The organism is Streptomyces sp. NPDC020875 (genome assembly GCF_040641415.1).
GTDB lineage: Bacteria > Actinomycetota > Actinomycetes > Streptomycetales > Streptomycetaceae > Streptomyces.
Window position 1 is genome coordinate 1 of the sequence record NZ_JBFADP010000024.1, and the last position, 56,725, is coordinate 56,725.

At 72.7% G+C, this 56,725-nt stretch carries 51 protein-coding genes and 1 pseudogene (1 of these 52 cut by a window edge); 17 read left to right on the forward strand and 35 right to left on the reverse strand.

Translation table 11 applies throughout. The features are described from left to right. Positions 1-253 precede the first annotated feature (253 nt). Both AB0G74_RS15850 and AB0G74_RS15855 read right to left on the reverse strand, forming a co-directional pair. Positions 254-1,159, reverse strand: coding sequence for a class I SAM-dependent methyltransferase (locus AB0G74_RS15850; protein ID WP_361145904.1), 906 nt, complete (start codon positions 1,157-1,159; stop codon positions 254-256). Between the two features lie 178 nt (positions 1,160-1,337). Further along, a complete protein-coding gene (locus tag AB0G74_RS15855; RefSeq protein WP_361145907.1) occupies positions 1,338-1,937 on the reverse strand; it encodes a TetR/AcrR family transcriptional regulator in 600 nt (199 codons plus the stop codon). 70 nt (positions 1,938-2,007) lie between these two features. Here AB0G74_RS15855 and AB0G74_RS15860 point away from each other — a divergent pair, with 70 nt between their 5' ends. Next, positions 2,008-2,838 carry a class I SAM-dependent methyltransferase gene (locus AB0G74_RS15860; protein ID WP_361145910.1) on the forward strand — a complete coding sequence of 277 codons (831 nt, stop codon included), beginning with the start codon at positions 2,008-2,010 and terminating at the stop codon, positions 2,836-2,838. 163 nt (positions 2,839-3,001) lie between these two features. Next, positions 3,002-3,589 carry a dihydrofolate reductase family protein gene (locus AB0G74_RS15865; protein ID WP_361145913.1) on the forward strand — a complete coding sequence of 196 codons (588 nt, stop codon included), beginning with the start codon at positions 3,002-3,004 and terminating at the stop codon, positions 3,587-3,589. A 40-nt stretch (positions 3,590-3,629) separates the two neighbouring features. Here the strand turns inward: AB0G74_RS15865 and AB0G74_RS15870 are convergent, their stop codons facing one another. Then, positions 3,630-4,484 carry an alpha/beta hydrolase gene (locus AB0G74_RS15870; RefSeq protein ID WP_361145916.1) on the reverse strand — a complete coding sequence of 285 codons (855 nt, stop codon included), beginning with the start codon at positions 4,482-4,484 and terminating at the stop codon, positions 3,630-3,632. A 62-nt stretch (positions 4,485-4,546) separates the two neighbouring features. Between AB0G74_RS15870 and AB0G74_RS15875 the strand changes: the two genes are divergently transcribed. Beyond that, entirely contained in the window at positions 4,547-5,137 is a 591-nt protein-coding gene (locus AB0G74_RS15875) for a TetR/AcrR family transcriptional regulator (RefSeq protein ID WP_361145919.1), read from the forward strand. Positions 5,138-5,177: 40 nt separating this feature from the next. Here the strand turns inward: AB0G74_RS15875 and AB0G74_RS15880 are convergent, their stop codons facing one another. Both AB0G74_RS15880 and AB0G74_RS15885 read right to left on the reverse strand, forming a co-directional pair. After that, positions 5,178-6,176, reverse strand: coding sequence for an NADPH:quinone reductase (locus tag AB0G74_RS15880; protein WP_361145922.1), 999 nt, complete (start codon positions 6,174-6,176; stop codon positions 5,178-5,180). A gap of 88 nt (positions 6,177-6,264) precedes the next feature. Next, positions 6,265-7,950 (reverse strand): CocE/NonD family hydrolase, encoded by a 1,686-nt coding sequence (locus AB0G74_RS15885; RefSeq protein WP_361145925.1) that lies wholly within the window; start codon positions 7,948-7,950, stop codon positions 6,265-6,267. A gap of 97 nt (positions 7,951-8,047) precedes the next feature. Between AB0G74_RS15885 and AB0G74_RS15890 the strand changes: the two are divergent. The 4 genes and pseudogenes from AB0G74_RS15890 to gdhA all read left to right on the forward strand — a co-directional run. Further along, positions 8,048-8,761, forward strand: a pseudogene (locus tag AB0G74_RS15890) (TetR/AcrR family transcriptional regulator); the annotation flags it as partial. A 531-nt stretch (positions 8,762-9,292) separates the two neighbouring features. Continuing rightward, complete coding sequence (locus tag AB0G74_RS15895) at positions 9,293-9,496, forward strand: cold-shock protein (RefSeq protein WP_007502648.1); 204 nt, start codon at positions 9,293-9,295, stop codon at positions 9,494-9,496. Between the two features lie 89 nt (positions 9,497-9,585). Then, positions 9,586-11,226, forward strand: a complete 1,641-nt coding sequence (locus AB0G74_RS15900; RefSeq protein WP_361145929.1) for a DEAD/DEAH box helicase — start codon at positions 9,586-9,588, stop codon at positions 11,224-11,226. A 252-nt stretch (positions 11,227-11,478) separates the two neighbouring features. Then, the gene (gdhA, locus tag AB0G74_RS15905) at positions 11,479-12,837 is read left to right on the forward strand and encodes an NADP-specific glutamate dehydrogenase (RefSeq protein ID WP_361145932.1); all 1,359 of its coding nucleotides are present in this window, start codon (positions 11,479-11,481) and stop codon (positions 12,835-12,837) included. Positions 12,838-12,886: 49 nt separating this feature from the next. Here gdhA and AB0G74_RS15910 read toward each other — a convergent pair whose 3' ends face one another. Continuing rightward, positions 12,887-13,657 (reverse strand): methyltransferase domain-containing protein, encoded by a 771-nt coding sequence (locus AB0G74_RS15910; protein WP_361145935.1) that lies wholly within the window; start codon positions 13,655-13,657, stop codon positions 12,887-12,889. Between the two features lie 309 nt (positions 13,658-13,966). Here AB0G74_RS15910 and AB0G74_RS15915 point away from each other — a divergent pair, with 309 nt between their 5' ends. Continuing rightward, positions 13,967-14,713 (forward strand): phosphatase PAP2 family protein, encoded by a 747-nt coding sequence (locus tag AB0G74_RS15915; RefSeq protein WP_361145938.1) that lies wholly within the window; start codon positions 13,967-13,969, stop codon positions 14,711-14,713. A 40-nt stretch (positions 14,714-14,753) separates the two neighbouring features. Here AB0G74_RS15915 and AB0G74_RS15920 read toward each other — a convergent pair whose 3' ends face one another. The 22 genes from AB0G74_RS15920 to AB0G74_RS16025 form a co-directional block, all read right to left on the reverse strand. Next, a complete protein-coding gene (locus AB0G74_RS15920; RefSeq protein WP_361145941.1) occupies positions 14,754-16,109 on the reverse strand; it encodes a glutamate-1-semialdehyde 2,1-aminomutase in 1,356 nt (451 codons plus the stop codon). An 8-nt stretch (positions 16,110-16,117) separates the two neighbouring features. Then, the gene (rfbC, locus tag AB0G74_RS15925) at positions 16,118-16,669 is read right to left on the reverse strand and encodes a dTDP-4-dehydrorhamnose 3,5-epimerase (RefSeq protein ID WP_361145943.1); all 552 of its coding nucleotides are present in this window, start codon (positions 16,667-16,669) and stop codon (positions 16,118-16,120) included. After that, entirely contained in the window at positions 16,666-17,910 is a 1,245-nt protein-coding gene (locus AB0G74_RS15930) for a polysaccharide pyruvyl transferase family protein (RefSeq protein WP_361145946.1), read from the reverse strand. Before AB0G74_RS15930 ends, rfbC begins: the two co-directional genes overlap by 4 nt. Beyond that, entirely contained in the window at positions 17,907-18,854 is a 948-nt protein-coding gene (locus AB0G74_RS15935; RefSeq protein ID WP_361145949.1) for a glycosyltransferase family 2 protein, read from the reverse strand. The genes AB0G74_RS15930 and AB0G74_RS15935 overlap by 4 nt, the downstream gene beginning before the upstream one ends. After that, on the reverse strand, positions 18,851-20,155 hold the full coding sequence (locus tag AB0G74_RS15940) for a hypothetical protein (RefSeq protein WP_361145952.1): 1,305 nt from the start codon (positions 20,153-20,155) through the stop codon (positions 18,851-18,853). The genes AB0G74_RS15935 and AB0G74_RS15940 overlap by 4 nt, the downstream gene beginning before the upstream one ends. Beyond that, a complete protein-coding gene (locus tag AB0G74_RS15945) occupies positions 20,152-21,435 on the reverse strand; it encodes a DUF4910 domain-containing protein (RefSeq protein ID WP_361145955.1) in 1,284 nt (427 codons plus the stop codon). The genes AB0G74_RS15940 and AB0G74_RS15945 overlap by 4 nt, the downstream gene beginning before the upstream one ends. Then, the gene (locus AB0G74_RS15950) at positions 21,423-22,448 is read right to left on the reverse strand and encodes an SDR family oxidoreductase (RefSeq protein ID WP_361145957.1); all 1,026 of its coding nucleotides are present in this window, start codon (positions 22,446-22,448) and stop codon (positions 21,423-21,425) included. The genes AB0G74_RS15945 and AB0G74_RS15950 overlap by 13 nt, the downstream gene beginning before the upstream one ends. After that, a complete protein-coding gene (locus AB0G74_RS15955) occupies positions 22,433-23,098 on the reverse strand; it encodes a PIG-L family deacetylase (protein ID WP_361145960.1) in 666 nt (221 codons plus the stop codon). The genes AB0G74_RS15950 and AB0G74_RS15955 overlap by 16 nt, the downstream gene beginning before the upstream one ends. Beyond that, positions 23,095-23,907 (reverse strand): glucose-1-phosphate cytidylyltransferase, encoded by an 813-nt coding sequence (locus AB0G74_RS15960; RefSeq protein WP_361145963.1) that lies wholly within the window; start codon positions 23,905-23,907, stop codon positions 23,095-23,097. Before AB0G74_RS15960 ends, AB0G74_RS15955 begins: the two co-directional genes overlap by 4 nt. Further along, entirely contained in the window at positions 23,904-25,139 is a 1,236-nt protein-coding gene (locus tag AB0G74_RS15965) for a class I SAM-dependent methyltransferase (protein ID WP_361145966.1), read from the reverse strand. Before AB0G74_RS15965 ends, AB0G74_RS15960 begins: the two co-directional genes overlap by 4 nt. After that, positions 25,136-26,410, reverse strand: a complete 1,275-nt coding sequence (locus tag AB0G74_RS15970; protein ID WP_361145969.1) for a glycosyltransferase — start codon at positions 26,408-26,410, stop codon at positions 25,136-25,138. Before AB0G74_RS15970 ends, AB0G74_RS15965 begins: the two co-directional genes overlap by 4 nt. A gap of 2 nt (positions 26,411-26,412) precedes the next feature. Further along, positions 26,413-27,735 (reverse strand): O-antigen ligase domain-containing protein, encoded by a 1,323-nt coding sequence (locus AB0G74_RS15975; RefSeq protein WP_361145972.1) that lies wholly within the window; start codon positions 27,733-27,735, stop codon positions 26,413-26,415. A gap of 1 nt (position 27,736) precedes the next feature. Continuing rightward, a complete protein-coding gene (locus AB0G74_RS15980) occupies positions 27,737-29,260 on the reverse strand; it encodes a right-handed parallel beta-helix repeat-containing protein (protein WP_361145974.1) in 1,524 nt (507 codons plus the stop codon). A 123-nt stretch (positions 29,261-29,383) separates the two neighbouring features. Further along, entirely contained in the window at positions 29,384-31,429 is a 2,046-nt protein-coding gene (locus AB0G74_RS15985) for an alginate lyase family protein (protein WP_361145977.1), read from the reverse strand. Next, entirely contained in the window at positions 31,426-33,855 is a 2,430-nt protein-coding gene (locus AB0G74_RS15990; RefSeq protein ID WP_361145979.1) for a bi-domain-containing oxidoreductase, read from the reverse strand. The genes AB0G74_RS15985 and AB0G74_RS15990 overlap by 4 nt, the downstream gene beginning before the upstream one ends. Before the next feature lie 35 nt (positions 33,856-33,890). Beyond that, a complete protein-coding gene (gene asnB, locus AB0G74_RS15995; RefSeq protein WP_361145981.1) occupies positions 33,891-35,825 on the reverse strand; it encodes an asparagine synthase (glutamine-hydrolyzing) in 1,935 nt (644 codons plus the stop codon). A gap of 15 nt (positions 35,826-35,840) precedes the next feature. Beyond that, on the reverse strand, positions 35,841-37,415 hold the full coding sequence (locus tag AB0G74_RS16000) for a Wzz/FepE/Etk N-terminal domain-containing protein (RefSeq protein WP_361145985.1): 1,575 nt from the start codon (positions 37,413-37,415) through the stop codon (positions 35,841-35,843). Continuing rightward, complete coding sequence (locus tag AB0G74_RS16005; protein WP_361145988.1) at positions 37,412-38,782, reverse strand: polysaccharide biosynthesis protein; 1,371 nt, start codon at positions 38,780-38,782, stop codon at positions 37,412-37,414. Before AB0G74_RS16005 ends, AB0G74_RS16000 begins: the two co-directional genes overlap by 4 nt. Beyond that, the gene (locus tag AB0G74_RS16010) at positions 38,772-40,043 is read right to left on the reverse strand and encodes a glycosyltransferase family 4 protein (RefSeq protein WP_361145991.1); all 1,272 of its coding nucleotides are present in this window, start codon (positions 40,041-40,043) and stop codon (positions 38,772-38,774) included. The genes AB0G74_RS16005 and AB0G74_RS16010 overlap by 11 nt, the downstream gene beginning before the upstream one ends. Next, positions 40,033-41,349, reverse strand: coding sequence for a nucleotide sugar dehydrogenase (locus AB0G74_RS16015; protein WP_361145994.1), 1,317 nt, complete (start codon positions 41,347-41,349; stop codon positions 40,033-40,035). Before AB0G74_RS16015 ends, AB0G74_RS16010 begins: the two co-directional genes overlap by 11 nt. A 73-nt stretch (positions 41,350-41,422) precedes the next feature. Continuing rightward, positions 41,423-42,910 (reverse strand): sugar transferase, encoded by a 1,488-nt coding sequence (locus tag AB0G74_RS16020; RefSeq protein WP_361145997.1) that lies wholly within the window; start codon positions 42,908-42,910, stop codon positions 41,423-41,425. A 722-nt stretch (positions 42,911-43,632) separates the two neighbouring features. Further along, positions 43,633-44,316 (reverse strand): response regulator transcription factor, encoded by a 684-nt coding sequence (locus tag AB0G74_RS16025; RefSeq protein ID WP_361146000.1) that lies wholly within the window; start codon positions 44,314-44,316, stop codon positions 43,633-43,635. 188 nt (positions 44,317-44,504) lie between these two features. On the opposite strand from AB0G74_RS16025, the gene AB0G74_RS16030 reads away from it, so the two are divergent. Further along, complete coding sequence (locus AB0G74_RS16030; protein ID WP_361146003.1) at positions 44,505-45,290, forward strand: trypsin-like serine protease; 786 nt, start codon at positions 44,505-44,507, stop codon at positions 45,288-45,290. Between the two features lie 90 nt (positions 45,291-45,380). On the opposite strand, the gene AB0G74_RS16035 is transcribed toward AB0G74_RS16030, so the two are convergent. Continuing rightward, positions 45,381-46,019, reverse strand: a complete 639-nt coding sequence (locus tag AB0G74_RS16035; protein ID WP_361146006.1) for an NAD(P)H-binding protein — start codon at positions 46,017-46,019, stop codon at positions 45,381-45,383. Between the two features lie 53 nt (positions 46,020-46,072). On the opposite strand from AB0G74_RS16035, the gene AB0G74_RS16040 reads away from it, so the two are divergent. Both AB0G74_RS16040 and AB0G74_RS16045 read left to right on the forward strand, forming a co-directional pair. Next, entirely contained in the window at positions 46,073-46,699 is a 627-nt protein-coding gene (locus tag AB0G74_RS16040; protein WP_361146009.1) for a TetR/AcrR family transcriptional regulator, read from the forward strand. Positions 46,700-46,839: 140 nt separating this feature from the next. Continuing rightward, positions 46,840-47,625: an alpha/beta hydrolase gene (locus AB0G74_RS16045; RefSeq protein WP_361146012.1), complete on the forward strand. Its 786-nt coding sequence runs from the start codon at positions 46,840-46,842 to the stop codon at positions 47,623-47,625. A 25-nt stretch (positions 47,626-47,650) separates the two neighbouring features. On the opposite strand, the gene AB0G74_RS16050 is transcribed toward AB0G74_RS16045, so the two are convergent. Further along, a complete protein-coding gene (locus AB0G74_RS16050) occupies positions 47,651-48,076 on the reverse strand; it encodes an arsenate reductase ArsC (protein ID WP_361146015.1) in 426 nt (141 codons plus the stop codon). A gap of 90 nt (positions 48,077-48,166) precedes the next feature. Between AB0G74_RS16050 and AB0G74_RS16055 the strand changes: the two genes are divergently transcribed. Beyond that, positions 48,167-48,472, forward strand: coding sequence for a metalloregulator ArsR/SmtB family transcription factor (locus AB0G74_RS16055; protein WP_361146017.1), 306 nt, complete (start codon positions 48,167-48,169; stop codon positions 48,470-48,472). Then, the gene (arsB, locus tag AB0G74_RS16060; protein WP_361146020.1) at positions 48,472-49,557 is read left to right on the forward strand and encodes an ACR3 family arsenite efflux transporter; all 1,086 of its coding nucleotides are present in this window, start codon (positions 48,472-48,474) and stop codon (positions 49,555-49,557) included. The genes AB0G74_RS16055 and arsB overlap by 1 nt, the downstream gene beginning before the upstream one ends. Before the next feature lie 9 nt (positions 49,558-49,566). On the opposite strand, the gene AB0G74_RS16065 is transcribed toward arsB, so the two are convergent. Next, entirely contained in the window at positions 49,567-49,941 is a 375-nt protein-coding gene (locus AB0G74_RS16065; protein WP_361146023.1) for a metalloregulator ArsR/SmtB family transcription factor, read from the reverse strand. Between the two features lie 177 nt (positions 49,942-50,118). On the opposite strand from AB0G74_RS16065, the gene AB0G74_RS16070 reads away from it, so the two are divergent. Next, positions 50,119-51,525: an NAD(P)-binding domain-containing protein gene (locus AB0G74_RS16070; protein ID WP_361146026.1), complete on the forward strand. Its 1,407-nt coding sequence runs from the start codon at positions 50,119-50,121 to the stop codon at positions 51,523-51,525. Between the two features lie 66 nt (positions 51,526-51,591). On the opposite strand, the gene AB0G74_RS16075 is transcribed toward AB0G74_RS16070, so the two are convergent. The 3 genes from AB0G74_RS16075 to AB0G74_RS16085 all read right to left on the reverse strand — a co-directional run bounded on the left by AB0G74_RS16075 (position 51,592) and on the right by AB0G74_RS16085 (position 54,733). Next, positions 51,592-52,689 (reverse strand): alkene reductase, encoded by a 1,098-nt coding sequence (locus AB0G74_RS16075; RefSeq protein ID WP_361146029.1) that lies wholly within the window; start codon positions 52,687-52,689, stop codon positions 51,592-51,594. A 30-nt stretch (positions 52,690-52,719) separates the two neighbouring features. Then, the gene (locus AB0G74_RS16080) at positions 52,720-53,715 is read right to left on the reverse strand and encodes an LLM class flavin-dependent oxidoreductase (RefSeq protein WP_361146032.1); all 996 of its coding nucleotides are present in this window, start codon (positions 53,713-53,715) and stop codon (positions 52,720-52,722) included. A gap of 253 nt (positions 53,716-53,968) precedes the next feature. Beyond that, positions 53,969-54,733, reverse strand: coding sequence for a hypothetical protein (locus AB0G74_RS16085; protein ID WP_361146035.1), 765 nt, complete (start codon positions 54,731-54,733; stop codon positions 53,969-53,971). A 161-nt stretch (positions 54,734-54,894) separates the two neighbouring features. On the opposite strand from AB0G74_RS16085, the gene AB0G74_RS16090 reads away from it, so the two are divergent. After that, positions 54,895-55,497, forward strand: a complete 603-nt coding sequence (locus AB0G74_RS16090; protein WP_361146037.1) for a helix-turn-helix domain-containing protein — start codon at positions 54,895-54,897, stop codon at positions 55,495-55,497. Between the two features lie 15 nt (positions 55,498-55,512). Here the strand turns inward: AB0G74_RS16090 and AB0G74_RS16095 are convergent, their stop codons facing one another. Beyond that, entirely contained in the window at positions 55,513-55,917 is a 405-nt protein-coding gene (locus tag AB0G74_RS16095; protein WP_361146039.1) for a hypothetical protein, read from the reverse strand. A gap of 356 nt (positions 55,918-56,273) precedes the next feature. Between AB0G74_RS16095 and AB0G74_RS16100 the strand changes: the two genes are divergently transcribed. Together AB0G74_RS16100 and AB0G74_RS16105 are read left to right on the forward strand one after the other, a co-directional pair. Beyond that, entirely contained in the window at positions 56,274-56,582 is a 309-nt protein-coding gene (locus AB0G74_RS16100; protein ID WP_361146041.1) for a chaplin family protein, read from the forward strand. 44 nt (positions 56,583-56,626) lie between these two features. Continuing rightward, positions 56,627-56,725, forward strand: partial view of a hypothetical protein gene (locus tag AB0G74_RS16105; protein WP_361146044.1) — the beginning only. The gene runs 1,104 nt beyond the window's last position; the window shows 99 of its 1,203 coding nt (coding positions 1-99); the start codon lies at positions 56,627-56,629; its stop codon lies beyond the right edge, outside the window.

Sequence of the window (56,725 nt, forward strand, 5' to 3'; positions counted from 1 at the left end):
AAAGCTACGAGGCAGGCCTGCACCTCCGAGGATCGATCATGTGGCTGAAGCACATCACGTCAGCCACATGATCCGAACCCCAAACAGCTCCTAGGTCGTTTCTTTCGGATCAGGCTGGGTTAGTGAGCGGGGTCTGGTGCCGTGGATCGCAAGGCGGAGGAATGAGCCACTGCGGAGCATTGGCGATTGACGACAACGCGGCGAGGCGCGGTGCCAGGGCACGCGAGCCCCAGCAAGATCCGAAAGACACGGCCTAGGGCCGGGACTTCTCCGCGAAGACCCAGCGATTGCCCGCCAGGGCGTCGTTCGGTTCCGGCAGCGGGCCCCGGCCGTGCCGGTGGGTGAACTCGAAGGGCGTGTGGACCGCCGTGGACCAGCCCGCACCCGCCAGCTCACGCACCGAGTCGGGCCGCGGGTCGAGGGCGAAGAGGTCGAGCAGATCGATCCCGATCCGCTCCCGGGTCGCGGTGTAGATCGGGCTGTCCCGGTACGCCAGCAGGTCCTTCTCCAGTTTGACCTCGTAGGCCAGGGCGCTGCCCGGCGCGCTCAGCCCGTTCAGCAGGCCGATGAGCCGGGTCTCGGCGGCGGCGGGGAGATAGAACAGCAGCCCCTCGGCCAGCCAGGCGGTCGGCGCGGCCGGGTCGAATCCGGCCCGGGTCAGCGCCGTGACCCAGTCGTCGCGCAGATCGGCCGGTACGGGTACGCGCTCCGCCTCGGGGACGGCCCGCAGACCGTCGAGTACCCGCTGTTTAAAGGCGAGGACGCCCTCCCGGTCGACCTCGAAGACCGTGCACCCCTCAGGCCAGCCGAGCCGGAACGCGCGGGTGTCGAGTCCCGCGCCCAGCAGCACCACCTGACGGGCGCCCGCGCCCGTGGCCCGCAGCAGATAGTCGTCGAGGACCCGGGTCCGCAGCCCGAAGTAGCGGGCGAACCGTCCCCACAGCGGATCGGCTTCGCCGTCCGGGACGTCCCCGGGGCTCACCGGCCAGCCCGCCGAGACCGGCGCGGCCCGGACGAAGTGCTCGGCGTACCGGTCCCGGGCCAGGCTGTCGCCGCGCCGGGTCTCGATCGCACGCGCCGCGGCGACCAGGAGGGCCGTGACTCCGATGCCCCCGGCTATTCCCTCCGCCCCGGCGGGGCCGTGCGCGGTAACCGTCATGGGTCCTCCCGGAACGTGGGCTGAGGGCACGGTTCGTCGGACGTACGAGCGCCTCACTCTCCAGCCATCGACGGCGTGCCCGCAGGACGAGCCCGGCACGTTCACCCGCACGAATGACCATGCGCACAGTCGACCGAAATCACCCCGGGCGCAGGCCGGTTCGGAGCCCGGCCCACGGTCACGGCACCGTACGCTCCGCACCGGAGACCACCGCCGTCACGACCCGGCGGACGTCCTCGGCGCCCGGCCGAACACCGTGCCGGTCGGCGAAGAGCAGATGCGCCGCTCCGATCAACGTGGGGGCGAGGACGTCGGTATCGGCGTCCGGGGCGATCCGGCCGAGCGCGCGTTCGGCGCTCAGATAGGCCCCGATCCCGGCGACCGCGTCGGCGAGGACGGGAACACCGGCGGGCCGGGTCCCGCGCAGCCGGTCCCGCAGACCGTCCCGCGAGACGAGCAGACCGATCACGGCCACCGCGACCGGGTCGAAGAAGTCGAGCAGCGCCCCGGTGAGACGGTCGGCGACGGTCCCGGTCCCGGCGGACCGGAGCAGGACGGCGGACCAGGTCTCGATCCGGGCGATCCGGTCCCGTACGAGTTCGGCGAGGAAGGTGTCGAAGTCGGCGAAGTGCCGGTGCAGCACGCCCTTGGCGCAGCCCGCCTCCAGGGTGACGGCCCGGCTGGTGAGGGCGCTCGGCCCGGCCCGGAGCAGGACGCGCTCGGCGGCGTCGAACAGTCGGCCCCGGACATCGCTGATGGCCACTCCCGTGGGCGCCACGGCTCTCCACATCTTCGTGATCGGTCGGTAGGCGTTGACGAGTGGGCATGTGCCCACTCACAGTGGGCACATGCCCACTTTACCGCCGGAACGTTCCGGTGACCCCGGATCCGCGTCCCATCACCACCGCCGGGTGGCGGAGTCGTTCGGCTCCGACGCCGCACGCTACGACCGGGCGCGGCCCGGTTATCCCCGGGCGCTGGTCGAGCGGATCGCCGCCGCAGCACCGGGCCCCGACGTCCTGGACGTCGGCTGCGGTACCGGAATCGCGGCCCGGCTGTTCGCCGCGGCCGGCTGCCGGGTGCTGGGGGTCGACATCGACGCCCGGATGGCGGAACGGGCCCGCGCGCACGGACTCGCCGTCGAGGTGGCGGCGTTCGAGTCGTGGGATCCGGCGGGCCGGACCTTCGACGCCGTCGTCTCGGGGCAGAGCTGGCACTGGGTGGACCCGGTCGCCGGGGCCGCCGCGGCGGCCCGGGCCCTGCGCCCCGGTGGCGTACTGACACTGTTCTGGAACGCGGGGCGACCGCCGGACGAGCTGGCGGCGGCCTTCGCCGAGGTCTACCGCCGGGTGCTGCCCGGCTCGCTCGCCGCCCGGCGGTCGGCGGCGGACGCCCCGGACGGCTATGCGGCGCTCTGCGACACGGCGGCCGGGGGGATCCGGCGGACGGCCGGGCTCACCGCGCCCGGACGGTGGCACCACGACTGGCAGCGCGCCTACACCCGGGACGAGTGGCTGGACCAGCTCCCCACCCAGGGCGCCTTCACCCGGTTGCCGGAACCCCGTCTGACGGAGGCGCTGTCCGGGGTCGGAGCCGCGATCGACGCGGTGGGCGGCGCGTTCACCATGCGGTACACCACGACGGCGGTCGTCTCGACGCGGGACGGCACCACCGTCTGACCCGGACCGGCCCGGTTCCGGAGCCCGTCCGGCGTTCCGGTCACGGATCATGGCCGTACGGCGACCGTGAGCGGTGTCCCGCCGCCGTCCGGTGAGTTTCGCCGTGCTCTGCGGTCTGCACTTCCGACACCGGATCCACCCGCGACCGAAGGGGGCAGGCACCGTGCCCGCCAGCTATACGTTCGACGTCTTCTCCAGCCTCGACGGCTTCGGCTCCTACGGCGGCGACGGGGACTGGGGCGGCTACTGGGGCAAGCAGGGCCCCGAACTCCTCGAACACCGGCTCGCCCAGTACAGCGACGACCAGCGCATGGTCTTCGGGGCCAATACCTACCGGGAGTTCGTCCAGCTCCTCGATCCCGAGACCGGGGTCGAGGAGGTCGGCGACCCCTGGGTGACCCGGATGACCCGGCTGCCCGCCACGGTCGTCTCGACCACCCTGCGGGATCCCCTCGACTGGCCGGGCGACGCGCGGGTCGCCCACGGCGACGCGGTCGATGTCGTCGCCCGGCTCAAGGAGGAGTCCCCGGTGCCGCTGCGCTCGCACGGCAGCCTGGCGATGAACCGGGCGCTGATGGCCGCCGGGCTGGTCGACCGCGTCCAGGTGACGATCTTCCCCGTCCTCACCGGCCGGAGCGGTACGGCCCCGATCTTCCGGGGCGCGGCCGATTTCGACCTCGAACTGGTCGACCACCGGACCCTGGACGGCCGGATCCAGGAGCTGGTCTACCGGCCCACCCGGCACGGCTGAGCCCGGCGGCCCGGGGCCCGGCTACGGGCCCCGCGGGGATTCAGCCCGCCCGCCGGAAGGGCTCCGCCCCGGTCTCCGCGAGGAAGCCGGTCAGCACCTCGACCAGCCGTTCGGGCTGGTCCTCGGGGACGAGGGTGGACGAGTCGGCGATCTCCACCAGCCGCCCCCGCGGATACAGCCCGGCCAGCCGGGGGCCGTGCTCACGCGGCATCAGCCGGTCCTCGGCCGCCCAGACGACCAGGACCGGACGGTCGAACTCCCGCAGCCGCTCGCTCATGGCCAGCAGGGTCGCCCGGTCCGGCGCCCCGGTGGCGAACTTGGCGAAGTCCCGGCGAATGGCGCCGCTCCGGCTCGCGGGGGCGAACCAGTCGTTCATGATCTCGTCGGGGATCCCACGCAGGCTCATTCCGCCGTAGCCGGACCGATGGTGGCGGAACGCCGGGATCCGCATCAGTTGGGTCAGCAGCCGGACGCCGCCGGGGAGCCCGCACACCCGGGCCATCGCCTTGGCGGGCCCCGGCGGGAAGTTGTCGAACGCCTCGCAGGCCACCAGCACCATCCGCGCGATCCGTTCGGCCCGTCCCTCCGACACCAGGAACTGACCCCCGCCCCAGTCGTTGAGGACGAGCGTCACCTCGTCCAGACCGAGCCGTTCGATGAACTCGCCCAGCAGCAGGGCGACTCCGGTCTGCGACAGATCGGCGTCCGGCTTCATCGGTACGCGATGGCCGCCGAGCGGCAGGGTCGGCAACACACAGCGGTAGCCGTCCAGCAGCGGGATCACCTTGCGCCACTGGGTCTCGTTCATCGGCAGTCCGTGCGCGAAGACGAGGACCGGCCCCTCGCCGCCGGTGTCCTGGTAGTCGATCGACCCCGATGACAGTTCGATTCGCATATCGCACCCTCACTTGATAGATCGTTCTACTGTAATCTTGGGGGAACAGGGAGGCGGAGGCAATGGAACAGTCGGATACCCGGGCCAGGATCCAGGGCGCGGCCACGGTGCTCTTCCGCCGTCACGGCTACGCGGCCACCGGTCTCAAGCGGGTCGCGACCGAGGCGGAGGCGCCGTTCGGCTCGATCTACCACTTCTTCCCCGGCGGCAAGCAGCAGCTGGCCGAGGACATGATCCGTACCTCCGGGCCCGCGTACGGCCGGATGGTGCTGACCCTGCTGGACACCGTGACGGACCCCGCCGAGTCACTGATCAGCGCCTTCGACGCGGCCGGAGCCGATCTCGCCTCCACCGGTTACGCCGACGCCTGCCCCATCGGGACGATGGCCCTGGAGGTAGCCAGCAGCAACGAGGTGTTGCGGACCGCGACGGCGGAGGTCTTCGACGAGTGGACCGAATCCGCCGCCCGGTGGTTCGGCCGCTGGGTGGACGACCCGGCGGAGGCCCGCTCGCTCGCCCGCTCGATGATCATGATGCTGGAAGGGGCGTTCATGCTCAGCCGGGCCGGCCGCGATCCGGAGCCGCTGCGGGTGGCGGGCCGTTCGATGGCCGAACTGCTGCGGGCCGCCGTCGCGCGGAACGGAGCCGGGTGACGCCGGTCGGTGGCCGCGTACGGCCGCGGACCGGCCTCGGTCAGGGGCGCTTCGGCGCGGGCTCCACATCGAGCACGATCCGGCCGTGGCCGCCCGCGTCCACGGCGTCATGGGCGCGGGCGATCTCGTCGAGCGGGAAGCGCTCCCGTACGGGGACGGTGAGAGCGCCCGACGCGGCGGCGGACGTCAGCTCGCGGGCCGCCTGGCGGCGGGCCCGAGGCGGGAAGTCGTCGCTGCCGAGCAGCCGGAGCGTGACGTTCTTGAAGAGCAGTTCCCAGAACGGCAGCGGGGCGGGGTCGGCCCGGGTGGCGTAGGCCGCGATCACCGTGCCGTCCCCCGCGACGGCGGCGTCCAGCGGCCCGTTGTCGGAGAGGGACACCTCGACGATCCGGTGCACCGCGCCACCGGGCGCGTACGCCCGCAGCTCCCCCGCCGGATCGGCACCGTCGAGGGCGACGACCCGGCGCGTCACGGCCGGGTCGGTCTCCGGCAGATCCCCGGTCCGTACCACCGTGCCCAGGACGGTCGCCCCGCCCCAGGCGGCGAGTTGGGCCGCCAGCGAGCCGACGGCGCCGAGGACACCGTGCACCAGGACGGTCAGCCCGTCGACCGGGCCGTCCGCGAAGACCGCCCGGTGGGCGGTGATCCCGGGGATGCCGAGACAGGCACCGAGGTCGTCGGCGACCGGCGCGGGCATGGGTACGGCCCGGTCGGCGGGGACGACGGTGTAGCGGGCGGCCGTGCCGAAGGGACGGTACGACTGAGCCCCGTACACCCAGACCCGTTCCCCCGCCCGGCGGTCGGGCACCCCCTCGCCCACGGCGTCCACCACGCCCGCCGCGTCGCTGTGCGGGATCACCACGGGACTGGGCATCCGGGAGCCGAGCCAGCCCCGGCGTTTCTTGGTGTCGCCCGGACTGACCCCGGACACGGCGACGCGTACGCGTACCTCACCGGGGCCCGGTACGGGGTCGGGCAGCTCCCCGACCCTCAGCACCTCGGCGGCCGGGCCCTGCTCCTCGTACCAGGCGGCTCGCATCCGGCACCTCCCGCTCGGCGGTATCCGCCGTTTCGAGCCTACGGCGGCCGACGCGGCACCGCCCCGCGGAGAGACCCCGCCGGGTCGGTCACACCCGCCGCACGGCGGGTGTCGTCAGGGCCGAGTCCGCGTGCAGCGTGATCCGTACCGGTACGAAGGTGGTGGCGTCCGCGTGTGGTTCGCCGGTGCCGGGGTTGCGGGCGTACCGGGGGTGGGCCCCGCCGCTGATCTGCCAGCGGATCCGGTGCCCGGCGGCGAAGCGGTGGGCGGTGGAGCCCATCGGCACGGTGATCCGCGAGGTCGCGTCGCCGACGGCGCGGATCCGGCCGAGCCCGTCGCAGATATTGACGGAACGACCCCGGGGATCCACATCGCAGAGGCGGGTGAAGACATCGGCGTGGCCGGTGTCCGTGGAGACGCTCAGCCGGGCGGAGACCGGGCCGAGGACGTCCAGGGGCTCGGTGAGCGGAGGGCCGGTGAAGGTCAGTACGTCGCCCCGGCGTTCCAGGGTGCCGTTGTCGCGGGCACCGGCGCCCGGGGAGAGCAGCGGGCCGCCGAGGGAGGGGGTGGGGTCGTCCGGGTCGTAGCGGAACGACGCCAGCGGCGTGGATTCGGCGGGCGCCACCCGGGTGAGATGGCCCTCGGCGGTGGGGAACCACTCCCCGGCGTCGGCCAGGGCCGGCGGCCAGTCGTCGAGGTCCCGCCACTCGTCCTCGCCTCCGACGTGGACCCGGACCCTGGTGGGGCGGAGGCCGGAGGGGTCTCCGCACAGATGCGCCCGCAGCCAGGCCAGGCTCTCGGTGAACACCTCGGGCCATCCCTTCCCCAGGGCCGAGGTATGGGTCCAGGGGCCGACGAGCAGGGCGGTCTCGCACCCGGCGGCGCGCAGTCGGCGGTACTGCCCGACGGTCTGGCCGCCCAGTACGTCGTGCCGGCCGGTGATCAGGGCGGTCGGTACGGTCAGCCGCTCGGCCACCGGCGTCAGGGACGCGCCGCGCCAGTACGGGTCCTCGGCGTCCGGGTGTGCCAGTACCTCGTCCAGCCAGGGCACCTCGCCGCCGAGGGCGGACGGGAAGGCCCCGCGCAGCGGGCGCGCCGTCGTGACGGCGCGCAGCCGCCGCCGCAGTCGCAGGGTGGCCCTCAGCAGGGGGCCGACCCCCTGGTGCTGGTAGGTCAGACCGGAGCCGACGGCGAGGGCGTTCTCCAGGCGGAGCGCGCCGTCCGCGTAGAAGAGGGCATACGGGTCGTGCAGCCCGACCTGCACCACCATCGCCTTCAGCTCCGGCGGCGGGTCCTCGGCGAGGGCCCACTGCACATAGCCCAGGTAGCTGGGGCCGATGGTGCCGAGCCGTCCGTCGAACCAGCTCCGCCCGCGCAGCCAGGAGACCGCGGCCCGGCCGTCGGCTGCCTCGTTGCGCCAGAGGTCGAACGCGCCGCCGGAGCCGCCGGTGCCCCGGCAGCTCTGGAGCACCACGTGGAAGCCCTGTTCGGCGAAGAGGACTCCGTACAGCGGTGACCACGGCAGGCCCCGGCCGTAGGGCGAGCGGACCAGGAGGGTGGGGAAGTCGCCGTCGGCGCGCGGGAAGTAGTGGTCGGTGATCAGCGGGCTGCCGTCGGCGGCCGGTGCCGACAGGCCCGGCTCCCACCCGACGTCGTACCGCCCGGCCGGAAGGCGGCGCCAGGTCGCCCTCATGATCCGGGCGCCCAGTGGCGGCCTGCCCGGCGGTGGTGTCCGAACCGATCGCGCCGCGGGGTCGTGCGCGGGTGCCGTCATGGTTTCCCCTCCTCGATATCCGTACGTTGTACGAGAATAGAGGATGCTTGGATGAGCCCCGCAAGGGCCGCCCCGATCGAGGGAGGGAGCGCGGACCATGTCCCGCGAAGAAGGGGCCGACACCCCCGGTGTCGACCCCGAGCAGCTCTGGCTCCGCTGCACCCGGCCCCGCAGGGGCCGCAAGCCCGCCTACAGCCGGGAGGCGATCACGGCGGCGGCCGTCGACCTGGCGGACGCGGAGGGGCTGGAAGCGGTCACCATCCGGAGGGTCGCCGCCCGGGTCGGCGCGGGCACCATGTCGCTCTACAGCTACGCCCCCGACAAAGAGACCCTGCTGGAGCTGATGGTCGACCACGTCAGCGGCGAACTCTCGGCCACGGGCCCGCCCACCGGCGACTGGCGGACCGAACTGAAGGCCATCGCCCGTCTCCAGCGGGCCCATATGCTGCGACACCCCTGGCTGCCCGCCGCGCTGGCCGCCCGCCGCACCCCGGGCCCCCACGCCCTGGCCTTCCTCGAACGCGCGCTGGCCGCCCTGCGGCCCAGCGGACTGGACGGCGCGGCGAAGCTGGAGGTCTTCGCCCAGCTCACCTCGTTCGTGGCCGGGCACGTCGCCCACGAGATCGCCCGGGACACGGCCGCCCGCTCCCCCGACCGGATCGCGGCCGAGGCCCGCTACCTCGCCGCCGTCGCCGCGGACGGCCACCACCCGGAACTCGCCGAGGCGCTCGCCGCCCCCGGGCGCCCCCTCACCCCCGAAGCCACCTTCACCCGGTTCCTCAATCGGCTGATCGACGGTCTCGACTCCGAGCCCGCGGACTCCGAACGGGCGGACGCCGGGCCGACGGGCACCGAACCGGCGGACCGCGAACCCGGACCGGCCGCCGGGCCCACCCGGGCCCGGCTGACCGAGGTCGGCCGCGCCCTCTTCGCCGGAATCGCCCCCGACGCCCCGCTGGAGGTCGTCCCGCTCCCCGGGGAGCTGGGCGTCTGCCTCGTACACACCGTCCGCGGCGGCGGGAAGGTCTATGTCGCACCCGACGAGACGGTCCTTTTCGCCGGATCCGCGATCGACTTCGAACAAGGTCTCGAAGCATTCCGCGGCGGTGCGCGCACCGCCTGGCCGCCACCCGGCCCGGAGGGCAATGCGCCGGGGTGAACGAGCGGTCGGCGAAGGCCCCTCCCGGACCCGAACCCGCCCCCATCAGGTGTGCTAGAATGATCGTGTTGCAGTTTTGGTACCCATGAACCTATGTGCGCCTGACGGGAATGTTTATCCTCAGGCGCATTATTTGTTTCCGGCATCTCCGGATGGGGCCTCTGCCTACAGAAGGAGAGAATTATGGCTCAGGGAACCGTGAAGTGGTTCAACAGCGAAAAGGGCTTCGGCTTCATCGAGCAGGACGGCGGCGGCCCCGACGTCTTCGCCCACTACTCGAACATCGCGACGCAGGGCTTCCGTGAGCTCCAGGAGGGCCAGCGGGTCTCCTTCGACGTCACGCAGGGCCAGAAGGGCCCGCAGGCGGAGAACATCGTCCCCGCCTGATCGCCGGACGTTTGTCGGCCACACCGGGGTTCGCACCATGACGGTGCGGACCCCGGTGTGGTCTGTTTCCAGGAAGGCAGAGAAACCGCATGTCCCGTAGGCCCCAGAAATCCCAGCGGCGCGGCTCGTCCCCGCGGCCGGCCGCGGCGCCGCCCAAGGAGTTCCGGCTGCCGGAAAGCACGACGCCCGCCCTTCCTCCCGTCGCGGACTTCGCCGACCTGGACATGCCGGCCCCGATGCTGGAAACCCTCGCCGCGCAAGGTGTGCACACCCCGTTCCCCATCCAGGCCGCCACACTGCCCAACTCGCTCGCGGGCCGTGACGTGCTGGGCCGGGGCCGGACCGGCTCCGGCAAGACGCTGGCGTTCGGACTGGCGCTGCTCGCCCGGACGGCCGGGGTGCGGGCCGAGTCCGGAGCGCCCCTCGCCCTGGTCCTGGTGCCGACCCGTGAGCTGGCCCAGCAGGTGGCGGACGCCCTGACCCCGTACGCGGCGGCCGTGAACATCCGGCTGACCACGGCGGTCGGCGGGCTCTCCATCAACCGGCAGGCCGCCGCGCTCCGGCGCGGGGTCGAGGTCCTGGTGGCGACCCCCGGACGGCTCAACGACCTGGTCGACCGGGGCGAGTGCACCCTGGGCCAGGTCCGCGTGACCGTGCTGGACGAAGCCGACCAGATGACCGACCTCGGGTTCCTCCCGCAGATCACCAAGCTGATCCAGCAGGTACGGCCGGACGGGCAGCGGCTGCTCTTCTCGGCCACCCTGGACCACAACATCGACAAGCTGGTACGGCGCTTCCTCACCGACCCCGTGGTGCACTCCGTGGACCCGTCGGCGGGCGCGGTGACCACGATGGAGCACCATGTGCTCCATCTCCTGGACGAGAGCGACAAGAAGGCCGTCACGGTCCGGATCGCGGCCCGTGAGGGCCGGGTGATCCTCTTCCTCGACACCAAGCGCTCGGCCGACCGGCTCGCCAAGCGGCTGCTGGCGTCCGGGGTCCGCGCGGCGGCACTGCACGGCGGCCGGACCCAGCCGCAGCGCAACCGCACCCTGGAGCAGTTCAAGAACGGCCTGGTCACCGCGTTGGTGGCGACGAACGTCGCGGCCCGGGGCATACATGTCGACGACCTCGACCTCGTGGTGAACGTCGATCCGCCGACCGACCACAAGGACTATCTGCACCGCGGCGGCCGGACGGCCCGGGCCGGCGGCTCCGGCAGTGTGGTCACGCTGGTCCTGCCCGAGCAGAAGCGGGACGTCTCCCGGCTCATGTCGGACGCGGGCATCAGCCCCCGGACGTCCCGTGTCCGGTCGAGCGACCCGGAGCTGGCCGCCCTCACCGGCGCCCGCGAACCGTCCGGCGTGGCCGTGACCATCGAGGTCCCCCGGCCCGAGACGCCGAAGAAGGACCGTCCGGCGCGGAAGACCGGCACGGAGCCCGGACGGCGGTCCGGAAGGCGCCGCCGGGGCGAGGGCGGCGACGCGCCCGCGTCGGGGGCCGGGGCCGGGTCCGGCAGCCGCGGTTCCGCCCGGACGGGTGCGCGGAAGGGCCGCGAGGAGGGCGCCACGACCGGGACGACCGGCCGTCGGAGCCCGGCGGGCACCACCGCCTCCGACCGGGGCACGGGCGGCTCGGGGCGTCGGCGCGGCGGTCGCCGTCCCGCCACCGGCACCGGCGCGCCCCAGTCGGGTTCCCGGAGCGGCGGCAAGCCGCCCAGGTCCGGCTGAGAACTGGTCCGGCTGAACAAGTCCCCCACGGCCCTCCGCGCCCCGCGCGGAGGGCCGTTCCGGGTTCCGGAGGCCCGTTTCCGGTTCCCGGAGCGCGGCCCGCCGGAGCCGGCACTGGTCAAGTTGTCCTATGAACGTCACACTTGACCCGTCCCGCGTACGGCAATGGCGCCGGGCGCTCCCCGACGGACCGGGCCCGGGCGAGCCGTAACGGCGCCTGCCCCGGTGACGGCCGTGCCAGAAAGGCATTACGTGACGACGCGAACCGATCAGCAGACCGTGCTCGGCGACATCCTGGCCGGAATCGAGCGGCGCAACCCCGCGCAGCCCGAGTTCCTCCAGGCGGTCCACGAGGTGCTGGAGACCCTGGGGCCGGTACTCGCGGCCCGGCCCGAGTTCGCCGATTCCGGGCTGGTCGAGCGGCTCTGCGAGCCGGAGCGGCAGATCGTGTTCCGGGTGCCGTGGCAGGACGATCGCGGGCGGGTCCGGGTCAACCGGGGTTTCCGGGTCGAGTTCAACAGCGCGCTGGGCCCGTACAAGGGCGGTCTGCGTTTCCACGCGTCGGTCGATCTCGGGGTCGTCAAGTTCCTGGGCTTCGAACAGATCTTCAAGAACGCCCTGACCGGTCTCGGGATCGGCGGCGGCAAGGGCGGCAGCGACTTCGACCCGCACGGCCGCAGCGACGCCGAGGTCATGCGGTTCTGCCAGTCCTTCATGACGGAGCTGTACCGGCACATCGGCGAGCACACCGACGTACCGGCGGGTGATATCGGGGTCGGCGGCCGGGAGATCGGCTATCTCTTCGGCCAGTACCGGCGGATCACCAACCGCTGGGAGGCCGGGGTGCTGACCGGGAAGGGCGCGGGCTGGGGCGGCTCGCTGATCCGCCCGGAGGCCACGGGGTACGGCAATGTGCTCTTCGCCGCCGCGATGCTGCGGGAGCGCGGGGAGGACCTCGAAGGGCAGTCGGCGGTGGTCTCGGGCTCCGGCAATGTCGCGATCCACACCATCGAGAAGCTTTGGGCGCTCGGCGCCAACCCGGTGACCTGCTCGGACTCCTCCGGATACGTCGTGGACGAGAAGGGTGTGGATCTGGAGCTGCTGCGGCAGATCAAGGAGGTCGAGCGGGGCCGGGTCGACGCCTACGCCGCCCGCCGGGGCGCTTCGGCCCGGTTCGTCCCCGGTGGGAGCGTCTGGGACGTCCCCGCGGATGTCGCGCTGCCGTCGGCGACCCAGAACGAGCTGGACGAGAACGCCGCGGCGACGCTGATCCGCAACGGGGTGAAGGCGGTCTCCGAGGGCGCGAACATGCCGACGACTCCCGCGGCCGTCCAGGCGTTCCGGGGCGCGGGGGTCGCCTTCGGTCCGGGCAAGGCGGCCAACGCGGGCGGGGTCGCGGTCAGCGCCCTGGAGATGGCGCAGAACCACGCCCGTACCGCGTGGCCCGCGCGGCGGGTCGAGGACGAGCTGACGCGGATCATGAACGACATCCACGCCACCTGTCATGAGACCGCCGCGCGTTACGGCGCCCCCGGGGACTATGTGACCGGCGCCAATATCGCGGGCTTCGAGCGGGTCGCCGACGCGATGCTGGCCCAGGGCCTGATCTGACGACGGCGCTCCCCCGGCCCCGCCGTCGCTTCGGCGGGGCGCCCCGCCGTCAGGCGTTCTTCCGGAAGACCAGGACCTCGGTGGAGGCGACGCCCATGGGGGCCGGGAAACCGGCCTCCAGGGTGCAGCCGAGGGTCTCGAAGAGGTCGACGCACATCCGGCGGGGCATCGCCGCCGGATACGAGTCGTGGCCCGAGCCGCCCTTGGTGGCCCAGGCGTGCACGGTGTCCGGATCCAGACAGGTCTCCGTCATCACATCGAAGACGATCCGGCCGCCGGGCCGGGTGACCCGGGCCATCTCGTAGAAGTAGCGGACGGCGCAGAGGAAGGTGACGGTGTTGAAGACCTTGTGGGCCTGGACGAGGTCGACACTGCCGTCCGGGGTGGGGGCGAGGCTGGAGCCCGAGGTGGGCCGGGCGACCACCCCGAAGGTGGAGACCAGATAGTCCGCCCAGGGCGCGGCCGTCTCATAGATCTCGTAGCGCCCCGGTGAGCACTCCTTCAACGTCTTCTCCAGATAGCGCCCCGAGCCGGGGCCGATCTCCAGGACGGTTTCCGGCTCGGCGGCGTAGACCCCGAGTCCGCGCAGTTCGTCGATGGTGAACCGGGTGGCGCCGGGCGTTCCGTTCATGACCTCGTCGATATGGTCACCGATCGAGAGTCCGGCCGCCTTCGCGGCCCGCATCGTCGCCTCGAACGGCAGGAAGTCGTCGACGCCGCCCTGTACCCGGGTACTGCGGACGATGTCGAATCCGGCCCGCCCCAAGATCCGCTTGACTCTCGACCTCAGTACTGACTTCGCGCTTGCGACCGCGTTCATGAGCCATGACCCCCCAGGTCGATTCCGCCCCCGCCGGTCAGCAGCATAGGAGTGCGGACGCCGCCGCGCAGCGGGAATCGGACTTCGCCGTGGAATCTCACCGGAGTTGTACTGGAATCGCATGGAAATAGCCACGGAATCACCGGGAACCGATTTCCGGACATGGGTGACGCAGGGAAATGGCATCCCCGCTCCGGAATCCGCGGACCGCCGGTCCGGTCAACCTTCCGGAGGCGGTTTGCCGGGACCGGTGCCGGGAAAGGGTGGCAGCGGGAACCGGGGGACGGGGAATGAGGAGGGCCGCTGTTTATGACCGCCTTTCGGCCGGACAACGGGCCGCCTTCCCGCACCGCCGGGGAAATCGACGATCCCGGACGCCGTCGGCCGCCCGGGGGCGGGGAGCCGTCCGGCACCCGGCCGGAACCCGGGGTTCTGCCGTCGGCGCTGCGGCCGGCGCTCGGGCCCGTCGCGGTGCTCGCCGCGCTGTTGGTCGCGGTGCTGGGTGTGCTGTACGCGGGGCATGACAGCCCCGGCCCGCTGGACGGCTGGTTCCGGCCGGAGCGGGACGGGGTGGCACCGCCGTGGCGGTACGCCGCCCTGGCCGTGGACTTTCTGGCGGAGCCCGCCGGGGCGGCCGTTCTGCTGTCGGCCGCCGTGGCGGGCTGTCTGGTCCGGCGGCGGCCCCGGGCCGCGGTGTTCCTGGTGGTCGGCGCCGTACTGACGGTCGGGGTGACCAAGGTGCTGAAACCCCTGGTGGGACGGACCATTCACGACGGCTTTCTGTCCTATCCCAGTGGGCATACCGGCTTTCTGACCGCCTTCGCCGTGATGGTGGCGCTGCTGGTGGCCGGTCGGCTCGGGTTGCGCCGGACGCCGGGCGTCCTGCTGGTCCTGGCCTCGGCGCTGGTGGCCGGGGCGGTCATGGGCTGGGCGCAGGTCGCGCTGGGCGCGCACTATCCGACCGATGTGCTCGGCGGCTGGGGTACGGCGCTGGCGGTGGTGCCGGTGACGGCGTGGCTGGTCGACCGGACGGCCGCCCGGTGTCGGCGCGACTGATGCCGGGTCGGCGTCCGGTTGGGACGGCCCGGCCCCGGCGTCACGCCCGGCGGCGGAAGACCGGCTTCACCGGTCGTCCGCCCAGCCAGGGGGTGGGGTCCCCGGCGTCCAGCGCCTTGCGGTAGACCGCGCAGGCGCGGGCCACGGTGTCGACGGTGTGCTCGATGTCGGTCTCGTCGAGCGCGGCGCTGACCACGAACGACGGGGCGAGCACGCCGCCTTCCAGGAGTCCGCGGAGGAACAGGGTGCGGTACTCCTGCGACGGCCTGCCGTGCTGGTCGAGGGTGGCGAAGACCAGATTGCTGGCCCGGCCCCGGACGACGACGTGGTCCCCGACGCCCGCCCCGGCGGCGGCGGCGCGGACACCGGCGGCCAGCCGTTCGCCGAGGGCGTGCAGCCGGGCGGTGACGCCCTCCTCGGTGTAGGTGGTGAGGACGGCGATCGCGGCGGCCAGGGAGTGGGTCTCCGCGCCGTGGGTGGTCGAGAGCAGGAAGACCCGGTCGCCGGGGTGGCGCAGCCCGCCGCGCGCCATGAACTCGCGCCGCCCGGCGAGGGCGGCGACGGCGAACCCGTTGCCCAGCGCCTTGCCGAAGGTGGAGAGGTCGGGGACGACGCCGTACAGCCCCTGGGCGCCCGCCTCGGACCAGCGCAGGCCGGTGATCATCTCGTCGAAGACCAGGAGACAGCCGTAGCGGTCGGCCAGTTCGCGCAGTCCGGCGAGGTAGCCGGGCGGGGGCTCGGTGTGGGCGGCGGGTTCGAGGATCAGACAGGCGATCTCGTCCCGGTGCCGGGTGAGGAGTTCCTCGGTGGCGGCCAGGTCGCCGTAGGGGAAGGAGACGGTGAGTTCGGTGGTCTGGGCCGGGATCCCGGCGGACATCGGGGTGGTGGCGATGAACCAGTCGTCGGTGGAGAAGAACGGATGGTCGGCGCAGACGGCGACCCGGGGGCGTCCGGTGACGGCCCGGGCCAGGCGTACGGCGGCGGTGGTGGCGTCGGAGCCGTTCTTCGCGAACTTCACCATCTCGGCGGTGGGTACGGTGGCCAGAAAGCGTTCCGCGGCCTCGATCTCCACGACGGAGGGCCGGACGAAGTTGCTGCCTCGGTCGAGTTCCCGCCGGACGGCCTCGATCACCCGTGGATGGGCGTGGCCGAGGCTGACCGAGCGCAGGCCGGAGCCGTACTCGACATAGCGGTTGCCGTCGACGTCCCAGACATGGGCGCCCTTGCCGTGGCTGATGACCGGGGCCAGGTCCTCGGGGTACTGGTCGTCGCCCTTGGCGTAGGTGTGCGCGCCCCCCGGGACGAGGGCGTGCAGCCGTTCGTTGGCCCGCCGCGACCGGGGCAGCGGAAAGCCGTCGGTATCGGCGGCGGTTTCGGTTTCGGTGTCGGTGTTCATCCGTCGCCTCACCCCTCCAGGTTCCGCAGCACGTCGGCGAGGCTCGGCGCCTTCCGGTCCCGGTCGGAGACGGCGACGGCGGGCAGCGGCCAGGGCACGGCCAGTTCCGAGTCGTCGTAGGCGATGGTGACGTCCTCGGCGGGATCGTGCGGGCGGTCGATCCGGTACGAGACGTCCGCGATCCCGGTCAGGGCCTGGAAGCCGTGCGCGCAGCCCGCGGGGATGTACAGGGATTCCTGGGTCTCGCCGGAAAGTTCGAAGGTGGCCAGGGCGCGGTAGGTCGGTGAGGCGGGCCGCAGATCGACCACGACGTCGAAGATCCGCCCGTAGGAGCAGCGCACCAGTTTCGCCTCGCCCGCCCCGGAGCGCAGATGCAGTCCGCGGAGCACGCCGAGGACGGAGCGGGAGACGCTGTCCTGGACGAAGGCGTCCGGGTCGATTCCGGCCGCGCGGACGACCTCGGCGTCGAAGGTACGGCAGAAGAAGCCGCGTTCGTCGGCGTACGGCACCGGTTCGAAGAGATACGCGCCGCTGATCCCGGGGATCGCGATCGCCTTCATGGTGTCTCCCGTGTGGTGTGGGCGGGGGTGGGGCCGGTGGTGGCCGGGAACAGGGCTTCGGTGAGGGCGGTGAACTGGTGCGCGAGGCCGCGGGCGGCGGCCCGGTTCCGCTCGGCGAGGGTCCGTCGCAGCCGTGGTGATTCGGCCTCCAGTTCGCGGAACTGGGCGAGCAGCCGGTCGGCGTCGACCGCGCGGGCCGGATGGCAGTAGGCCCCGAGGCCCATCCGGTTCATCAGGGCGTCGCTCTTCGCCGCGTAGCTGAGGGCCAGGGTCGGCGTTCCGGCCTTCAGGGCGCAGACCAGATTGTGGTAGCGGGTGGCGACCACGGTGTCGGCGGCGGCCGTCTCCTTCATCAGGTCGGCCAGTGATGTCGCCCCGGCGGCGGTCACCAGCGGTGAGTCCACCGCTTCGAGGATCGCGGCCACGGCCAGGGCGTCGACGTCGTCGCCGGTGAGCAGCCGGACGGGGCGGCCTTCGTCGGTCAGCGCGCGGACGAAGCGGATGACGCCGTCGAGATAGCGCCGGTGGATGTCGTCGGCCCTGGCGCGGTCGTCGTTGCCGCCGTGGAAGTCCATGACGCCGACGCAGACGGGGCCCGGACCGCCGGACTTCGGGCTGGGGTCCGGTGCGGGCAGGGCGAAGGCGAGGTCGGGGTAGACCTCGTCGCCCGCGGTGTCGACTCCCATCCCCCGGATCGCGTCGCGGGAGAGGGTGTCCCGGTAGGAGCGGTAGGCGGCCAGCCGGGCCGACCAGCGCACCAGGGCGCGGGTGGGCGCGTTCCGGATCGGGGCGGCCCCGACGCCGACCAGCGCGACCCGGGTGCCGAGGAGTCGGCCGGTGGCGCAGAGCAGGAAGAGGGAGTACGGAAAGCCCCACGGGCGGAGCGGCAGGGTGGCCTCCAGGACGCCCATCCCCGGCACGATCACCACATCGTGCTTCCGTACCCAGGCGGCGGTACGGAGCACGTCGACGGCTTTGCCGAGGCCCTTGCCCGCGACGGCGCCGAGGCGGGACGCGGTGCGGTACTCGCCCCGGTACCAGTGGAGCCGGGTGGCGGGGATGCCGTACCGGGCGGTGACGTTCTCCGGGCCGCCGCAGAGTGCGTCGACGGCCGCGTCGGGGTGTTCGGCGCGCAGATAGCCGAGGACGGCTTCGAGCGATCCGTCGTTGCCGAGGTTGCCGGAGCCCAGCAGGCCGAACACTCCGACGCGGACGGGGGGCCGCCGGGTCGCGGGGCTCACGGCCGCCTGCCTTCCCGCCCGGCGACCAGGGCGTCGACGGAGACGGTGAGCCGGTCCGGGTCGACCGGGGCGCGGTCCTCGACCCGCTCCCCCGCGCCCGGCCGGGTCCGGCTGGTCAGCCAGTCGGCGAGGTGGCGGTAGCAGGCGCGCCGCTCGGCCGGGGAGAGCGGGGACCGCCGGATCGCGGCGACGAATCCCCAGACGTATTCGGCGAGCAGCCGGGGCGTCGGGTGCAGCGGGCCCGCCCGGCGGGGGTCGAGGTTGACGCACCGGGCGCGTTTGCCGGGGTTGGCGCGTTCGGCCCGGGTGGGGTGGTCGCGGCGGAAGTACAGCAGCTCCGGCACCTGGTGGAAGGGGCCGTGCAGGGTGATCTCGGCGACGAAGGTGCGGTCGGCGTGGTGGTAGCTGTCGTGGGGGCGGACCCGGCGCAGCACATCGGCCCGCATCACGCCGTAGAAGTCGTCGCCGCCGGGTTCGAAGAGGAGGCTGCGGAAGCGTTCCGGGGCGTCGGGCGAGTGGGTGGCCAGTCCGTAGGCATACGGGACCTTGACCCGGCCGTGGCCGTCGATGACGGCCTGTCCGCTGTGGGCGAGGATGATCTCCGGGCGGTCGTCCAGCGCCTCCACGCAGCGCCGCAGCAGGTCCCGGGCGTAGAGGTCGTCGTGGGAGGCCCATTTGAAGAGTTCGCCGCGGCACTCGGTGAAGACGTAGTTGTGGTTGGGGGCGGCGCCGATGTTCCGGGGCAGCCGGAGGTAGCGGATCCGGGGGTCGCGGGCGGCGTAGCGGCGGCAGATGTCCTGGGTGCCGTCGGTGGACGCGTTGTCGGATATGACGAGTTCGAAGTCCTCGTAGGTCTGGCCGAGCAGGGCGTCCAGTGATTCGGCGAGATACTCCTCACCGTTGTAGACGGGCAGGCCGATGCTCAGCCTGGGGTGGGTGCTCATGAAGTCCTCACTTCGCGAAGGGTGTTCCGGTGGCGCTCGCGCAGGGCCGACCGCAGCTCCAGCCACCAGACGGCGGAGCCGGTGACGGTGGCGGCGGCGACGCCCCAGGCGGAGCCGGACGTTCCGGCCAGGGCCGCTCCGCCGAGTCCGCCGCCGACGTAGCAGGCGGAGGCGAACAGCTGGCTGCGCAGGCTGCGGCGGGCCGCGGCGAGGGCGCGCAGTCCGGCCGCCGCGCCGACGCCGAGTCCGGCGCCCGCGACGCCGAGCGCGGCGGGCACGATCAGTTCGGCGGCGCCGGGCCAGACGTCGCCGAGGACGAAGGCACCGGCCCGGTCGGGGACGAGCAGCAGGGCCGCGCCCCACAGGAGGGCTCCGGCGGCCTGTCCGCCGCCGAGCAGCAGACAGAACCGGCCCAGCCGGTGCGGGGCCTGCCGCAGGACGCGGGCCGCCTCGGCGACGGTGACGAGGGAGAGGCCCATCAGTACGGCGAGGAACGGGCCGAGGAGCAGTTCGGCGCCCCGGATCACGCCCACCGCGCCGAGGCCGGCGATCGCGCCGAGCCCGTACGCCCGCAGTTGGGCCGCCCCGGCCACCCCGGCGTTCTCGACCAGATAGCGGTAGCCGAGGTCGCGGTGGGCGCGGAGCCAGCCGCGGACCGCGGTCAGCCGGGGCCGGATACCGGACTGGAGGCAGCCGTATCCGGCGGCCACCCCGGCGGCGGCGCCCCAGGCGAGGACGAACGCGGCCACCCCGCCCGCCCGGGCCGCCAGGACCATCGCGGGGACGAGCGCGATACCGCCGAGGAGATCGTTGGCGAACGCCTTCCGGCCGGTCCCGGCGGCGAAGAAGGTGAACCGCCAGGCGTCCTGGAGCAGCAGTCCGGGCAGGACGGCGCCGAGGGCCGCGAACGCGGTCCCCACCGGGCCGCCCGCGGCGAGTCCGGCGGCGGCGCAGACCGCGCCGACGGTGAGGGCGACGCCGAGCGCCGTCCCGGTCGACCGGGCGGCGGCCGTCCGCCAGTCGGCGGCCGGGACCCCGCTGAAGCGGACCATCAGCGGGTCGGTGGCGAGCCCCCGGGAGACGCCGAGGACCACTCCGTAGGTCACCCAGGCCAGGCTGAACACGCCGAACGCGGCCAGCCCGGCGGAGCGGGCCACGTAGATGCCGACGGCGAAGTTGGTCAGACTGCAGACCGCCTGGTCGGCGAGTCCCCAGGAGAGCCGCCCGGCGACGGCCCGGCCCGCCGACCGCCGGGCCGCCGGGTCCTTCGTCCGCTCCTTCCCGGTGGTCATCGGCGTCATGCCTTGATCAGTCCGGCGGCGGCCAGGGCGTCGGCGGCGGCGGTGACCGTGTCGAAGGGGAGTCCGGACCGTTCGGCGACGTCGAGCAGTCCGTGCTCCCCGTCGGCGAGGCTGAGTACCCAGAGCATGGCCATCTGCGCCTGCTGGGCGTCGCTGCGCCCGCCGAGGGATTCGTAGAGTCCGCGGCGGCCGAGCTGGGGTTCGCCGTAGGGGCTGAGGTTGACGTATTTCCGGTCGGCGTCGAGGACGGCGCACGCCTCGCGGCAGACGGCGAGGGTGTCCGCCATCGCCTCGGGCGAGACGAAGTCCGGGTCGTCGGCCGAGGTGTGGTACTCGGGGTAGCCGGCGTACGGGGTGCGGGTGAGGGAGCCGACCCCGAGGTCGAACCCGGGCGAGCAGAACTGCCGCTCGTCGTAGCCGTACGGGGTGAAGTCGGTGATCCGGTGCGGGCGCCCCGAGGTCTCCAGGACGTACCGCATCACCCGGTCGATCCCGGCGTCGCCGCGCCGGCTCCGTTTGTACGTCAGCCCGCCGCGGTCCCCGGCGCAGGCCAGGACCAGTCCGTGCCGGACCCGGTCCAGCCGGTCCGCGTTCCGGGCCAGCCAGGTGATCGCGCCGATGGTGCCGGGCGCGAACAGGAACCGGTAGGTGTACCAGGGGGTTTCCCGGGCCAGCGCCCGCGCCAGCTGGACGGCGACCGCGATCCCGGCCAGGTTGTCGTTGGCCAGCGACGGGTGGCAGACATGGCAGGAGACGATCACCTCGTCGGCGACCCGGCCGGGGACGACGTGTTCGGCGTAGGTGAGATGGCCGTCCGTGAGGGTGGAGTCGATCCGTACCTCGTAGTCGCCGTCCGGCAGCGCGTCCAGGGTGTCCTGGGAGAGGCAGAACCCCCAGGTCGGCCGGTAATAGCTGGTCCGGTACGGCACCCAGGCGGGCCGGTCGGGCAGGGTGTGCAGACGGTCGCGCAGTTCGGCCAGGGGCATGGTGGCGGCCACGGGCACGCTGTAGCCGAGGACGTGCAGGCTGGAGGCGGCGAAGTCGACGACGCGGTGTCCGGCGGGGTCGGCGATGTACGCGTCCCGGATGTTCCACTCCTGCGGCACCGTCCAGTCCAGGACCCGGGTTCCGGTCGGCACCTCGTGGACGGTGAGCGGGATGTGCTCGCCGATGATGTCCAGGGTGGCGCGCACCCCGTCGCCGGTGATGCTGCGGCAGATCGGGTAGAGCCGCTTCACCAGGTCGTGCATCTCCTCGCCGGGCCCGGTCACCGGCGCCACCGGAGGGTTTCGTCGACGGCGCCTTCGCCGGAGGCCGCGCGCAGGACCGCCAGCCGGGTGAAGCGCCGTTCGAAGTCCTCGCGGGTCAGGCCGTGTTTCCGGTAGGCGTCGGCGAGTTCGAGGGCGCCGCGCTTCACGGTCCATTCGCAGTCGAAGCCGGGGATCGCGGCCCGGAACCGGGAGAAGTCCACCCGGTACGAGCGGGGGTCGGCGCCGGTCTCGCCGGTGATCACCACTTTCGCCCCGGCCACGGCCTCGGCGACCTGTCCGGCGATCTCGGCGACCGTGACGTTGTTGGTCTCGCCGCCGATGTTGAACGCCCGGTCGTGGACGGCTTCCCGGGGCGCGGTCAGGGCCGCCGCGAAGGCCCGGGCGATATCGGCGGCGTGGACCAGCGGGCGCCAGGGCGTGCCGTCGGAGAGCACCAGGACCTCGCCGGAGAGCAGGGCGTGGCCCACCAGGTTGTTGAGCACGATGTCGGCCCGGAGCCGGGGCGAGTAGCCGAAGGCGGTGGCGTTGCGGAGGTAGACGGGGGTGAAGTCGTCGTCGGCGAGGGCGTGCAGATCGTCCTCGACCCGGACCTTGGACTCGGCGTACGGGGTGACGGGGCGCAGCGGGGCGTCCTCGGTGACCAGTTCGCCGCCGCCCGCGGCGCCGTAGACGGAGCAGGTCGAGGCGTACAGGAAGCGGCGGACCCCGGCGTCGCGGGCGAGCCGGGCCAGTCGTACGGACGCGTGGTGGTTGATGTCGTAGGTGAGGTCGGGCGCCAGGGCTCCCAGCGGGTCGTTGGAGAGCGCGGCGAGATGGATCACCGCGTCGATCCCGGTGAGGTGGTCGGCGGTGATGTCGCGCAGGTCGACCCGGTGTCCGGGCGGGTCGGCGGGCGCGGGGCCCAGGACGCAGTCGGCGAAGAGTCCGGCGTCGAGTCCGGTGACGTCATGTCCTTCGGCGGTGAGTACCGGGGCCATCACGGTGCCCAGATAGCCCTGGTGTCCGGTCAGCAGCACGCGCACGGGTCGTCCCCCAGATCGAGAGTGATCTTGTTGATGTCGAAGGCTTCGGCGTAGCGGGAGTGGCATTCGATGCCGCGGATCCTGGCGAGGCCGAGGAACGCCTCGCGGTCGTACCAGGGCCGGTGGCGCTGGGAGGGGTAGTGCTCCTGCAGCAGCCGGACCTTGCGTTCCGCGGTCTCGGGCGTCAGCGGCTGGTACGCGGCCGGACGGCCCAGGTCGCCGTCCCATTTGACGATCTCGTAGCCGAGGACGAGATGGTCGCGGAAGGCGGTGGTCATCAGCCGGGCGAGGCCCCGGTGGTCCTGGTGGGCGTCCTCGGTGCGCGGGGCCAGGACGAGATCGGGCTCGGTCCCGGCGCGTAACTCCTCGACGGCGTCCTTGGCTTCCGCCCAGTGGGCGGGCAGCCGGCCGTCGGGCAGTTTGAGTACGGTCAGCCGCAGGTCGGCGCCGGGGCAGAAGGCGGCGAGCGCGGCTCGTTCCTCCTGCTCCCGTTCGCCGCCTCCGCCGGAGAGGACCAGCGCGTCGACCCGCAGACCGGGGTGGGCGAGGCAGAGGGTGAGCAGGGTGCCGCCCGCGCCGATGGCGATGTCGTCGCAGTGCGCGCCGACCGCGGCGACGGCGGCCGGGCGACCGGCCCGGAGCCGGATCACGCGGTTCTCGTTCCGGTGCCGCCCGCGGCCGTACCGGGCCGTTCCCAGACGGTCCACGGGCGGTCGCCCCGGGTGTAGGCGGCGTCGAGCGCGGCCCGCTCCTTCACGGTGTCGGTGGGCTTCCAGAAGCCCCGGTGCCGGTAGGCCACCATCCGGCCCTGTTTGGCGAGTCCGGCGCAGCCGTCGGCGACCAGGTCCCCGTTCTCCGGGATGTGGTCGAAGACCTCCTGGCGGAGGACGAAGTAGCCGCCGTTCTCCCAGAGCGGCAGCTCGCTGACCGCGGTGATGCCGCCGACCAGGCCGTCCTCGCCCAGGTCGACGCAGTGGAAGGAGGACTGCGGCGGTACGACCATCATCGAGGCGCCCGCGTCGCGGTCGGCGAACCGGTCGATCATCTCCGGCAGCGGGGCGTCGGTGAGGACGTCGGCGTAGTTGGCGAGGAACATCTCGTCGCCGTCCAGGTGGTGCCGTACCCGGCGCAGCCGTTCCCCGATCGGGGAGGCGATCCCGGTCTGGACGAAGGTGATCCGCCAGGAGGCGATATCGGTGGAGAGCAGTTCGGTCCGGCCGTTGCTGAGGACGAAGTCGTTGGAGGCGGTCTCCTCGTAGCTGAGGAAGTAGTTCTTGATGTGGTGGGCGCCGTGGCCGAGGCAGAGGATGAACTCGGTGTGCCCGAAGTGCGCGTAGTAGCGCATCACATGCCAGATCAGCGGGCGGGGGCCGACCATCGCCATCGGCTTGGGGACGTCGTCGGCCGCTCCGTCGCGCATCCGGAGTCCGTAACCGCCGCAGAACAGGACGACCTTCATGGCTTGACCTCGACAATGCTCAGTTCCGGGATGGGGAAGACCAGCCGGCCGCCCCAGGCGTGGACGTAGGAGAGCTGTTCGACCAGTTCGTCCCGCAGGTTCCAGGGCAGGACGAGGACGTAGTCCGGCTTGTCGGCGGCGATCCGCTCGGGCGGCAGGATCGGGATCCGGGTGCCGGGGGTGAATCTGCCGTGCTTGTAGGGGTTGCGGTCGACCGTGTACGCCAGCAGGTCGGGCCGGATGCCGCAGTGGTTGAGCAGGGTGTTGCCCTTGCCGGGGGCGCCGTAGCCGACCACGGTCTCCCCCCGTTCGGCGGCCTCGACGAGGAACCGCAGCAGGTCCCGGCGGACCTTGGCCACCCGGGCGGAGAACTCGGTGTAGCCGGACAGCTCCTGGAGGCCGGCGGCCTTCTCCCGGTCCAGGACCTCGGCGACCCGGCGGGTCGGTTCCCCGGCCGCCTCGGCGGGCCGGGCCCAGAGCCGGATGGAGCCGCCGTGCGTGGGCAGCAGTTCGACGTCGACCAGGGCGAGTCCGCCGCTCGCGAGCGCCCGGGCCGCGGCGGCGACCGTGTAGTACTGGAAGTGCTCGTGGTAGATGGTGTCGTACTGGTTCAGCTCCATCAGGGTCAGCAGATGCTGGACCTCGATGGAGACCCAGCCGTCGTCGGCGACCAGGGCGCGCAGGCCCCGGGTGAATCCGATCACGTCGGGGATGTGGGCGTAGACGTTGTTGGCCACGACCAGGTCGGCCGGGCCCTGTTCGGCGCGGACGGCGGCGCCGACGGCCGGATCGAGGAACTCCGTGAGGGTGGGCACCCCGGAGTCCCGGGCCGCGGCGCCGACGTTCACCGACGGTTCGATGCCGAGGCAGCGGATCCCCCGGTCCACCAGGTGCTTCAGCAGATAGCCGTCATTGCTCGCCACCTCGACCACGAAGGCATCGGGGCCCAGGCCCAGCCGCTCGACGGCCCCGGTGACGAAGGTCCGCGCGTGCTCCACCCAGGAGGTCGAGTACGAGGAGAAGTACGCGTACTGCGTGAAGGTCTCCTCCGGGGTGATCAGCGGCGGGATCTGCGCCAGCCAGCACTCGGTGCAGACCCGCAGATGCAGTGGGTACGTATGCTCCGGGCGGTCCAGTTCGTCCGCGGCGAGAAAGCTCTCGCACGGCGGAGTGGCGCCCAGGTCGACGACGCTCGCGGTCGCCGACGAGCCGCAGAGCCGGCATCGTGTCATCTACTGCCCCCATCCCGCCCGCGCGGGTGTCCCCGGCGCGGGCCAGTGTGTCCACCGTCCTCCGGCGGCGGGCCGTCCCCGCCACCGGAGCGCACCGCGATCGCGGTGCGGTATCCGTCCATCAGTCGCTCCAGCCCGACAGCCGGGCTGAAGCCCCGCTCGTAGCGGCGCCGGGCCGCCGCGCCCAGCGCCCGGTTGACGTCCTCTCCGGCCGTGATCCGGCGCAGACAGGACGCGAGGGAGGCGGCGTCCCCGGGCCGGTGCAGCAGCCCGGTCACCCCGTCCTCGACGAGTTCGACGAAGGCGCCGTGACCGGCGGCGACGGTCGGGACCCCGGCCGCCATCGCCTCCACGACCACCAGGCCGAACGCCTCCAGCCAGGTCGAGGGGGCCACCACGGCGACCGAGCGCGCGATGGCCTCGCGGCACTCCCGGGGGTCGTAGAGACCGGCGTACCGGACGTCGTCCCGGCCCGCCGCCCACTCGGTCACCTCCCGCTCCAGCGGCCCCGCCCCGGCGATCACCAGCGGTACGCCGAGCCCCCCGGCGGCGGCGATCTCGTCCCACGCGGCCATCAGCAGCCGGACGCCCTTGGTCTCGGCGAGCCGGCCGAGATAGAGCAGTTGCTCACCGGGGCCCGAGCGGCGGGTCTCCGGTTCGGGGACGAAGTTGTGTTTCACCGTCAGCCGCTCGGCGGGCATCCCGGACCGCACCAGGACGTCCCGCTGGGCGGCGGAGATGCAGAAGAACCGCTCCACCCCGGTCCACCAGCGCCGCCGGTTGACCGAGAGGCCGATCGCCAGGGGTACGGTCGCCAGCCGGGAACTCCGGTAGCAGCCGTGCCGGACGGCGGGCAGCGGTGTCGATCCGACGCACTCGGTACAGGGCCGGCCGTCGCGGCGGAGCGTGCCGGGCGGGCAGATCTGGGTGTAGTTGTGCAGGGTGGCGACGGCGGGTACCCCGGCGTCGGTACAGGCGGCGAGTACGGCGGGCGACAGCAGCGGGAAGACGTTGTGGACATGGACCACGTCCGGCCGTTCGGCGCGCAGCCGGGCGGTCAGCTCCCGGCGGGCCGCCGGATTCCACGGCACCAGCAGCGGCACCGCGGCCTTGCCCGCCAGGGAGCGGCGGGCGATGTCGTCGCTGCGGCGCTCGAAGAGGCCGACCCGGTGGCCGGCCGCGCGCAGCAGCGCCACCTCCTGGTCGACGACGTTGTTCTCCCCGCTCGGCTGGGCCGAGGAGTAGCGGTTGTGCACCACCAGGACATCCATGCTCAGGAATACCTCCGGTCCCGGGACCAACGCGGGATCTGTCGTCGGGGCGTGGCGGGCGCCGGGTGGGGCGCGTCGGCGGGGACCGTCAGCAGGGCGGCGGCCACGGTGAGATGGAGCAGATACGGCGAGGCGTCGCCCAGGCCCGCCTCGGTGTACGACGCGATCGCGCAGTAGCTGATCAGGAAGATGGCGCAGGCCCTGGGCAGGGACGGGGGCCGCAGCAGGGCGACGCCGCCGAGGACGGCGATCGCCGCCGCGACCAGGGTGAGACCGGTCAGGCCCTGTTCGTGGTAGACGGCCAGCCAGCTGTTGTCGATCGGCAGCCCGCCGAAGGACTTGTCGCCAAGACCCACCCCGAACAGCTCCTTGAGGGTCGACCGGTCCTGGGACAGCAGCGCGTCCCAGACCTTGGCCCGGCCGGTGAGGCTGGTGAAGTTCTCCTGGCTCTGGCCGCGCAGAAACCACTCCCGGAGCGCGGAGGCGAAGCCGACCGCCGCGACCACCGCGCCCAGCACGGCCCAGGTGAAGAGGCGGCGGGCGGCGGCGCTGGTCAGTACGAGCGAGCCGATCGCCAGGGTCAGTCCGATCAGCAGACCGAGTGTGGCCGTTCTGGTGTGGGTCAGGGCGAGCAGGACCAGGGACGGCACGATGATCACCACGGCGCTGAGCCGGTCGGTCCTGCGGCCCAGGACGAGCAGTACGGTGAGCCCGGTGATCACGGCCGCGTACTGGCCGATCTGCGGCGGGGTGAGCGGCCACAGGGCGCCGACCAGCCGCCCGCCGTACAGCTCGGGCATGGCGGCGCCCGGGGAGACGGCCGCGCCGGCGACCACCGAGCCGAGGACCGCGAAGTACATCCGGATGTGGTGGCGGACGAAGGCCGGTCCGTCGCCCCACCAGCGGGTGAGCAGCCAGAGCGTGCCGACGAACAGCCCCAGCCGGGCGCAGCGGAACAGGGCGCCGAGCCCCGACTCCAGTTGCAGGCTGGAGATCACGCTCGGTACCAGCAGCAGGGTGAGCAGCAGCATGAAGGCGCTGGGCCGGATCCGCAGCCGGAGGTTGACGGCCAGCGCCAGGGTGAAGGCGGCGACCAGCGCGCCCATGGTGACCATCTGGATCAGGGAGCGGGGCAGCGGGACGACCGTCTTCGCCCCGGCGGAGCCGAGCGTGTTGAGGATCAGCAGCGCCCAGACGATCCCGACTGTCCTCGGGGTCCGGCCGGGGCGCGCCGTCCCGGCTGTTCCCGCGGCCCCCGCGGTTTCGGTGGTCCCGGTGGTTTCGGTGGTCCCCGGTGGTCCGTCGTGGCGTGGCTCCCCGGTCATCTCAGCCACCGGCCCGCGGGTCGAGGGTGCTCCCGGTGTCCTGCTGGTACGGCAGGCTCTGCCACTGCCCGAAGTCGAGTACCCGGCTCGGGTCGTGGGCGACGAAGTGCCAGGGGCCGAGATAGACATTGTCGTACCAGCGGTTGCGCTGCTCGTGGGTGATCGCCCGGGCGACCCCCTCGCCCTGGTACGGCGACCAGTCCGGGAAGGTGCCGTAGTTGGCCAGGACCGCCATCCGGTCGCATTTGACCGTGCAGCCGACGGCGGACTTGTCGAGGACGAAACGGTTTTCGTGGATCTCCACCCGCTGGGTCTTCCAACGGCAGTCGGAGAACAGCGGGGCGGTGCCGATCCCCGGCCGTACGCACCGTCCGGGCTTGTCGACGAGGCGGGTGCAGTCCCCGGAGGAGGTGTTGGCGGGGCTGTTGCAGAACCGGTCGGCGTTCTCCCAGAGGGTGATGCCGGACCAGTTGTCCTCCAGGACGTTCCGAAAGATCTCGATCTTGTCGGTACGGGCCCGGATCCGTGGTTCGCCGCCGGACTCGGAGACGTAGACGGTGGCGAAGGGGAAGCCGTCGCCGCGTTCGGCGTGGCGGCGGCCGTCGACCCGGTTGTTCCGGCGGATCGTGTTCTCCCGGACGACCGCGTTGTAGCTGGTCTCGTAGATCAACGCGGCGCCGTCATTGGCCTCGATCAGATTCCGCTCGATGAGGAAGTCGTTGTTGTTGGTGTCCGCCCACAGCCCGGCGCCCCGGTTGTCGTGGACCCAGTTGCCGCGTACGTCGGCACCGTCGACGGCCCAGAACTTCACTCCCCCGGTACAGCCGCAGCCCGGCCGCCGCCGCTCCCAGTCGCCGGTGTTGTTGCCCGTGATCTCATTGCCCTCGACCACGAGACCGCCGATCCGGCCGGTGGCCTTGTACGCGTTCATCCCGTACTGGCCGTTGTCGCGCAGACAGCTGCCGCTGACCCTCTGACGGTTCCCGGCCATCAGCCCGGCACCCGAGTTGTGCTGGATCGTCGTCCGGTCGATCACCCAGCCGTCGGCCGAGTCGTGGTTGACCACGCCTTCGTTGTGCGGGGCGACGAAGTTCTGCACGGTCAGCTGACGGACGGTGACATCGGGGGCGGTCCCGCCGAACGCGTACTGGTTGGTCCGGGCCCCGTCGAGGACCGCGCCCGGCGCCCCCAGATAGCGGTTGCCCCGTTTGGGGACGACCTGGGCATAGCGGTACGGCGGCAGCCGGTGCTCGCCGGGGCGGAGCCAGAACGTGGTGTTCGGGGGGTTGCTCCGGGTCTTGGCGGCCAGATCGCCGATCACCCCGGGGTCGACCGTGACCGCGCCCGCCGGGGCCCGGACGGGACCGGCGGCGGGCCGGTCGCAGACCCGGGCCGGGGGGCGGGCCACGGCGGTCGTCGGCGCGACGGTCGGCGGGGCCGGAACGGCCTGCGGGCCCTCGCAGCCCGTCGCCAGCAGGGCCGGTGCCGCCACCGGCACCGCCCAGTTCCGCCACTTGAACGCCACGCGCCCTCCCTGGTCGTCTCTTCGGATGTCGCCGGGCACCGCAGTCGCGGTCCGGCCTTCTCGTACGGATGCGGCGGTTTCCCGGTCCCGGCGGCGCCGGGCCCGGGATCCGCTCCGGTGTCGTCAGTCGTCCGCGCCCCGCCGAGGGGAGTCGCGGAAGCGGAGTACGGTGACGAACTCGCCGGGCGACCCGGACGACCCGGGCTGCCCCGTGGGTCGGGTGGGTGCTGTGGGTCCGGTGGGGCCTGTGCCTCCGGCCGGCCCGGTGCCGATGAGCGTCGTGGCGGGCTCCCGGCGGCCGAAACCCGCCGAGTACCAGCCCAGCGGCGGATCGGTCTCGCCCCGGTGCGCCCGCCAGTCCAGCTCCCCGGGCAGTTCGAGTACCGCCGAGCGGTTCTCGCCGTCCCGGGACCAGGTCAGCAGCGCCCGGTTCCCCACCAGCTCCGCGGTGACCGCCGGGCCGAGGTGGAACGCCAGCCGGGCGGCCCGGCGGGGTCCCCTTACCTCGTCGACCACCCGCAGCTCCCGGGCGGCGGCGTCCAGTTCCACCCGGCGCCGGTGCGCGGAGCGCCCGTATCCGTCGTGTTCGGCGGACCAGCGGGCCGGGCCCGCGTCGGGGGTGTCCACGGCCAGCACCCGGCTGCGGGCCTGCCGGAGCCACAGGAACGGGCCGCCCGAGCCGGACTGGTCGGTGCCGTCCAGTTCCAGGGTGTTGTGGCCGATGGTCGACCGGAAGTACCGCCGCCACTCGGGCTGCCCGTGATAGCAGTACGTCCCCGGGTCGGCGAGGATGTCGACCCCGTCGTGCCGGACCTCCACGGAGAGCGCGTCCGCGTGGGCGTGCGCGGCGATGGAGAGGAAGCCGTGCGGGCCGCCGTCGCAGCGGCACCAGATCTCCCCCGTGTCCCCGGGGGCGCGCAGTACGGTCAGGCCCGCGTCGGCGAAGTGAGCGGGCCGGACCGCCGGGCGGCCCCCGGCCGCTGCCGGTGCCGGGGGCCGGATCAGCGCGGCCAGCAGCGGGGTGCGGACATCGGTCCCGGTCACCTCGGGCCACCAGTCGAGCCGGCCGAAGACGGCGTCCCCGGTGGCCAGAAGGGAGCCCCAGCGGTCGGTCCCCGTACCGTCCACGACCAGGCCGTGCCCGTCGTCGGCGTCGCCCTGGCGCGGTGGCCGTAATCGGCTGTCGACGACGGCGGCGAGCGCGTCGGTCATCCGCAGCAGCTCCCGCCGGAGGGTACCGGGGACCGGCACCCGTGCCGCGTCCGCCTCGGCCACCGCCGCCAGGCCCAGCTCCAGCACCAGGCCGTGGTACTCGGTGGCCAGTTCGCGGTTGAGGCCGGAGCCGAAGGTGTTGTTCCGCAGCTCCCGGTCGAGCGACCGCAGCGCTTCGGCCCGCAGCCGCGCCGAACCGGGGAACCATCCGAACGCGCAGGCCGCCGCCGCCTGTCCGGCCGTCTCGGCGATGACATGGTTGTTCGCCGACGATCCCCGGCTGGGGAAGGCGGTCAGCCAGCGCTGGTGGTGCCAGATCTGCCCGAGCGCCACCGGGTTGTCCTCGAAGAGTCCGGCCGCGCCGGGCCAGCCGTGGAGGAGGCGGCGGATCCAGACCCAGGAGATCAGCCGGATCCCCAGCTCGATACCGCTGACCCAGTGCACTCCGCGCAGCGGCGGATTCGCCGTCCACCAGGACCTCAGATGGGCGGCGACCCGTTCGGCGTACCGCTCGTCGCCGGTGACGGCGTAGGCGGCGGCGAGCACGGTCAGGTACTGGTGCCGGGACGGCTCCCAGATCTGTTTGATGTCGCCGACCGCGTCCTCGTCCCGGTACGGGACGTCGAAGGCGTAGCCGTCCGGGGCGCGGCGGCCGGTCTTCGGGTCGTAGCACCAGTCCGGGTCGGCCAGGTCGTCGCGGTCGACGCCGAAGAACCGGGCGTGCCCGGCCAGCAGCCGGTCCGCGTCGGCGACCAGTCGTTTCACCGCGTCCGCGGGGATGCCCTCGATCGTCCCGGCGGGCAGTACGGCGGTGAACCGGGCGCCCCGGGTGACCGGGGCCTCCGGTGACGCCGCCCGCCACCGCCGTCTGCGGAGCGTGTCGCCCGCCCGGCCGCCGATCTCCCGCGGCCCCATCCGGGACAGCCGCCGCAGATACCAGCCCGCGGTCATGGTCATGGTGTCCTCGCCAGGGTCACCGGCGCGCCGGTGGCCAGCGCCTCCGGTACGGCGAGGGTGGCCGCCGTGGTCGCGGCCAGCGACTCCAGCGGTATCGGCATCGGCCCGCCGGTCCGTACGGCCGTGAGGAACGCGTCGAGCTGGGCGCGCTGGCCCTTGTCCCGGGCCTTGGCGATCCTCGGTCCGGTCCACCGCTTGCGGCCGTACACCGAGGCGCGGACGAAGTCGTCGAGCCGGAGCGCCCGGCCGTCCGCGACCAGGTCCAGGGTCTCCTTGGGGAAGCCGGAGGGACCGGTGGTGACATAGCCGATGGTGGCGGTGGAGCCGTCCGGATAGCCGAGGACGACCTGCAGATCGGCGTGGCCGGGGGTGGCGGTCGCGTACACCGAGACGGGGTCGGCGCCGAGCAGCCAGCTCACCGTGTCGACGAAGTGTCCGCCCTCGCCGGTGAACCGTGAGCCCTCGGTCGACTGCCGCAGATACCAGCTGCCGTGATCCAGTCGGCCCGCGTTGACGAGGTACCGGACGTTCGCCGGTCCGCTACGGGTGCCGAACCGGCCCCGGGCCTGGCGGAGCAGGGGGGCGAACCGGCGGTTGAAGCCGACCTGGAGCCGGTCGTTGCCGGACTCGTCCACCGCGGCGAGCACCTTGGCCAGTTCGTCCCGGCCGAGCGCCAGCGGCTTCTCGACGAAGACCGTCTTGCCCGCGAGCAGGGCCCGGCGGGTCAGTTCGGCGTGCGAGCTGTGCCGGGTGACCACGAAGACCGCGTCGATCGCGGGATCGCCGAGTACGGCGTCGAGATCGGTGGTCGCCGCGGCGAAGCCGAACTTGTGGCGGGCGTTGGCCGCGGAGAGCGCCGTCGTGGTGACGACCGTCGACAGGTTGACGCCGTCGCGCCGGGTCAGATGCGGCAGCAGCATCGACGTCGCGTAGTTCCCCGCGCCGACGAACGCCAGCCGGACCGGCGCCCCGGCGGCCCTGGCCCGGACGGCGGTCCGGGCGCCGGAGCCCTTCGCCCCGGGGGCGGTCGCCGCCGGGGGCCGTACGGGGGCGGCCGGGGCGGTGTCCGAGACGTTCGGGGTCTCCGGGGCGCCGGAGGTGTCGCGGGCGTCGGAGGTGTCGGAGGTGTCCCCCGTCTCCCGGGCGGTCCCGTCCGCTCCGGCGGCCCCCGTGTCCTCGGACTCCGCGGCGGCCCCGGCATCCGTCGTCGGCCCGGTCTGCCCGGTCTCTCCGGTCTGCCCGGCGGTCCCGGCATCCGTCCCGGCCGGTTCCGCGTGCCCGGTGTCCGCCGTCGTCCCCGTGTCCCCCGGGTACCGGAAGAGCACCGCGACGGCCTTCAGATCGCCGTCCTTCAGCCGCCGGTACGTCTCCACGGCGGTACCGAAGTCCGCGATATGGGAGATCAGGGGCTCCACGTCGATCCGCCCCCGGGCGATCAGATCGAGGAAGCAGGCCAGATTGCGGCGCTCGGTCCAGCGGACGTAGCCGATCGGGTAGTCGCGCCCCTCCAGCTCGTACTCGGGGTCGTAGCGCCCGGGGCCGTAGGAGCGGGAGAACCGGACGTCCAGCTCCTTCTCGTAGTACGCGTTCCAGGGCAGGTCCAGCCGGCACTTGCCGATGTCGACGACCCGGCCCCGGTCCCGGCTCAGCCGGGCGGCCAGCTCCACGGGCTGGTTGCTGCCTCCGCCCGCGGCCAGATACACCTGGTCCACTCCGTGGCCGCCGGTGAGTTCGGCGACGGCCCGCTCCACGGCCGTGGAGCCGGGATCGCCGCAGGCCGCGGCGCCCAGCCTCTCGGCCAGCTCGCAGCGGGCCGGATCCGGGTCGGCGCCGACCACGACCGCGCCCGAGGCCGTCAGCAGCTGCGCCACGAGCTGTCCGATCAGGCCGAGGCCGATGACCAGCGCCACCTCGCCGAGCTGCGGTTCGCCCCGGCGGACGCCCTGCATCGCGATCGCCCCGACGGTGCCGAAGGCGGCGTGGCGGGGCGCGAGTCCGTCCGGGACCCGGGCGTAGAGATTCCTCGGCACCCAGTTCAGTTCGGCGTGCAGCGCGTGCTCGTTGCCCGCGCAGGCCACCAGGTCGCCGACGGCCACGTCGTCGATCCCGGTACCGACCCGCTCGACCACCCCGCACAGCGAATAGCCCAGCGGGGTGTAGGAGTCCAGCTTGCCCATCACCTTGCGGTAGGTGGGCCCCACCCCGTTGGTGGCGACGCTCTGCACCACCTTCGCCACCTGGTCCGGCCGGGAGCGGGCCTTGCCCAGCATCGACATCCCGGCCTCGGACACCTTCATCAGCTCGGTGCCGGTGGAGATCAGCGAGTAGCCGCTGCGGACCAGCACACCGCCCGGCTTGCACCCCGGCACCGGCACGTCGAGCAGCGCCAGCTCGCCGCTCTTGTAGTTCTGTACGACCTGTTTCACCGAAGTCCCTCTTGTCTTGGTTGTCCGCTCGGTCTCTACGCCGTCAGGGAAGGGGCCCGGCCCGCCTCGGAGGTCGCGCCGCGATACCAGTACTCCAGGGTCAGCACATGCCAGAGATGCTTGGAGAAGTCCCGCTGTCCGGCGGCGTCCTCGGCGGCCAGCCGGGCCAGCGCGTCCCGGCGCAGCAGCCCGGATCGGACCAGTACGCCGTCATGGATCACCTCGCGGACCAGCGGCGCCAGATCCCGGCTCATCCAGGCCCGCAGCGGCGCGCTGAAGAGGCCCTTGGGCCGGTAGACGATCTCCCGGGGCAGGATCGAGGTGGCCGCCTCCTTGAGTACGGCCTTGCCCTGCCGTCCGACGATCTTGCGGTCGCCGGGTACGGCGAAGGCCGCCTTGACCACCTCGACGTCGACGTACGGCACCCGTACCTCGGTGGAGGCCGCCATGCTCGACCGGTCCGTGTAGGCGAGGTTGAGGCCCGGCAGGAACATCCGGGTATCGCCCAGGCACATCCGGTTAACGAAGTCGTCGAGGTCGTTGTCCCGGTAGACGTCGGCGTGTTCGGTGAGGACGTCCTCGACCGTCCCGGCCAGGTCCGGATCGACCAGGGCGAGCAGCTCGTCCCGGTCGTACATGGTGTAGCTGCGCCGGAAGGCGGTCTCCTCCGGCAGATCGGCGAAGGAGAGGAACCGTTTGGCGAACCGCACCGACCGGTAGCCCCGGCGGGCCGACGCGACCGGCAGCCGGTCCACGGCCCCGGACAGACCGCGCCGCAGAGGCCCCGGGATCCGCTGGTAGCGCAGGGCGAGCAGATTGGCCAGATGCTTGCGGTAGCCGGCGAACAGTTCGTCGGCGCCCATCCCGGAGAGCATCACCTTGACCCCGGCGTCCCGGGCGGCCGAGCAGATCAGATAGGTGTTGATCGCGGCCGGGTCGCCGATCGGCTCGTCCAGGTGGTACGTCATCTTCGGCAGCAGATCGAGCACCTTGGGCGCGATCTCGATCTCGTGCAGTTCGACCCCGAACCGGCGGGCCACCTGCCGGGCGTAGCGCAGATCGTCCGGCATGGCCTCGAACCGGGCGTCCTCGGCCCGGAATCCGATGGTGTAGGCGGAGATCCCGGGCCGGTCGCGGGCGGCCAGGGCGGTCAGATAGCTGGAGTCGAGCCCGCCGGAGAGAAACGTCGCCACCGGTACGTCGGAGAGCAGATGGCGCCGGGTGGACTCCGCGACCACGGCGGCCACGTCCGGATAATCGCCCGCGTCGGCCCGGTCGCGGGCCTCGGCGGCGACGTCCCGCAGGTTCCAGTACCGGCCGCGCTCGATCCGGCCGTCGGGGCGGCAGCGCAGCCAGCTCCCCGGCGGCAGCTTCTCCGCCTCGCGGAAGGCGCAGCGGGAGTCGGGTACCCAGTAGTAGAGGAGGGACGCCACCAGGGCCGCGTGGTCGACCTCCAGTGTGCCGCCGGACACGGCGGCCAGTGCCTTCAGTTCGGAGGCGAAGAGCAGGCCGTCGCCGCGCCGCAGGACGAACAGCGGCTTGACGCCGAGCTGGTCGCGGGCGAGTACCAGCTCCCCGGTCCGCTCGTCGAAGACCGCGAACGCGAACATGCCGCGCAGCCGGGGCAGGCAGTCCGTGCCCCAGCGGCGCCACGCCTCCAGCAGGACCTCGGTGTCGGAGGTGCCGCGGAAGCGCACCCCGGCGGCGGCCAGTTCGGTACGGAGTTCGGGCGCGTTGTACAGCTCGCCGTTGTACGTCAGGGCGAGGCCGTCCGAGACCATCGGCTGCGCGCCGGTCTCGGAGAGGTCGATCACGGCCAGTCTGCGGTGCCCGAGGTGGACCTCCCCGTCACCGGCCGGATGGCTGTACCGGCCCGCCCCGTCGGGTCCCCGGTGGGCGAGGACGTCGGTGAGCCGGTCGGTGACGGCCCGCCCGTCCGGCCATCGGTATGCGCCTGCGATGCCACACATGTTCTACCGCGCCTCCTAGTCGCTGTCCGGGACCCGCGCGGCGGGCCTGGGCGGCCGCTCCGTCCGCGGCCGGCCCGTCTGGTTCTGCGGCGCCTGCCGCTCGGTCAGCGGCCGGCCGGTCCCGTTCCGGGGAGCGGGCCGCTCCTGGGCGCCGACCGGCGCGGTGGGGGTTCCGTCCCACAGCGTGCCGTCGGTCCTGTCCCGGGGATCGGGGTCGATCAGCACCACCCCGATCACCGGGACGCGCTGGTCGGCGAGTTGCCGGGCCACGGTGTGCAGCCAGGCCGCGCTGCCGTGCCCGGCGCGTACCACCAGGACGGCCCGGTGGCCCAGATGGCGCAGGTCGGTCCAGGCCGTACCGGGCGCGACGGAGCCGACCCCGATCCGGCGGGTCCGCGGCGGTACGGACTCGGCGGCCTCGCCGCCGACCACGGCCGGGTCCTCCGGCGTTCGGCGGCTGTCGGCCAGCTCCTTGCCGGGCAGCCCGTCGACGAGGACGACCGGGCCGTCGTCGGCCAGCTCCCGGGCGAGGCCGAGGGCGATCCGGCCCGTGCCGCGCGCGCAGCCCAGTTCCAGCAGCGAGACCGGTTCCGCGGAGCCGCGTACGGTACGGGCCAGGGTGGCAGTGAGCCGGTCCCGCTCCGCCCGGACGCCCCGGCGCCGCCAGGGCAGGACCGGGAGGCGGGGAGCGCGGCGCAGCTCGGCGATCACCGAGGCTCCGAGGTGGGCCGCGATCTCCCGGCGCAGTACGGGCCGGTCGGCGACCACGGTGCCGACCGCGGCCCAGGCCAGTCCGACGACCAGCCCGAGAACGAGTCCGATGGCGGCGTTGGTGACGGCGGTTCTCGGCAGGGAGTACCGGACGGCGCGCGGGCCGTCCACGATCCGGGTTCCGGCGACGACCCGGGGCGTGCCGGTACGGGCCTCGGCGGCGCGCTGGTCGAAGTCGGCGATCCGGGAGTTCAGTTCGGCCCGGCGGGCGTAGAGCGATTCGGTGCTCGCCGCCGACTCGGGGGCGCTCTCCGGCGCCCGCTTCCCGATGGCCGCGTTGACCCGGGCCAGTTCCTCCCGCATCCGGTCGCGCTGTTCGAGCAGGGCGTCGGCCTCGGCGGCGGCGGCCTCCCGCATCCGCCGGACGTGGTCGGCGACGAACGCGTCGGCCAGCGCCTGCGCCCGGGCCACAGCCTGGGTGTCGTCGGCGCCCTCGGCCTCGATCCGGAGCAGGTTGTTGGTGATTCCGGCGGCCCGGTACCGGCCCATGAACTCCTCGGGATCCTCGGTGGACTTGAGGGCCTTCAGGGCCTCGGCCGCGATCCGGGTGGTCCCGAGGAGCGCGACATCGGTACGAATCAGGGTGCCGGTGTCGTTGGGATGGTCCTCCTGGTGGGCGACGAGCACCGTGGTCGTGGCGGTCGGCGGCGGTGGCAGCAGGACCGCGACGGCGACCCCGGCCAGCAGCCCGAGCAGCGCCACCGACGACCAGAGGCGGCGGCGTCTGCGGACCGCCACCACCAGTGCGTGGAGGTCCAGCAGGGGGGAGGCGGCGTCGGACGGTGGTGGCAGTGGTAGTGGGGTCGTACGTGTCGTCACACCGGCTCTCCCGTCGTGCGGCCGCCCGCCGCGAGGGCCGGAGCGGGGTCCTCGGCGGCGGTCCGGCCCGCGGGGCGTGCCGTACGGTCCCGGACCGGGCCCGCCACGACGACGCCGACGATCTCGTGTCCGCCGTCCGCGCACGCCTCGGCGATCGCGGTCAGCTCACCCGGGGTCCGGCTTCCGGCGGTCAGCACGATCAGGGCTCCGGACTCGGTGTCGCGGTCGGGCACCATCGGCCGGTCGGCCGGGACCCGGACCATCCGGAGCCGGGGATCGGCGTCGGCCTCGGCGACGAGCCGTCCGGCGGCCAGGGCGGCGATCTCGTCCCCGTCCGGGACGACGACCAGCAGCCGGCGGGGGGCGGGCAGCCGCTCCCGGAGCCGGGCGCACACCCGCCGGTAGCGGATCCCGCGGCTGGCCTCGTCCCCCGAGGTGTGCGGGGCCGGTACGTCCCACCGGGTGTCGATACCGAGCAGCCGGCGGATCAGGGCTCCCCGGCCTGCGGGTCCCGGCGCGTCCGCGACCCGTTCGCCGGGGACGTCGACGGTGCCCAGCGGGGTGGACCCCAGCGCCGCGGCGATCTCCGGTTCGGTGCGCGGTCTGCGGTTCATCCGGGCGGCGGTGAGCTGGACGACGACCGCGAGCAGTACGGCCAGTACGGCCCCGGCGGCGATCAGCTGGGTCCTGGTGGGCGGGGCCTCCCCGGCCGGCCGGGTCGCGGGCCCCATCACGACCATGCCCGCCTTGTTGGCCGCCGGGTCGGCTTCCTCCAGCTTTCTCATCGCCTCTTCCAATGCGGTACGCAGCTTCTCCAGCGCCGTACGGGCCTGCACGCTCTCCACGCTGCGCCCCGGGTCGGCCGCCTCGGCGAGTTCGGTGATCCGGCGGTTGGTCTCCGCCACCTTCCGCCGCAGCGCCTCGGGGCCCGTGGCCGCGTCGGACTCGGTGTCGTCGCCCGCGATCCGGGCGGCGAAGCCGATGAACTGCTGGGCCACCCGGTCGGCGAGCTGCCGGGCCCGTTCCGGGGTCTCGGCCGTACCGGAGATCCTGATGATGTTCCCGTCGGTGGTACCGGCGCTCACCCGGTCCCGCAGTTCGCCGCCGCCGACGCCCGGCCAGCCGAGCGCGGCGGCCGTCCGGTCGACCACCGCCGAACTGGTCGCGATCTCCACCTGGGTGAGCAGCTCGCGCTCCTCCCACTGCCCCGGCAGCAGGACCGACGCCGACGAGGTGTAGCGCGGCGGGAAGAGCGCCGAGGTGCCGTAGCCGAGGATGGCACCCACCACGGCGAGGACGGTGAGCAGCCGCCAGCGCAGCCGGAGCAGCCGCCCGATCGTCGCCAGGCGGATCGTGTCATCGGTCAAGAGCGCGGCCACTTCCCTTTCCGGCCTGATCGCCCGCCGGTACGGCGGGGTTCTCCCGGACGGCAGCGGCATAGGCGGCGAGCAGCGCCGTCTGCGAATTCCGCCAGGACAGCGGCCCGTCGACCCGTTCCCGGCCGATCCGGCCCATCCGGGCGCGCCGGTCGGGGTCGTCCAGCAGCAGGGCGATCAGCCGGGCGAACTCGGCCTCGTCGTCGTCGGGGGCGTAGACGGCGGCGTCCCCGGCGGAGACCCTGGCCTCCTTGAGGTCGAAGGAGACGATGGCCCGGCCCATCGCCATGTACTCCAGGACCTTGTTCATGGTCGACACGTCGTTGAGCGGATTGCACGGGTCGGGCGAGAGACAGACGTCCGCGGTGGAGAGACAGCGGACCAGGTCGGCGTCGGGGATCCGGCCGGTGAACTCCACCTGGTCGGAGAGCCCGAGTCGCCGGGAGAGCTCCACCATGGCGTCGAAGGCGTCGCCGGAGCCGATGAAGACGGCGTGCCAGTCGGTCCTGCCCTGTTCGTCGCGGAGCTTCGCCAGGGCCCGCAGGGCGTAGTCGACCCCGTCCTGGGGGCCCATGACGCCGAGATAGCAGAGCAGATGCGGTTTGCCGCGCTTCAACCCGGGCTCGGGCGGCACCGGCTGGAACCGGTCGGTCACCGGCGCGCTGCGGACCACGAAGACGTCCTCGGGGCGCCGCCCGCCGCGGCGGATCGCGACCTCCCGGTAGCTCTCGTTGGTGGCGATGACGATGTCGGAGACCCGGTACGTCAGCCGTTCCAGGGCGCGAACGGCCCGGTAGAGCAGGTCCTCGCCCCGGTCGAAGCGGGAGAGGTACAGCTCGGGGACCAGGTCGTGCTGGTCGAAGACGAACCGGGCGCCCCGGCGCTTCAGCCGGAGGGCGGGCAGGAAGAGGAGATCGGGCGGGTTGCAGGCGTGGACGACATCGACCGGGCCGACCCTGCGGGCCAGCCGGGTGGTGTGCCAGAGCGCCGATCCGTACTCCCGCAGATAGCCGGCCGGGCCTCCGGTGGCCGCCCGCAGCGGATAGCGGAGGATCCGGATCCCGTCGATCTCGATCTCGGGTTCGGTGTCCCGTTTGGTGCCGCGGGGGCAGATGACATGCACTTCCCAGCCCGCGTCGCGCAGGGTCGTGCACTCCTGCCATACCCGCCGGTCGAACGGCACCGACAGGTTCTCCACCAGGATCAGGGCGCGTCGTTTCACGCGGTCGCCGCCGTTCGGTTCACCAAGCAAGGCCCATGTACCCCGGTTCGGCCCGGCGCGCCTCGGCGTCGGGAAGGCGGACGAGGTCGATCAGTACGGGGCCCTCACCGTGCGGCAGCCCCGACAACACGGCCGGATCGCTGGTGCCGACGATGCAGACCTCGGCGTGTTCGAGGACCTCGGCGACGGAGTCCGCGAGCAGCTGCGCCAGATGCGGCAGCCGGGTCTCGATGTATTCGCGGTTGGCGCCGAGCAGCCGGGAGAGGCTCACATTGGCGTCGTGGATCCGCAGGTCGTAGCCCTTGCCGAAGAGCCGCTCCGCCAGCTCGACCAGGGGGCTTTCGCGGAGGTCGTCGGTGCCGGGTTTGAAGGAGAGGCCGAGGAGTCCGACCCGGCGCTTGCCGGTCCGTTCGACCAGTTCGACGGCGCGCTGCAGATGGGCGGAGTTGGAGGGCAGGACATGGGCCAGGATGGGTACCGAGACATCGGCCCGTTGCGCGGCGTGGACCAGGCTGCGTAAGTCCTTGGGCAGGCAGGAGCCGCCGAAGGCGAAGCCGGGCCGCAGATAGGCGGGGCTGATGTTGAGTTTGCGGTCGGCCAGGAAGACGTCCATCACCTGGTGCGAGTCGACGCCGAGTGCCTGGCAGACCGCGCCCAGCTCATTGGCGAAGCCGATCTTGAGGCCGTGGAAGGCGTTGTCCGCGTATTTGATCGCCTCGGCCGTCGGCACGGGCACCCGGAACACCTCGCCGGGTAAGCCCTCGTAGAGCGCCGCCACCGCGTCGCCGTCGGCGGGACCGAGCTGGCCGATGACGGTCTTGGGCGGGTCGAAGAAGTCCCGCACGCTGGTGCCCTCGCGCAGGAACTCCGGATTGACGGCGACCCCGAAGTCCACCCCGGCGGTGCCGCCCGCGCTCTTCTCCAGGATCGGGACCAGCAGATTCATACAGGTACCCGGGAGCATGGTGCTGCGGAAGACCACGGTCTGCCGGCCGCCCCGTTCGGCGATCGCGGCGCCGATCTGCTCGGTGACCCGCTCCAGATAGGTGGTGCACAGACTGCCGTTGGGCTCCGACGGCGTACCGACGCAGATCAGGGAGATCTCGCTGCCCTCGATCGCCTCGCGGACGTCGGTGGTGGCGCGCAGCGCCCCGGATCCGACGACCCCGGCGATCAGCTCGCCGATCCGTTCCTCGACCACCGGGGCCTTGCCCTCATTGACCAGGTCGACCTTGACCTGGTTGACGTCGACTCCGATGACCTCGTGCCCCAGCTCGGCCAGGCAAGCGGCCGATACACAGCCCACATAGCCGAGCCCGAAAACGCTGACCCTCATGCCCTGTCCCTCCGCCCGGGCAGGCCCTGGCGGCCTGCCGTCCGCACACCGGCCCGACGACGTTCCCCGTACATCAGTAGGCCCCCTGCCCGTGGACCACCGCGCGCAGCGTCTTCCACAAGATCACCGTGTCCAGGGCGAGCGACCAGTCCTCCACATAGCGGAGGTCCAGCCGGACCGCCTCGTCCCAAGGCAGATCGCTCCGTCCGCTGATCTGCCACAGGCCGGTGAGTCCGGGCTTGACCAGCAGCCGGCGTCTGATGTCGGGGCCGTACGCGGCGGATTCCTCCGGCAGCGGCGGGCGCGGGCCGACCAGCGACATCGATCCGGTGAGTACGTTGAACAGCTGCGGCAGCTCGTCGATCGAGTACCGGCGCAGCACGGCTCCCACCCGGGTCACCCGCGGATCCCGGCGGAGCTTGAAGAGCAGACCGGCGCCCTCGTTGCGGTCGGCCAGCGCCGCGCGGGCCCGGTCGGCCCCGGCGATCATGGTGCGGAATTTCAGAATGGTGAACTCCCGGCCGTCCTTGCCGACCCGGCGCTGGCGGTAGAACGCCCCGCCCCGGCTGTCGGCGAGGACGAGCAGTCCGACGAGGACCATCAGCGGCGCGAAGACCAGCAGCAGGATCGCGGCGCCCATCCGGTCGACGACGGCTTTGACGGCCCGTCTGCCGCCGGTGAAGGTCGGCATGCTGACCCGTAACAGGGGGATGCCGAGTACCGCGTCGACATGGAGCCGCGGCCCGGCCACCTCCATCAGTACGGGCGCCACCACCATCTCGGCGTCGCTGCCCTCCAGATTCCAGGCCAGCCGTTGCAGCCGCTCCGGTGACCAGTGGGGATCCGGGGTGATGGCGACGACCCGGTAGCCGTCCCGGCGGATGTGGTCGGCGACGTCCGCCAGTCGGCCGACGACCGGCACTCCGTCCAGCTGGTCGCCGTCGAGCCCGTGGCCGTCGGTGGTGCATACCGCGTCCACGCGCCAGCCGAGGTGCGGGAACTTACGGGCCCGGGTGATCAGATCGCGTACGGTCTCCGGGCTTCCGGCGGCGAGTACGGGCCGCAGGCACTCCCCTTCCTTCCGCTGTTTGTGCAGCCTGAGCCGGAGCAGATACCGCGCGGTCATGGTGACGAGGGCGATCGCGGGGATCGCGACGAAAATCCAGAGCTTGATATTGCGCGAGGTGAGGGCGATCCCGCCGAGCGCCAGAACGACGGCCGCGGCGAAGAGCGCGCGGCCGAGCCGGCGGAATTCCTCGGCGCCCTGACCGAGTACGGCCGGTGCCCATGACCGGCTCACCGCGAGCGCGCCCAGAATCAGCAGCTCGGTGCCGAAGGCGAGAATTCCCCATTTCTCGTGCCAGTTCGCCGCGTCCCGCGATCCGAAGAAATTACCGATCGACGCCACCACGAAGGCGGTGGCGAGGGTATCGCTGGTGATCACGGTACGGCGGTACCGTTCCTCCCAGTCGATCGCCGAGTCGCTGATGGTCCCGTTCGCCAGCCGACCGTGCGCGGACGGCCCGGCCTTCAACGGGTTGACTAATCCCCCCTGCTCCACAGAACCCCCCAGGTAGCCGACAATCCGATGTGCTCACCTGACACTGTGCTCGGCCACGGGGAGGCCCCCGCCTCCCCGTGGCATGCCGTCATTCCCCCAGCGGAAGGCCCCCGCCTTCCGCATATGACGTCACCGCCGTTACGGCGCTTTTCGAACAGCCCGTCCAACGGCGGGGCCTGTCGGCCCCGCCGGGTTCACAAGGTGCGCGGAGCCCGTTGAAAACCCCGGATGCTCCCCGCACCCGACGTACCCTCCCGGGCCCCAGAAATCGAACACTTCCGGGCCCGGCGCCGGGACGCGACAACCACCGTCCATAGCGCCGGATCTATAGATCATTAGCGTTCGTCTCCTGCCCGAACGCCTGAAGCACGGTCAATCTAGACCATCGCGGCCGGGATGGAGAGGGGATGTGGACAACTTGTGGTCAAGCTTTGAAATAAGCTCCACCAGTCGGTCACCAATCGGGGACACCTCTCCGACGAGGACATGTCATGTGACCTGCGAAGACGCCCGCTCAGCGGGGTACCGACACCCGCGCCGCGAGCCGGTTCCGGCCGTGAGGAACGGGTGCCGTCGAAGCCGCCATCACGCGCCCGGTCCGTCGATACGGAGCGAAGGCGGACGACGGAGACGGCCGGGACACCGCCCGTCGGGGCCCCGGCGCGCCCGGCAGGCGGAGGAATCCGGAGCCTCGCGGACCCCCCGGCCCGGCGGACGCGCCGTCACCGGGCCCGGCTCGCCCGGGGATCCTGGGCTATTCGGTAGCCGAGACCGGGAACGGTGTCGATGACCGGCGGGGCCCCGAGCTTGGCGCGGAGCTTGCTGATGGTGATCCGTATCGCGTTGGTGCGGTAGCCGGTCCTCTCCTCCCAGACCTGTTCGAGGAGATCGTCATGGCTCACGGCGATACCACTCGCCCCGAGCAGAACCTCCAGTACCGCCAGCTCCTTCCGGGTCAGGGGGAGTAACCGGCCGTGCCGGGTGGCCTGGCGGCGGGCGGTGTCCAGCACGAGACCGGCGTGCTCGATCACCGGCGGCAGGGCCGGATGCACCCGGCGGCCCAGGGCGAGGACCCGGGCCAGCAGTTCGGCGTACTCGAAGGGCTTCGGCAGACAGTCGTCCGCGCCCAGCGCCAGCCCTCCGACCCGCTCCGCTACGGTCCCGCACGCCGTCAGCATCAGCACCCGGGACGGCAGCCGGCGCTCGACCATCCACCGGCACACCTCGTCACCGTGGACGCCCGGCAGCTCCCGGTCGAGCACGACCACGTCGTAGTCGCGGGATTCCAGCTTCGCCAGCGCCCCCGTCCCGTCGTACGCCACATCCACCGCGATCGCGTCGCGCCGCAGCCTCCCGGCGACCCGCTCCGCCAGGTGTTCCTCGTCCTCCACCAGCAGTACCCGCATGTCTCCTTCCTATCTCAGACCCCCCTTTCATCCGCGTATGGAAGAACGGATAAGGCGACGAAACGCCCATCGCCACTAGAACGAACTCCGGTCCGGCCGCCCCCTGTCGCCGTCACCGTCACCATCGGTAAACGGCCGGGCTCTGCCCCGGGGCGGCCACAACCATCCGACCGAGAGAGGCACATGACATGCGACTCACCAGGAAACGGACCGGCCGGGCCACCGCGGCCACCGGCTCCCTCACCGCCCTCACGGCCCTCGCCGGGGTCGTGGCGCTGGCCGCCCCGGCCCATGCCGTCGTCGGAGGGGAGGACGTTCCCGCACCGGAGAGCTGGATGGTCTCCCTCCAGACGAAGGACGGCGCGTTCTGCGGCGGCACGCTGATCGACGACAGGTGGGTCCTGACGGCGTTCCACTGCGTGGCCGACGGCGCCGTCCCGAAGGACGCGATACACCTGCGGATCGGCAGCCCGGCCACCGGCCGGGGCGGCACCGTCGCCAGGATCAAGAGGATCGTCCATCACCCCGACGCCAAGGCCACGGAGACCGAGATCTCCGGCCCCGACCTCTCCCTGCTCGAACTGGAGAAACCGGTCCGCGAGCGGCCCGTACCGCTCAACGGCACGACACCGGCGACCGGCACCCCGGCCCGGCTGCTGGGCTGGGGCAACACCTGCGCCGACGCGGTCTGCGTCCCGGAGCGGCTCCAACAGCTCCAACTGCCGCTGCGCGCGAAGGTCAGGGACAAACTCCGCTTCGAGGACGAGCGGTACCGCGGCAGCGGGCCCGGCGACTCCGGCGGCCCGCTGGTCGTACGGTCGTCCGGCAAGGGCTGGCGGCTCGCCGGGGTCGTATCGTCCGGTATCAATACCGACACCCTGGCGATCTCCTCCTTCACCGACGTGGCCCAGTACCGGAAATGGATCGACCGGACCGTGAAGCGGCCGTACGGCTCCGGGCCCCGGACGGCCTGACCGGCCCCGCCCCCGGCACGCTCGGGACCGGGCCGAGGGGGCGGCCCCCGCCCCGGTCCCGAGCCGTACGGCCCCTGGTCCCCGCCCGGGTCAGGACGCGACTCCCACCACCTCCCGTACCGCCGCCGGATCCACGGCCAGCGCGAGCACCGCGTGCGCCAGATCCGCCCGGCCCACGGTGAGGCCGCCGGGCACCGCTCCGCCGATCCGGGTCCGGTACTCCCCCGTCAACGGCCGGTCCGTCAGCCTCGGCGGCCGGACCACCGTCCACTCCGCGCCCGCGGCCCGGATCTCGTCCTCCATCACCGCCAGATCGGCATAGACCTCCCGGAAGGCCCGGCGCACCAGCGGCAGCACCACCCGGCGGTACAGCACGCCCTCCCCCTCCGGGGGCGGCCCGACCGGCGTGGCGCTCACCGCGACGAAACGCCGCACCCCCTCCGTATCGAGGGCCCGGAGAATCGCCCGGGTCCCGGCGGAGGCGATCCCCGCGGCCTTGTTGTTCGGCGCGCCGAGCGCCGAGAGCGCTGCGTCGTGTCCCGCGACGGCCGGGCGCAGCGCCGCCGGGTCGGTGATATCGGCGACGACGATCCGAAGCCCCGCCCGCTCCCGGTCGGGCAGCCGCCGGGGATCGCGGACGACCGCGGTGACCTCGTGTCCGGCGTCGAGCGCCTGCCGTACGAGCTGTCGGCCGGTGCCGCCGGTCGCCCCGAAGACCGTGTACCGCATGGTGTCGCCTCTCCCTGGGTGGGTAAGTACTCACTCACCTATAGGGTGAGTGAATGCCCACTCCGGAGTCAACCCGCCCCACCCGCGAACGGATCGTCGACGCCGCCGAACATCTGCTGCGCACGGCGGGACTGGCCCGCACCACGACCAAGGAGATCGCGCGCGAGGCCGGTTGCTCCGAGGCGGCGCTCTACAAGCACTACCGCAGCAAGGAGGAGATCTTCGTCCGGGTGCTGCGGGACCGGCTGCCCCGTCTCAACCCCCTGCTGGACGAGTTGGGCCGGGACCCCGGCACCCTCGGCGTGGCGCACAACCTCACCCGCGTCGCCGAACACGCGGTCCGCTTCTACCGGCAGAGCCTTCCCCTGGCCGCCTCCCTCTTCGCCGAACCCGCCCTCAAGAAGCGGCACTTCGAGGGCGTACGGGAACTAGGCCAGGGCCCGCACATCCCCTTGGTGGCTCTCGCCCGGTATCTCCGCGCGGAACGCGACCGCGGCGCCCTGCGCCCCGACACCGACCCGGACGCGGCGGCGGCGCTCCTCCTCGGCGCCTGCTCCCAGCGCGCCTTCGTGTACGACGCCGACGAGGGCATGCCGCCGCCGCGGTCCACCGAGGAGTTCGCGGCGGACCTCGTCCGTACCCTGCTGCACGGACTGCTCCCCGACACCGGCCCCTCCTGACGCGCCCCCGCCCCGGCCACCGGATCGCGTCGCCCGCCGGGAGATCCGGGCCCTGTGGACAGCGCCGCGTCCCCGGCCACAACCTGATGGGGCCGAACCCGGTTCACCCGTACCGGAGTCAGCCGAGACAGGAGTACGTCATGAGGAACGCCGTCGCCCCGCATACGCTCCACGGCTCGGGCCGCCACGGAGTCATCGCCCTGCACGGCTGGTTCTCCGACCGGAGCAGCTATCTGCCGCTCTTCCCGTACCTGGACACCGGCGGCTTCACCTGGGCCGCGATGGACCAGCGGGGCTACGGCGAGGCGCGCGGGCTGCCCGGCCCGTACACCACCGAACGGATCGCCCGCGACGCCCTCGCCCTGGCCGGCCATCTGGGCTGGGACACCTTCTCCCTGGTCGGGCACTCCATGGGCGGCAAGGCGGCCCAGCACGTCCTGGCCCTCGCGCCGGACCGGGTACGGGCCCTGGTGGGCATCTCGCCCGTCCCCGCCTCGGGCGCCGGACTCGACGACGCCGCCCGGCGGTTCTTCGCCTCCGCCGCCGACGATCCCGACGCACGGCGGGCCATCATCAGCACCACCACCGGCGACCGGCTGCCGGGCCCCTGGCTGGACCACATGGTCCGGCTCTCCCTCGCCAACTCCGACCGCGAAGCCTTCGCCGCGTACCTCCCCGACTGGGCTGGGGAGGACTTCTCCCCGCTCGTCCGGGGCAGTTCCGTACCCGCCCTCGCCCTCGCCGGGGCCCACGACCCCGCGATCTCCGCCGACGCCCTGCGCGCCACCTGGCTCCGGCACTACCCCCGGGGCACTCTCGACGTACTCCCCGACACCGGGCACTACGCCATCGACGAGACCCCGCTCGCCCTCCTCGCCCGGATCGAGAACTTCCTGGCCCCGTTCACCCCCGGCACGAACGGCTGATCCGCGGGCGGGTCCGTCCGAGCGGTCAGGCCGTGTGCCCCGGGTCCAGTTCGGCCAGCAGGGCGCGGACGCGGCGTTCGATCTCGTCGCGGATGGGGCGGACGGCGTCGACGCCCTGTCCGGCGGGGTCGTCGAGGGCCCAGTCGAGGTAGCGCTTGCCGGGGAAGACGGGGCAGGTGTCGCCGCAGCCCATGGTGATGACGACATCGGATTCACGGACGGCGTCGACGGTGAGGATCTTCGGGGTCTCGGCGGAGATGTCGATACCGGCCTCGGCCATGGCGGCGACGGCCGCCGGGTTGACCTCGGCGGCCGGGGCCGAGCCCGCGGAACGGACCTCGACCCGGCCCCGGGCGAGGTGGGCGAGCCAGGCGGCGGCCATCTGGGAGCGGCCTGCGTTGTGGACGCAGACGAAGAGGACGGACGGCTCGGGACCTGGGGTGTCGGGCACGGCGGGCTCTCTCGTCTCCGGGCGGCCGGGCCGCCGACGCCATCGGCACTCACTGGTAACGGTGAGCGATGGGCATGAAAGTATCAGCGAATGCTGACTTCAGTCGATCCTGATGTGATCCGCGCGCTGGACGATCCGCTGCGTCTGCGGATCGTGGCACTGCTGGCCCACGAGACGCTGTGCACCACACATCTGGTGGCGGAGACCGGCGCCCGGCAGACCAATCTCTCGAACCATCTGCGGGTACTGCGCGAGGCCGGGGTGGTCGAGACGGAGCCCTGTGGACGATTCACCTACTACCGGCTGAGGCCCGAGGTGTTCGACACCCTCGCGGGGCGGTTCGCCGAGCTGGCCGACACCGCCCGCGCCCACGCCGACCGCAAGCGGCCGTGCTGATGGCCTCGGCGGACACCACGGCACCCGACGCTCCCGAAGGGGCCTCGATCACGGCGCGGCTCTCCACCCTGGACCGTTATCTGGCGGTGTGGATCCTGCTCGCCATGGCCGCCGGACTCGGCCTCGGCCGACTGGCCCCGGGACTGAACGACGCCCTGACGAAAGTGGAGATCGGCGGGATCTCCCTCCCGATCGCGCTGGGCCTGCTGATCATGATGTATCCGGTACTGGCCAAGGTCGGCTACGACCGGCTGGACGCGGTGACCGGGGACCGGCGGCTGATGCTCTCGTCCCTGGTCGTCAACTGGGTCCTGGGCCCGGCGCTGATGTTCGCGCTGGCGTGGATCTTCCTGCCGGATCTGCCCGAGTACCGGACCGGGCTAATCATCGTCGGCCTCGCGCGCTGTATCGCCATGGTGATCATCTGGAACGACCTGGCCTGCGGCGACCGGGAGGCCGCCGCCGTCCTCGTCGCGCTGAACTCCGTCTTCCAGGTGGTCGCCTTCGGTCTGCTGGGCTGGTTCTATCTCGATCTGCTCCCCGGATGGCTCGGCCTCGGCGACGGCGCAGGTCTCGACATCTCCCTGTGGGAGATCGCGCTCAATGTCGCCGTCTTCCTCGGTGTCCCGCTGGCCGCGGGATTCCTGACCCGCAGAATCGGCGAGAGGAAGCTGGGCCGGGCAGGGTACGAGTCCCGGTTCCTGCCGAAGATCGGCCCGTGGGCGCTGTACGGGCTGCTGTTCACCATCGTGATCCTCTTCGCGCTCCAGGGGAGGACGATCACCTCCCGGCCCTGGGACGTCGCCCGGATCGCCCTGCCGCTGCTGGTGTACTTCGCGGTGATGTTCTTCGGCACCTTCGCGCTGGGCAAGGCACTGGGGATGTCGTACGAGCGGACCACGACGCTGGCGTTCACGGCGGCGGGCAACAACTTCGAGCTGGCCATCGCGGTGGCCGTCGCGACCTTCGGGGTCACCTCGGGGCAGGCCCTGTCCGGGGTGGTCGGACCGCTGATCGAAGTGCCGGTACTGATCGGCCTCGTATACGTCGCGCTGGCCCGGCGGAAGCGGTTCGCGCGGGACTGATGGGGCCGGTCAGTCGGCCGACGCGCTGATCAGGATCTTGCCCATGGCGGCGAGGACGGACGGCTCGACCCGGTAGTAGACCCAGGTGCCGCGCCGCTCGGAGGTGAGCAGACCGGCCTCTTTCAGCTTCTTGAGGTGGTGGGAGACGGTGGGCTGGGAGACCCCGACGTCGGAGATGTCGCAGACGCATGCCTCGCCGCCCTCGTGGGAGGCGACGGCGGAGAACAGCCGGAGGCGGACCGGGTCGCCGAGCGCCTTGAACATCCGGGCGGCGACCTCGGCCTCCCCGGCGGTCATCGGGCGCTCGGTCAGCGGCGGGCAGCACGGCACCACACCGCCCGGCTCGGCGGTCCCGATCAGCGGCGGCACCTTCGCGTTCGACATCTATCTATGTTGACACATGTCGAATCAGAACGGCGGATCACCAGCCCCGGGAAGCGCCGCGAACGCATCGCGTCGGCGACATCATTTCGATGAACATCTATGTTGACGCTTGTCGAATCAGGTGCGACGCTGACCTCACAGGCCATCGACGGATATCGAAACAAGCAGGGAGTCACCGTGCAGACGCCAGTCGGCCCACCCACCACCGCACTGCCCGTCGTCGTGATCGGAGCCGGTCCCGTCGGTCTGGCCGCCGCGGCACAGCTGATCGACCGGGGCCTCGAACCGCTGGTACTGGAGGCCGGGCCGCGGGCCGCGACGGCGGTCCGTGAGTGGTCGCACATCCGCCTCTTCTCCACCTGGGCCGAGCTGACCGACCCGGCCGCCGGGAAACTGCTCGCGCCCACCGGCTGGACCGGGCCGGACCCGGCCGTCTGTCCGACCGGCGGGGAGTGGGTGGCTCACTACCTCCAGCCGCTGGCCGACGCCCTCGGCGACCGGGTCCGCTACGGGGCCCGGGTGACCGGGGTGTCGCGGGCGGGCCGGGACCGGATCGTGGACGACGGCCGCGAGGCCCAGCCGTTCGTGATCCAGCTCGCCCAGCCGGACGGCCGGGAGGAGCGGATCGCCGCCCGGGCCGTGATCGACGCGTCCGGGACCTGGTCCGCGCCGGGCCCGGCGGGCGGCGGCGGACTGCCCGCCCTCGGCGAGGGCGCGGCGGCCGACCGGATCTCGTACCGGGTCCCCGATCTGACCGACCCCGAGGTCAGGGCCCGGTACGCGGGACGGCGTACGGCCGTGATCGGCACCGGGGCCTCCGCTTTCACCGCCCTGGCCGCACTCGCCGACCTGGCCGGGGCGGACGACGGATCCGGTACGAGGACGGTATGGATCCTCCGCCGCGGAATCTCCGGCTCCACCTTCGGCGGCGGTACCGCCGACCAACTCCCCGCCCGGGGCGCCCTCGGCCTCGCCGCCAAGAAGGCGGTCGACGAGGGCCACGCGGACGCCGTCACCGGCTTCCGTACCGAGGCGATCGAATACGACGACCGGGGCCGACTCGTCCTGGTCGCGGAGGACGGCCGCCGCCTCGACCCGGTGGACGAGATCATCGCCCTCACCGGCTTCCGCCCCGACCTGTCCTTCCTCTCCGAGATCCGCCTCGGCCTGGACGAACGCCTCCAGGCACCGGTCGCCCTGGCCCCGCTGATCGACCCCAACCAGCACTCCTGCGGCACGGTCTATCCTCATGGCCACCGCGAACTCGCCCACCCCGAGCAGGGGTTCTACGCCGTGGGCATGAAGTCCTACGGCCGCGCCCCCACCTTCCTCGCCCTCACCGGCTACGAGCAGGTCCGCTCGGTCGCCGCCGCCCTCGCGGGCGACACCGAGGCGGCCGACCGGGTCGAACTCACCCTCCCCGAGACAGGCGTGTGCGGCGGCTCCGGCCTCTTCGACACCGCCACCACCACCGCCGCCGCCGATCAGGAACCACCGGGCGGCTGCTGCTCCGCGCCCGAACCCGGGGCCCTCCTCCGGCTCACCGCCACCGACCGGCCTACGGAGCGGGGCACCGCTCCGTAGACCGGCGCGCGGTCGGCGCGGCGGCCCCCGCCGGTGCGGCAAGCGACGGCGGGGAAACCGGGCCGATCAGCGGCGCCCGACCGGGCCCGGGTGGACCGGGTCCAAGGAGGGGTAGTCGGTGTAGCCCGCGGCTCCGCCGCCGTAGAAGCCGTTCGGTCGTATCTCGTTGAGACCGGCGCCGATCCGGCAGCGGGTGACCAGGTCCGGGTTGGCGAGGAAGTCCCGGCCGAAGGAGACCAGGTCCGCGCCCCGGGCGAGGGCGTCGGCGGCGGCCTCCGGCTTGTCCTGGTCCGCCGGGAGGGGGGTGACCATGAGCGCCGTGGGCCACAGCTCCCGTAGCGCCGCGTCGAGTTCCGTACCGGTCTCGCCGTGGTGCAGATAGGCGAGCCGGAGTGGTGCGAGGGCCCGGACGAGCGCCGGGTAGGTGCCGTACGGATCGTTCTCCGTCAGATCGCCGAAGGGGTTCGACGGGGAGATCCGGACCCCGACCCGGTGCGGGCCGACGGTGGCGGCGACGGCGCGGGTGATCGCGACGGTGAGGCGGATCCGGCCCTCGGTATCCCCGCCCCAGCGGTCGGTACGGAGGTTGGCGTTCTCCGCGAGGAACTGGTGGAGCAGATAGCCGTTGGCGGCGTGGATCTCCACCCCGTCGAGCCCGGCGGCCGTGGCCCGGCAGGCGGCGTGGACGAAGTCGTCGATCAGCCGGCGGATCCCGTCCTCGGTGAGCGGGTCGGGGGTGACGGCGGGGACCCGCCCGCCGGGGGTGTGGACGAGGGTGTCGGCGGCGACCGCCGAAGGGGCGACGGGCCGGACGCCCGCGGGCAGGAAGCCGGAGTGGGCCAGCCGGCCCGCGTGCATCAGCTGGAGGAAGACGCGCCCGCCCGCCGCGTGGACCCGGTCGGCGACCCGGGCCCAGCCGTCCTGGTGGGCGTCGGTGAACAGACCGGGCGCGTCGGGGCCGATCGCCCCGGCGGCGGCGGGGTGGGTGCCCTCGGCCACGATCAGTCCGGCCGAGGCGCGCTGGGCGTAGTAGTCGGCCATCAGCGGGCTCGGGGTGCCGTCGGCCGCCGCGCGGGCACGGCTCATCGGGGCCATGACCATACGGTTGGGCAGGGTGAGGTCACCGAGCCCGATAGGCTCGAAGAGGGCGGCGGGCGCGCGCACGGGAGACGTCCTTTCGTGGGGCGGGCGCGGTCAGAGGTTCCAGGTCTTCGCGAGCAGTTCGTAGGAGCGCAGCCGGGCGTCGAAGTCCCATGCCTCGCCGAGGATCATCAGCTCGTCGGCGCCGGTACGGTCCACCAGCCCCGCCAGGCCCTCGCGGACGGTGCCGGGGGTGCCGACGTACGACTCGGCGAGCATGGCGTTCACCATCTGTGCCTCCTGCGGCGACCAGAGCGCGTCGATGTCGTCCACCGGCGGGCGGAACTCCATACCGCCCCGGAAGTGGGTGAGGAACTTCTGCTGGAGGGAGCTGAAGATCCGTACGGCTTCGCGCTCGGTGTCGGCGACGACGGCGTTGGCGGCGACGATCGCGTACGGCTTCGCCAGCGCCGCCGAGGGGCGGAATTCGGCCCGGTACCGCTCCAGCGCGGGCAGCAGTTGATCGGGCGAGAAGTGGGAGGCGAAGACGAACGGTAGTCCGTCGCGGGCGGCGAGTGCCGCGCCGAAGGTGCTGGAGCCCAGGATGAAGACGGGCACACCGGAGCCCTCGCCGGGGATGGCGCGGACCTTGCGGTCGGCGTCGCCGGGGGCGAGATAGCCGCGGAGTTCGGCGGTCAGCTCGGGGAAGTCGGCGCCGCCGCGGTGCTCGCGCCGCAGGGCGCGAGTGGTCCAGGGGTCCGTGCCGGGTGCGCGGCCGAGGCCGAGGTCGATCCGGCCCGGGTGGTAGGCGGCGAGGGTGCCGAACTGCTCGGCGACGACGTACGGGGCGTGGTTGGGGAGCATGACGCCGCCTGCGCCGACCTTGATGCGCTCGGTGGCGGCGGCGACCTGGCCGATGATGATCGCGGTCGCGGAGGACGCCATGGCCGGGGTGTTGTGGTGCTCGGAGATCCAGAAGCGGCGGTAGCCGTACGCCTCGGCGGCGCGGGCCAGCGCGACGGTGTTCGCCAGGGCCTCGGCGGCCGTCCCGTCGGTGCGGATCGGCGAGAGGTCAAGGACGGAGAGCGGGACTCCGGTGGGGCTGTTCATATCCGTTTTCTTTCGGTGTACGGGGATTTCCGATGGGTTCGGGCCCCGGGTGGTCGGTCCGGCCGGGGCCGGTGCGGTCAGGAGAGGTCCGGGACGGCCTTCCCCACGAGGCCGCTCGCGCGGACGGCGGCGGTGTCCGCGGCCGTCCGGTCACCCGCGCGAGGCGATACGCGGACGAAGGCCGTCCGCGGCACCCGGCCGGAACCGTGAGGGAGTTCCGGCCGGGCGCCCCGCTCTTCCCGGCCGCGGATCCTCAGATCCGCGGCTTCGGGTGCGGCGGCGACACGTCGAAGGACGAGTGCGCGCCGCCGAGCGCGCGGGACTCGGGCAGCCAGGAGGAGATGATCAGGCTGGTCCGGTCCATGAGCCGCTCGGCGCCGAGCGCCTCGGGCAGGAAGCGGCCGAAGGCGTCGAGACGCTCCAGGTACTCCAGGCCCTGGGAGACGGCGACGGCGGGATCGGTGTCGCCGGACTTCTCGGCGACGGTGAGGATGCCGATCTGCTTCTCCTCCGGCTGGAACATCAGCCAGACGCTGGACAGGCCCTGCTTCTCGGCCTCGTCGCGGATCGCCGGGTACACCTCGGCCAGCAGCCGCTCGACGTTCTCGTCGGTGTAGGAGTAACGCTCGAACCGGTTGACGTGGTGGGAGGTGGCCATCGGCTTGAAGTCCTCGGCGCCGGTGACCTTCCAGTAGTGCTTGTCCACTCCGGGGAAGCGGGACCAGAACTTCACACCCGGCTCGGGGAACAGCTCCTCGTTGGTGAAGTGGTCGTAGTCGAGGACGTTCTCCCAGGTGTCGAAGAGGTAGCGGCCGCCGATGTACTTGACGCCGGTGGCCGGGTCGAAGCGCAGCGGGGTGTACTTGTGGCGCATGCCAGGACGGATGTCCATGTTGGGGCGCTCGCGCTCCAACATGTCGGCGATGTCCTGGGTGGAGTAGCGGTCGTCCAGGGGGAAGTCGGAGGTGAAGGCCGCCTCCGCCTTGATGGGTCCGGTCTCGTAGCCGCGGACGTCCATGACATTTCCTCTCTCGGATACAGCGGGTAGGGGTTCCCGTACGCTCCGGCCGGTTAACCGGACCGCTCGGTCATGTTTTGAACCGTAGCACAGAACCTGACCGCGCGGTCCGCTTAGCTTCAGGAATGTGACCGATCGGTCCGCTTATGTACGATGGAGCCATGCAAAGAGCCGACGCCGTACGCAACCGACGCCTGCTGATGGACGCCGCCACCGCCGAGTTCGCCGAGAACGGCATGGATGTGTCGATCACCCGCATCGCCACCCGCGCCGGGGTCGGCAAGGGAACCGTCTTCCGTCACTTCGACACCAAGGAACAGCTCCTCGCGGAGATCTTCAGCGACCGCCTGGAGGAGCTGGTGACGGCCGGGGAACGGCTCGCCGACTCCGACGGCCCGGCCGCCGCGCTCTTCGAGTTCATGACGATCGGTACGGAGATCCAGGCCCGTGACCGCTCCTTCTGCCAGGCCGCGGCCGCCCTCTCCCGTTCCGAGGCCACCGTCCGCACCTCCCGCGAGCGGCTCGCCGACATCGCCGACGTCCTCGTCACCCGCGCCCGGGAGACCGGGGCGATCCGCGACGACCTCACCGGCCTCGACGTCGTACTGCTGCTCAGCGCCGCCTCCCAGGCCGTCCTCAGCATCAGCCAGGAGGCGCCCGGTCTCTGGCAGCGCTATCTCTCCATGATCTTCGACGGCCTCCGCGCCCCGGCCGCCCGCCCACTGCCGGTGCCCTCCCCCACCCGGGCCCAGTTCACCGGATAGTCGTACCGCCGGTCCTCACAGGTTCAGGGCCAGACCGACTCCGAGGGCGATCAGCGCCGCCGCGATCGCCAGAGCGCCCGCCCTGGTGACATGGGTGCCGGGCGAGGTGGCGCCCTCGGCGCCCAGGGCCAGATGCAGGAAGAAGCCGCCGGACTGGGCGAGCACCCCGACGATGAGCAGAATGCCGAACAGCCACTCGACGCCGGAGGAGAACCCGGCCCGGGGCAGGTAGAGGAAGTAGACGAGGGACAGCGTCAGCAGTACCCCGGCATGGGCGTGCCCGGCTCGGAAGAACCTCTCGCGCAGCGGGGTCAGTTCGCCCTTGCGGGTGGTGATGAACGTGAGCAGTCCATGACCACCGAACTCCACGGTCACCAGTGAGAAGACCGTGATGATCGGCAGCAACTCGGATGCTTCCACGGCGGATCGCCTCCGGCTGTGGGGACGGACGGAACGGGGCCACGGTAGGCGCCCCGAGCGGCGGGACAGCGGTCGCCGAGCCGTCTCGCAGGGCTGTTCACCCGGTTACGCGGCGACCGGGTGCCGGGCGGGCACGACCCCGGCGGGGCTGGCCCCTCGGCAGCGGGCCCGCCCCGTGCGCCCCGCACACATCGGTCCGCCGTCGTCCTCGTCCGGCACGCTGGAGTGCTTCCGTACGCGGGTGGGCTCCCCGCCGGGTTCGCGTGTCGCGGGCGGTGCCTCCTCGTTGGCCGTGGTGCGGTGGGCCGATACCGGAGGACGGGACACGGGTGTCTCGTCGGAACGAGGAGACACAGATGGGCGAGACCGAGCGGGTCAGGGGCGGCGTCGCGGGACGCCGGGGCGCGAGGGCCGCCGTGCTGGGGGCGGTGGCCGGTGCCGCCCTGCTGCCGGCCGGGACCTCGTACGCGAATATCGTCGGCGTCGGCAACGCGGCGTTCGGCAATACATGTGCCAATACGGGTGACACCCGCTCCGACGGTGCGACGGTCGCCGGGAGCGGGGTCGGAACCGGAAACCTGGCCGGTCTGCCGCTGCAACTGACGCGGAACCAGTGCGGCAACAGCGGCATCGTCTGTACGGCCCTGTTCCGGGCCAGCGTATGACCCTGGCCGGGGCTCCGCCGGACGCGCCGGCAGGGGACCGGGCCGTGACGGAACTGCTCGCCCTCGGCGGCCGGGCCCTCACCCTGCTGCGGCAGTGGGTCGCCGCCGAGCCGGACCACGGCGTCGCCCGGGCGCTGCTGATG

Bases quoted from the DNA above. Each gene is read 5' to 3' on its own strand.
- rfbC (WP_361145943.1), bottom strand. From the start codon at position 16,669: ATGAAGGCGATCGCGATCCCCGGGATCAGCGGCGCGTATCTCTTCGAA.
- AB0G74_RS16080 (WP_361146032.1), bottom strand. From the start codon at position 53,715: ATGAACAGCCCCACCGGAGTCCCGCTCTCCGTCCTTGACCTCTCGCCG.
- AB0G74_RS15935 (WP_361145949.1), bottom strand. From the start codon at position 18,854: ATGAGCACCCACCCCAGGCTGAGCATCGGCCTGCCCGTCTACAACGGT.
- AB0G74_RS16055 (WP_361146017.1), top strand. From the start codon at position 48,167: ATGCTGACTTCAGTCGATCCTGATGTGATCCGCGCGCTGGACGATCCG.
- AB0G74_RS16025 (WP_361146000.1), bottom strand. From the start codon at position 44,316: ATGCGGGTACTGCTGGTGGAGGACGAGGAACACCTGGCGGAGCGGGTC.
- AB0G74_RS15885 (WP_361145925.1), bottom strand. From the start codon at position 7,950: ATGACGGCACCCGCGCACGACCCCGCGGCGCGATCGGTTCGGACACCA.
- AB0G74_RS15965 (WP_361145966.1), bottom strand. From the start codon at position 25,139: ATGACACGATGCCGGCTCTGCGGCTCGTCGGCGACCGCGAGCGTCGTC.
- AB0G74_RS16085 (WP_361146035.1), bottom strand. From the start codon at position 54,733: ATGGACGTCCGCGGCTACGAGACCGGACCCATCAAGGCGGAGGCGGCC.
- AB0G74_RS15860 (WP_361145910.1), top strand. From the start codon at position 2,008: ATGCCCACTTTACCGCCGGAACGTTCCGGTGACCCCGGATCCGCGTCC.
- AB0G74_RS16045 (WP_361146012.1), top strand. From the start codon at position 46,840: ATGAGGAACGCCGTCGCCCCGCATACGCTCCACGGCTCGGGCCGCCAC.
- AB0G74_RS15970 (WP_361145969.1), bottom strand. From the start codon at position 26,410: ATGGATGTCCTGGTGGTGCACAACCGCTACTCCTCGGCCCAGCCGAGC.
- asnB (WP_361145981.1), bottom strand. From the start codon at position 35,825: ATGTGTGGCATCGCAGGCGCATACCGATGGCCGGACGGGCGGGCCGTC.
- AB0G74_RS16100 (WP_361146041.1), top strand. From the start codon at position 56,274: ATGGGCGAGACCGAGCGGGTCAGGGGCGGCGTCGCGGGACGCCGGGGC.
- AB0G74_RS15975 (WP_361145972.1), bottom strand. From the start codon at position 27,735: ATGACCGGGGAGCCACGCCACGACGGACCACCGGGGACCACCGAAACC.
- AB0G74_RS16035 (WP_361146006.1), bottom strand. From the start codon at position 46,019: ATGCGGTACACGGTCTTCGGGGCGACCGGCGGCACCGGCCGACAGCTC.
- AB0G74_RS16090 (WP_361146037.1), top strand. From the start codon at position 54,895: ATGCAAAGAGCCGACGCCGTACGCAACCGACGCCTGCTGATGGACGCC.
- AB0G74_RS16015 (WP_361145994.1), bottom strand. From the start codon at position 41,349: ATGAGGGTCAGCGTTTTCGGGCTCGGCTATGTGGGCTGTGTATCGGCC.
- AB0G74_RS15910 (WP_361145935.1), bottom strand. From the start codon at position 13,657: ATGAACGCGGTCGCAAGCGCGAAGTCAGTACTGAGGTCGAGAGTCAAG.
- AB0G74_RS15985 (WP_361145977.1), bottom strand. From the start codon at position 31,429: ATGACCATGACCGCGGGCTGGTATCTGCGGCGGCTGTCCCGGATGGGG.
- arsB (WP_361146020.1), top strand. From the start codon at position 48,472: ATGGCCTCGGCGGACACCACGGCACCCGACGCTCCCGAAGGGGCCTCG.
- AB0G74_RS15915 (WP_361145938.1), top strand. From the start codon at position 13,967: ATGACCGCCTTTCGGCCGGACAACGGGCCGCCTTCCCGCACCGCCGGG.
- AB0G74_RS15875 (WP_361145919.1), top strand. From the start codon at position 4,547: ATGGAACAGTCGGATACCCGGGCCAGGATCCAGGGCGCGGCCACGGTG.
- AB0G74_RS16040 (WP_361146009.1), top strand. From the start codon at position 46,073: ATGCCCACTCCGGAGTCAACCCGCCCCACCCGCGAACGGATCGTCGAC.
- AB0G74_RS15900 (WP_361145929.1), top strand. From the start codon at position 9,586: ATGTCCCGTAGGCCCCAGAAATCCCAGCGGCGCGGCTCGTCCCCGCGG.
- AB0G74_RS15960 (WP_361145963.1), bottom strand. From the start codon at position 23,907: ATGAAGGTCGTCCTGTTCTGCGGCGGTTACGGACTCCGGATGCGCGAC.
- AB0G74_RS15895 (WP_007502648.1), top strand. From the start codon at position 9,293: ATGGCTCAGGGAACCGTGAAGTGGTTCAACAGCGAAAAGGGCTTCGGC.
- AB0G74_RS15880 (WP_361145922.1), bottom strand. From the start codon at position 6,176: ATGCGAGCCGCCTGGTACGAGGAGCAGGGCCCGGCCGCCGAGGTGCTG.
- AB0G74_RS16030 (WP_361146003.1), top strand. From the start codon at position 44,505: ATGCGACTCACCAGGAAACGGACCGGCCGGGCCACCGCGGCCACCGGC.
- AB0G74_RS15870 (WP_361145916.1), bottom strand. From the start codon at position 4,484: ATGCGAATCGAACTGTCATCGGGGTCGATCGACTACCAGGACACCGGC.
- AB0G74_RS15850 (WP_361145904.1), bottom strand. From the start codon at position 1,159: ATGACGGTTACCGCGCACGGCCCCGCCGGGGCGGAGGGAATAGCCGGG.
- AB0G74_RS15920 (WP_361145941.1), bottom strand. From the start codon at position 16,109: ATGAACACCGACACCGAAACCGAAACCGCCGCCGATACCGACGGCTTT.
- AB0G74_RS16065 (WP_361146023.1), bottom strand. From the start codon at position 49,941: ATGTCGAACGCGAAGGTGCCGCCGCTGATCGGGACCGCCGAGCCGGGC.
- AB0G74_RS15940 (WP_361145952.1), bottom strand. From the start codon at position 20,155: ATGACGCCGATGACCACCGGGAAGGAGCGGACGAAGGACCCGGCGGCC.